The organism is Acinetobacter legionensis, from assembly GCF_048552295.1.
Taxonomy (GTDB): domain Bacteria; phylum Pseudomonadota; class Gammaproteobacteria; order Pseudomonadales; family Moraxellaceae; genus Acinetobacter.
Genome location: NZ_JBIMCW010000015.1, coordinates 57374 through 100786 on the forward strand (window position 1 = coordinate 57374; position 43413 = coordinate 100786).

Here is a 43413-nt window from a genome sequence, read left to right on the forward strand (position 1 = left end):
AGATTTGATGCAAAATAGTTTTGTCGGAATGTTATTAAAATTTATTTAAAAATAATAGCTTAGTGGTCAAGTTGAAAAAATCAGCTAATGTGTTGTGTTAAATAAATTTTTTGTAAGGTTTATTTCTGATCTCAACCTGAGTATCTTATCCCCAAAATATTAAGAGGGTATTTCATGAAAAAATTATTCATTATTGCTTTAACCACCTTAGCATCAAGTTTCTCCTTTGCAGAGAACTTACAGTGTGAAAAAAGCTATGAAATTTTTAATAAGCAAGGGGACAAGGAAATAGAAATACTAAAAAATGGTTCACTTGATGATGTGATCAGTTATTATGACCAGATTGAATATGATCGAAAACTTAAACCTAAGCATCAAGGACAGACTTTTTCTTCAGGCGAATGGATCAGCGATGCTGAGTACAGAAAAGACATTCAATTACAGCAAGATTTAGCCAAAGATGGATCTTATAAAAATATAGATTCTACATTTTTAAAACCAAAATTAAATTATATTTCAAGTGTAGGCGAAGTTTGTGTTGTGCCTATACAATCACAAGATGAACTATTCAAAAAAAGTATGCAGACTGAAGCTGACATAATTTTTATACGCGATATTCAAACTAATGAATGGAGAAGATTTATCTATTTTGGAATTGAAGATAAAAAAGACTTTAATGAGTTTTTCCCTGATTTTCCTAAAAATGTAAAGCTTGCTCAAATGTTAATAGATAACAAAAATTTTGCAGAGAGCACTTCTGAATTTGGTTTGTTAATGCTTGAAGAGATGGGTGTTGAGATCACAGCTGAGATGAAGGAAATGATGAGAAATCAAACAGAGCCTTTTAGAGTTAAGTTAAGCGCGAATGGCTACTGATTTTATTGTGTAAGTTGTATTTAAACCACCTGCGGGTGGTTTTATTGAATAAGCACAACAATCGATTAAGTTGGTTAATTAAAAGAAAATGGATAAATTTACGATTTAAAATCTTTAATATAAAATTAGAAACAACTACCCATGCTTAGCAAGTAAAAATGTTAAGATAACAGTATAATTCTTAGATTATTTCTTATTTATAAATGACTGATATCGAAATAGAAACCCACCCACTTAAACCATTTCTTCCTTCAAATGCTAAGCTGTTGATGCTTGGTAGCTTTCCGCCACCTCAAAGTAGATGGAAGATGAATTTTTATTATCCGAATTATCAAAACGATATGTGGCGGATTTTTGGGCTCATTTTCTTTGAAAATAAAAACCACTTTTTAGATTTACCCAATAAAAATTTTAAAGAACAACGCATCCGTGAGTTCTTAATCGAAAAAGGTATCGCAATTTTTGATACGGCGTATCAAGTTATTCGCTTAAAAGGGAATGCCTCAGATAAATTCCTACAGATTAAAACCCCCACAGACCTATCACAGCTTTTAGCGCAAATTCCTGAATGTAACAGCATCATGACCACTGGAGATAAGGCAACAGATACCTTGATGTTATCTATGCCTGAAGAAACTGAAAAGCCACAGATAGGGCAATCCTCACAAGCTATATTTGCTGAACGAGAGATATGTTTATATCGGATGCCTTCTTCATCAAGAGCGTATCCATTAGCACTGGATAAGAAGGCAGAGGCATATAAGAACTTATTTAAAGAAATAGGCTTACTTTAAGTAATTTTAAAACTCATAATTTGGCATCATAGTTGGGTATTGAACCCATTTAAAATAAGTCATGTTAAAATCTCGAACATAAATCCAACTAGAAAATTAGACCACACAACCGCTCCCTTTAGTCAATGAGAGTACTTTGTAAGCTGTTTGATCATTACTAATTCTTCAGCAGTGGCGATATCTAGTTCACCAATTTCGATAATTAAACGAACAACAGGGAAATCTGAAAATTTACCTAGAATCATAGATTTTAACCAAAAAAACGATTGCTATTCACAGTTTATAAGTACGCTTTGCTATGGTTAGAAATGTTTTCTTTAAATGATTCACTATAAGTATCGAAAAATAATTCAGTTTGATTTTTTTCAGAATATGGCTCGTATAGTCGTTATATTGAGTTGCCCCAATTGATCGACAGTTGTAATCGAACCATGCATTGAGGCAGGTTGAACAGTTGAAGTGGTTTTTATTATTTTTTGGTAAAGCTGGTAATCCAGCATGTTTTTTCCTTCTTAAAGCGTCCAAATTTTGAATAAAATTAGCAAAATAAACCATATTAGTAACTGACTTTTTTGTTCTAGCTTAGGCATTTATTCCCTTATATTTAATTAAATCGATATACACATATAGTTAATAAATGCTTAAACCTTATCATTTTCTATGCAAATCGTTTTGCCAACGTAACACAGATCACAACTGCAAAACAAACAACAATCATCGCAAAACTTACGTGTTCACCCAATAGAACCGCTGAAAGCATTAAACCAATAAATGGTTGTACCAATTGAATTTGTCCAACTTTGGCAATTCCGCCCAACGCTAAGCCTTTGTACCAAAAAATAAAACCAATCAACATACTAAACAGAGATACATAGATTAAACCAATGGTTTCTGGCCAATGGATATTTGCAAAGGTTGTAGGTAAGTAATATAGACTTGAGATGAGCATCAAGGGTAATGCAACTACTAAAGCCCAACAAATCACTTGCCATCCACCCAATTCTCTTGAAAGCTTTCCACCTTCGGCATAACCCAGTCCACAAACGACAATTGATGCAAGCATGTAGAGATCACCCACACTAAAACTTAAATTACGGTTTTCATAAAACATAAATCCAACCACAATCGCACTGCCAATTAAAGCAAATAACCAAAATTGTGTAGCAGGTTTTTCCCCCCCGCGTAAAACTGCAAAAATTGCAGTTGATAAAGGCAATAGACCAACAAAGACAATGGCATGTGCAGAAGAAACTGTTTGTAAAGCTAAGGCCGTAAATAATGGAAAACCAATCACCACACCTAAAGCAACAATAACCAATGATTTAAATTGGACAAAAGAGGGTTTTGATTGCTGTAAAATAAACAGGCAGATTAAAGCAATACTTCCTGCAATGGCTGCTCGAGCTGTGGTTAAAAATTCTGGACTAAATCCCATGACAGCTATACGTGTTGCGGGCAAAGAGCCAGCAAAAATTGCTACACCAATAAAACCATTCAGCCAGCCAATATTTGTTTTATCCATCATCAATTACTCAGTAAATTTATGATTATTTAAGCGCTATTTACTGGAAATATATATGTACACTGCAGTACAATTTTAAAGAACTGTTATGCTACTTTTACCAGTACAATTCTATTCAATCTAACAAATTTTCTCGTATTTCTTATTTTTTAAATATATGGTTTATAAATGGCAAAAACTAAAATTGAACAAACAGTGCTGATGATTAAAAATCAAATTTCCAATAAAAGTTTAATTGCAGGTTCACGCTTACCTTCAGTTCGTCAGTTTGCTATACAAACAAACTGTTCTGTTTCCACGATCGTTGAAGCCTATGCCAGATTAGTTGCGGAAGGTGTTTTAGAATCTCGTCTTGGTTCTGGTTATTATGTGTTAGGTAAAGCAGAACCAATGCAAATGATTGACACTGAAATACAGTATCAACGTGAAATAGATCCATTGTGGATTTCAAGGCAGTCGTTAGAGGCGAAGATTGATGTGCTAAAACCGGGTTGTGGTTGGTTACCCACCACTTGGATGCCTGAACAATCGATCCGTAAAGCGTTAAAACAAGCTGCCAAGTCTGAAATCAGCATGCTCACTGATTATGCAACACCGCATGGACATTTGGAGTTGCGTAAATTTATTGCCAGAAAAAAAGAATTGTATGATTTAAAATTTAAACTGAATCAAATTCTTATTACTGACTCAGCAACGCAATCCATTGATTTAATTTTCAGACATTTACTTAGAGCCGGCGATGTGATTTTGATCGATGATCCGTGCTATTTTAATTTCCGCGCCTTGATTAAGGCACATCATTTAAAAGCCGTTCCAATTCCGTTTACAGAACTGGGACCAGACGTAGAAAAATTTGAACAAGCACTGAATTTAAAGCCAAAAATCTATTTAACCAATTCAGGGATTCATAACCCAACAGGGACCACGATTTCGCTACAAACGGTTTATCAAATTTCTAAGCTGGTTGAGAAAACTGATTTATTGATTATTGAAGATGAGATTTTTGCTGATTTTGAATATACACCAGCACCACGCTATGCTTCATTAGCTGGTTTTAAACATGTCATTCAGATTGGCAGTTTTACCAAAACTCTTTCAGCAGCGATTCATTGCGGTTATATCATTGCAGAATCTGAGCTGATTGATCAATTGATCGATTTAAGAATTGCGACCAACTTTAGCAATAGTCACTTAAATTCAGAAATTATTTATCAGGCTTTAATGGACAGCAGTTATCCTAAACATTTAGATTGGTTAAAGAAACATTTGCTGAAAGTCAGCAATGAAATGATGCAAAAGTTGGGGCAACTCGGTATAAAACCGTGGATTGTTCCAACAGCGGGGATTTTTTTATGGTGCAAATTACCAGATGGTATACAAGCTGCAGAATTATCAAAGTTATGTCTCAAACAGGGCGTAATTCTAGCACCAGGTAATTCATTTAGCCAAGCTGAAAATGCAGGACAGTTTATGCGCTTTAATGTTGCACAATGTGTAGATAAAAAAGTTTTTGATATCTTAGCAATTTCTATTCAGCAGTTAAAAATAAATAACTTACAAAGTTAGCGAAAATCCTTTTCCCTATTGCTTTAAAATATGGGTAAATAGTAAGCAAATTTATATTGATTTCAGTGGAATAATTATAATGAGTGTTCAGGATGTACCGAGTCCAATTGATTTGAAAAACCCGCAAGATGCTTTGCAATGGGCAAATGATGCCAATGAAAAACGACCTTGGCGTTATGATTTTTTTGATTATTATGTGAATTTAATTCAAAAAGCAGCCAGAGAGAAACAGCATCAAACTGATCAAAACGTACAGTTCAATATTTTAGAAATAGGTTCAGGTCCTGGTTTTCTAGCAAAACATTTACTCAGTCATTGCCTTGAGATTAAATATACGGCGCTAGATTTCTCTGATGCAATGAATGAGCTTTCCAAAAGTAAGCTACTTTCTTCTGAGCTAGACCGGGCGCAATATCTGATTGCTGACTTTAAAAATGAAGATTGGCGTGATCAGCTTGGACAGTATGATGCAATCATTATTCATCAAGCTTTACATGAGTTACGCCATAAAAGCTATGCAAATCAATTTCATCAACAAGTGAAAACGCTATTAAAAAGTGATGCGATGTACTTGGTCTGTGACCATGTTTTTGCGTCGGATGCGATGAGCGATAGTGACTTATTTATGTCGAAACATGAACATTTCCAAAGCTTAAAATATGCGGGCTTTACTGACATAGAATTGGTTAAAGAGATCAAAGGTCTCTGTTTATTCGAATGTTATTTATAATAATGATGTTTTAGCGAATTTGTATGCTATTTGTCATTACACTAAACTTACATCATCCATTCAAGTGGAAAATATGACACACTGTACATAATAAATCGTTGGAATCGCGTAGTTTCAGGATCAACTTTATATTCGATCACATTGCCATCAACACGATGGTCTAACCAGATTAGCTCACCTTGTGAATTAAGTTTTAACTTATAAGCAACCCTCAATAGGGTTTGATCCAATAGATTTGAAATTTGTTCTTGTAAAGGATCTGACTGAACGATCAGTCCAACTTCAGTATTGATATTGAATGATCTTGGATCTAGGTTAAATGAACCAATAAAGACTCTGTCATCAATATTGATAAATTTTGCATGCAAACTCGATTTATTTTTGCCTTTTTTTGGAATGATATTTCCTGTGAGGACCTCATACCAAGTACGGCGGTTACGTTCTATATAAGGTTTAAATTCATAAAGCTTAGCTCCGCCTTTAAGCAGGTCAACTCGATACTTTTGATAAAACGCATGGACAAGCGCAACATCATTTGCCATAAAAGAGTTGGTTAGAATTCTCACTTTGACATTTTGTTTAGGGAATTGGTTAATAAAATTCGTTCCATTTTTTGTAGGAACGAAATAAGCAGCAATCAAATCCATTTCTTGTTCAGGATCACCCAAATGCTGGTGAATTTGATGTGAAATTAATTCATTGCCGCGCGCTTGTCCTAAACTTTTCTTTGGAGAATCTGCTAAAAAATCGGCATAAGCCCAATTGATTTTATTTTGATTAAGCTCATTGGCAAGTTCTTTCTGCTCAAGATTTACCTTTTCATCTGCTGTATGTTCAGCTTGTTCAAGTCGTTCAAAGCTTTTTCGTAAAGTTAATAAATCTTGTTCAGAACCTTTATGAATAAATTGATCAATGGGATAGGTGAGTTGAAAATTCCAAAAGTCGGTAAAAACTTCATTTGCACGATTAACCGCTTTACCAAAAAATAAAATATCCATATCGGTAAATTGGAAAGATTCACTAGCATCAAAATATTCACTGCTAATATTTCGTCCGCCTGTTACAGCAATTGCGCCATCAGCAATAATTAATTTATTGTGCATTCGATGGTTTATTCTGTTCATTCTAAAAATATAATCCATTACACGAAAGTGCCGAAATTTATAAGGATTGTATAATTTGATCGAAATGTTTGGATGTGTCAGCAATGCACTTAATTGTCGATCTATTTTTGTTCCATTTTGATCATCAATCAATAGTCGGACTTTTACACCGCGATCAGCAGCTTTTAACAACTCGTGTAGCATTAAATTGCCAATAAAATCATCCGCCCAAATATAATATTGTAAATCAAGAGTATATTTGGCTTTTCGAATCAGATGGATACGTGACGCGATACTTTGGAAAGCATCATTCATGGCTAAATATGCAGTTAGCCCTTGAGTAAGCATTTTTTTTGCTTGAGGCTCATTGATCCAATGATCTGCATATACTTTAACTTGTTGTTCTTGTTCTGGTTGATTCATAGGTAAACTGCATCCAGTGATTGAAAAAGCCAAAATAACCAAGGCAAGTGAAGTCTTTGAATGATTCATTCTTTCAATGAGTACTTTAAATTTTACTAAATCATATCATTAAGTTAATGGTTGAATCTGTAAATAGAAAAAGGTTACTGTAGTCCAACTGTTAAAACACAAACCTATTAGGATATTTAGCTATGAAATCACGTGCTGCTGTTGCATTTGGTCCAGGAAAACCTTTAGAAATTGTGGAAATTGATGTTGCTCCTCCACAAAAAGGCGAAGTCCTTGTTAAAATTACCCATACAGGGGTTTGTCATACAGATGCATTTACTTTATCAGGTGATGATCCAGAAGGTGTATTTCCAGCAATTTTAGGCCATGAAGGGGCTGGTATTGTTGTTGAAGTTGGTGAAGGTGTAACTTCAGTGAAACCGGGGGATCATGTGATTCCTCTATATACGGCAGAATGTGGTGAATGCTTATTCTGTAAATCAGGCAAAACTAACCTATGTACAGCCGTTCGTGCTACACAAGGTAAAGGGGTTATGCCTGATGGAACGACACGTTTTTCTTATAATGGTGAACCGATTTATCACTATATGGGTTGTTCAACTTTTAGTGAATATACGGTTGTTGCTGAAGTTTCATTGGCTAAAATTAACCCAGAAGCAAATCCTGAACATGTTTGTTTACTGGGTTGTGGTGTAACGACAGGGATTGGTGCAGTCCATAACACGGCAAAAGTACAAGAAGGCGATTCAGTTGCTGTATTTGGTTTAGGTGGTATTGGTTTGGCTGTTGTACAAGGTGCGCGCCAAGCGAAAGCAGGCCGTATCATTGTTGTTGATACCAATCCGGAAAAATTTAAATTGGCAGAAGAGTTTGGTGCGACTGATTTTGTCAATCCAAAAGACTATGACAAACCTGTTCAAGAAGTGATTGTTGAAATGACAGGCTGGGGTGTAGACCATTCATTTGAATGTATCGGTAATGTCAATGTGATGCGTTCAGCGCTTGAATGTGCTCATCGTGGTTGGGGACAATCAGTCATCATTGGTGTAGCAGGTGCAGGTCAAGAAATTTCAACCCGTCCGTTCCAGCTTGTGACTGGTCGTACATGGAAAGGAACTGCATTTGGTGGGGTAAAAGGCCGTACACAATTGCCAGGTATGGTTGAAGATGCGATGAAAGGTGATATTCAACTTGCACCATTTGTTACCCATACAATGGGCTTAGATAAAATTAATGAAGCATTTGATTTAATGCATGAAGGTAAATCAATCCGTACGGTGATTAATTTTTAAGCTTAAATATTTAGAACTACCAAAAACCAGTGATAAATCATGAATCACTGGTTTTTATTTGCATGATAAATGTATGAGTTTTATATATTAATTTTCTAAGCTTATCTTTTTTTGTTATGTTATGGCTTTAAAGCAAAAAATCAAAATAGGTCGTCTTATGAAAAATGTTGCAATTTTAGGTCTTGGTATCATGGCTTTAACTGTATCAGCATGCTCTTCGCTTCAAACCAATTCAACGGAAGATCAAACAGCGCAAAACACTCAAACCACATGTGTTGCTGAACGTGCGACTCAGTTGATTGGACAAAATGATATGTCTGAAGCGAAAATTAAGCAGCTTACACAGGCATCAATCGTACGTAAAGTTGCGCCAAATCAAGGTGTAACCATGGATTATCGTATTGAACGTGTGACAGTAACAGTAGATCCTGCGACCAAAAAAATTACCCAAGCGGCTTGTGGTTAATGACACAAATTTAAGTATTAAATGATTGAATAAATACTGATTTATTCAATCATTACCATTTAACTCAGTAAATATTTCTCATCTATTCCACTTTGAACAACAAAACAATCATCATGAGAAACCAGAATGACAGCACCTTTAAATTGCTGAATGGCTTGTGCAAGTAATTCTCGTGACTCGATGTCTAAGTGATTTTCAGGTTCATCCAATAGCAATAAATCTATATTTTGATGATTGTGACTTATTCCCAGTAATGCAACTTTGAGTTTTTCACCGCCACTGAGTTGGCCCAATTTTAAGAGTGCTTTTTCACGGCGGATCCGCAGTTGACCTAATAAATTTCGCCATTCAACCTCTGGCAGATCTGGATTAAATTCAGCTAAATTCTCGATCACAGAAAGATCATCATTGAGCAAACTAAAATTTTGATCCAAATATAAGCTTTGTCCTATAAAGAAAATTTCAGTACATTGTGATTGATCAATTATTTTTAATAGGGTGGATTTACCCACGCCATTCGCACCTTTAAGCTGGATTTTTTCACCGGCTTGGAGTGACAAATTTATTTTCTGTGTTGTAGCATAAGGCAATTGTAAATCGTGAATTCTTAATATTTCACCTTGCTTAAATGATTGAAATTGAAAGTGAAATCGTTGTGGTTTAATTTTTTCTAAAGCTGTTTGTTTCTCCTGTAAATTGCTTTGTGTTTCATCAGCTTGGCGAATTTGCTGTGCACGTAATTTCCCAAAACTTTGCCCAGCTTGCTCTTTTTTAAAATCCAGAAGAATCTTGGCTTGAGAGTTCGAGTCACGCAATTGAGCACCTTTACGTTGACGTTTTTGTGCTTTCATTAAACTCTCGTTCTGTTGTTGCTTTAACTGTTTAAATTCACGTTTTTCTTGTTGAATAGACTGAGTTAATGCATGGACTTGTTGTTGGTGCTGTTTAAAATAATCTGCATAATTGCCCTTAACATGCTGTAAACCATTTGCGGTTAAAGCATAAATATGCTGAACTTGATTTAGCAATTGAAGATCATGACTAATAATACAAACCCCCGCTTTATGTGACTGAATCGATTCAATTAGCCATTTTCTTGCCATGGCATCTAAATGATTACTTGGCTCATCTAAAAGTAGATAATGATCTTGTTTTAGAAATAAGCGACACAAAGCCAGCTTAGTTTTTTGACCTTCACTTAAGGATTTAACAGGAAAATTTAAATCAAGCGGCAGTTGTGCATTGCTTAAAATTTGTTGCCATTTTTGTGGTAAATCCCAACAGTTTTCAACCAAATCATAATCTTCAAAACTGGCACTACTATTTTCAATACGCTCAAAAGCATTGTGTAGATGAGTAATATCTAAAGCTTCAGCTATGGTTTTGGCATTTAATCGTTGTAATTGTGCTAAATAATCATGTTGGATATGCCACGCAATTTGACCTGAATAGGCTAAATCTGAATGCTGTTGTAAGTGTAATAATTTAAAAAGTAATGATTTTCCAAAACCATTACGGCCAATCACAGCAGAAGTTTGCCCTGGAAAAAGCACAAAATTCAGTTGAGTAAACATTGTTTGAGTGGGAAATGCCAAACTCAAATTTGAAATGATACATGCTTGTTGCATTAAATGATCCTCATATAGAGGATGCACAAAATAGTATGTAATAAAAGCTTTAAATAACAGTAGATTATTTAATTTATCGTAAAGAAAGTATCAGAACCAAAAGATAAGTGTAGCCTTGAGTAGAATCTATTTTGCACATCAAAAATTAAATAAATAATGATGAGAAAATGACTTACTTCATTGGCGTTGCTCTTTTAAGAAAGGGGATAAGAATACTTATTGTATAAAAATAAATCTGTATGTCAATGTTAAGCTTTTAAAATGCTCATTTAAAAAAGAATTATCTCAAAAACTTAACTCCCTTATGAAAGGGAGCTAAGTGGCAGTGGATTGAACCAATCAACGCTTATCAATTTATTTAAGCAGTTGCTTTAATCACTTCTACAACAGATGTTGCCACATAATCAATATTTTTTAAATTTAAGCCCGCTGCACACATACGGCCGCTACGTAGCAAATAAATGGCATATTGATCTTTCAATATATCCACTTGTTCAGCAGTTAAACCAGTATAGCTAAACATGCCTTGTTGTTCTGTAAGGTAATCAAAATTACGACCAGGTAAAGCAGCAGTTAATTTTGCCTTTAATAGTTCGCGCATTTGGATGATACGCTCACGCATTTCTTTAAGTTCTGCATGCCATTTTTCAGTTAATGTTGCATCATTCAATACATTATCAACCACTAAGGCACCCGTTGTAGGTGGGCTTGAGTAGATACGGCGTACAGTTGCTTTAAGCTGACCTAAAACTTTTTGTGCAGTTGCTTGGTCATCACAAATAAAGCTTAAACCACCAACACGCTCACCATATAGTGAGAAAATTTTAGAGAAAGAATTGCTAACAATGAAATTCAATCCCGACTTATCTAAAGTACGAATTGCATAAGCATCTTCTTCTAAGCCTTGACCAAAACCTTGGTAAGCAATATCGAGGAATGGAATTAAATCACGTGCTTTCAGTACTTCAATCACACGATCCCATTCAGCAGGTGTTAAATCTGCGCCTGTTGGGTTATGGCAACAAGGGTGAAGGAGAACAATGCCTTTTGCAGGGATTTGCTGTAAATCCTCTAACATGCCTTCAATATTGACACCATTGGTTGCTGCATCAAAATAGCGGTAGAAATGTGAATTGATTCCCGCACCATTAAAAATCGCAATATGGTTTTCCCATGTCGGTTGGCTCACCCAAACATCAGATTCAGGAAAGTATTTTTTTAGAAAATCTGCACCAACTTTAAGTGCACCAGAACCGCCTAGGGTTTGAATGGTCACTGCACGACCATCTTTACGTGCTTGGCTATCTGCACCTAAAACTAATTTCTGGGTTGCTTCGTTATATGACTTTGAACCATCCATCGGTAAATAAAGCTTTACCTTGTCATTGCTTGGTTCAATATTTTTCAAAGCCGCTTTTACAGCGTCTAACTGAGGAACAATTGTGTCCTCATTATAATAAAGACCAATACTTAAATTTACTTTGTGTGTCCGTTCATCCTTACCAAAGGCTTCCATTAGAGAAAGAATTGGATCACCTGCATAAGGATCTACATGTTGAAACATGGTCTAAAGTCCTAAATCAATCGAAAAAATCAAGTCTGATAATATAGGTAATTCAAACCCCGACTCAACAGTAGATTGAGGTTTATTTTTTATTATTTATTCAACTTTAAATTAAGGCCACCGCTCATTTGTCTATATTTATAGCCAAATGTGCATTTACTACAAAATAGAGGATAAATAAGATAAAACTTAAACAATGTATCAAGTGCGGTATTGGAAGAGAGATAGTTAAGATATTGATTGTTTTTAAGTCGCAGTATTGTTAATGAATGATAAAACTATTGTTCTACATTTCGCTTCTTGTCATCATAGCGCAAACGCAATATTTAAATTCTGGATGTTTTTTAATGTTACTGAATTATCAATACGATCAAGCTCAAGATAGCCATGGAACTCAAAAAGCCACACTGGTATTGATTCACGGGTTATTTGGAAGTTTAAGTAATTTGGGCATTATTGCACGTGAATTTCAAGGCAAATTCAACTTATTGCAAATTGATGTTCGAAATCATGGTCATTCTGCACATTCAGATGAAATGAATTATCAATTGATGGCTCAGGATGTTTTGCAAACACTTGATCATTTAAATATTGAAAAGTTTATTGCGATTGGACATTCTATGGGTGGAAAAATTGCAATGAAACTTGCAGATTTAGCGCAAGATCGTATGCAAAAAATGATTGTTTTGGACATGACACCTTTTGCATATCAAGAAAATCACCATGATCAAATTTTTAAAGCCTTATTTGCGGTTGAAAATGCACAGATTGAATCTCGTAAAGAAGCAACAGAGATTATGCGTGAGTATTTAAAAGAAGAAATGGTGATTCAATTTTTATTAAAATCATTCAGTAAGGGAAAATGGCTGTTTAATGTCCAAGCCTTATTTAATCATTATGCTGATATTTTAAGTTGGGAAAATCAGCAGGTGAATCCTATTCCAGCATTGTTTATTAAAGGTGGAAACTCACCCTATATCTCAAAAGCTGAACATTTTTCTGCAATCGAAACCCAGTTTAGTCATAGCCAAGTTAAAGTCATTGAACAAGTCGGGCACTGGTTACATGCTGAAAAACCGGCTGTAGTCAATCAAATGATCTCTGGGTTTATAGAATGATTTAGGCTCTGAATAAATTAAAACAGCATATTTAAAGGTAATATGCTGTTTATAAATGATTATTTGATAAAAACTACCAGTTCTTTAGTCCAGTAGGGTCAAGAAAGTGTCTTGGTTTTGAATTTGCCATTGAGTACTAGATATGAAATTAGACCTAAAACCAAACCCCAAAATGCACCCCCAACACCAAATAAACTGATATTGGCCGTCGTTGCGAGAAAGGTAATAAGTGAGGCTTCTCGGCAATCAATATCACTCATCGCATTTGCAAGACTTCCAGCAATTGTACCTAATAATGCAAGTCCTGCTAGAGTGCTTATAAAAGCGACTGGAAACGCTGCAAAGACAGCTGCTAACGTTACACCAAAAATTCCAACAAAAATATAAAACACACCTGCGGCGATGCCTGAAATCCAGCGTTTTGATGGATCTTCGTGGGATTCCTTTCCAGTGCAAATTGCAGCAGTGATCGCAGCAAGATTAAATGCATGTGAACCAAACGGAGCCATGAGGAACGAGCCTAAGCCTGTCACGATAAGAATCGGTTTAGCATTGGTGTGAAAACCATCATTTTTAAGAACCAGTAAACCTGGCATATATTGTCCTGTTAAGGTAATTAAAAATAAAGGTAAGGCAAGACTCAGTATCGAGTTTATAGAAAAAGTTGGTGTGGTAAAAATAGGCGAGGCTAATTTTAGTTCAAATCCAGAGAAATCAATCCGTGATTGTAAAAGTAAGAAAATAAAGCCAAAAATCAAGACACTAATAATGGAAAATCTTGCAGAAAAACGCTTGTTGATGAGGTAAATCAAAAATAATGAAATCGCCAAAAAAGGATCAATTGTCATATTGGTAAAGGCTGCAATCCCAAATTGCAATAAAATACCTGCCAAGAGACCAGATGCAATACCCGCTGGAATTAGACGAATCAATTTTTCAAAATAGCCCGTAATTCCCAAGATCACAAATCCCAGTGCAGAAAGTAAATATGCTCCAATTGCTTCGGAATATGGCACAGTTACAAGTGTCGTAATTAAAAATGCAGCGGCAGGCGTAGACCATGCAGTGATAATGGGTTCTCGGGTATACCAACTTAATAATATTCCTGTGATACCAACCCCAATAGAAATAGACCACACCCATGAGGCAGTGAGTTCAGGGCTAAGACCAGCCATCTGTGCAGCTTGGAAGATTAAAATAAAGGTACCACCATAATTAACGATGACCGAAATTAAACCGGCCATAATGGGGGGAAGAAAATCATTAGAATGATGTTGAAAAGACATAAACTCTACCCCTAAGATTTAAAAAAGAAGTAGCAGAGTGTATTTTTAATGTGGTATTGCTATAAGATACACTTTAAATATTTTTTTAGGTACCAGTTTGCTAATATGACTTTATCTTCTGCCTTTTTACTTAACTCTGGTAAAGGTGAAGGCGTTAAGAATGGTTTTTATTATGTTTTATCTACTATGATTTGATTTTAAGAAGTAGTTTTTGCTGGAACAAAATAGTTATTAAATTGAGTAAGCCTACTTTGTGCTTGATGGTTTGATTGTTAGTATAAAACATAAGAATGTTACCTTTGTTTGATTAAGATTCGACACCTTTATCAAAATGGGTAACTTTCTCTTTTTCAAGATCAATGTCTGATCAGAACTGAACGAATACATTTAATGTGCATGTGAATGAAGTCCTGCAGATACAACAGATCCAAATGGTCTTGTTTTACAATCTTTATCATTCGGATCACAAATACGGACATTTTGCATCATGCCTTGATCTTCATGATCTAAGATATGACAGTGTAATACAAAGTCTCCTTTGAATTTTTCATACTTGGTTCTGACCACAATCTCATAACCCGTTGGAACAAAAAGAGTATCCTTCCATACGCCATTTAAACTATTAAATAAAGGATTAGTATTTTTCTCTAAAGTTATATCTCCACCTATACGATTGTTTGAACCATCAACCTTATATACGGATTTAATTTGAAAAGGATTCACATGAATATGGAAAGGATGTCCTGCAAGAGTAGATGTTAAGGTCCATTCATCAATCCCATTTAAAGTTAAATAGCGGTTTAAATTATCGCCATAAGGAAGTGCTAAATCAGCGTTAAATTTTTCATTACTTATACCAAAGACTTTACTAATATTAAAATTAAGCTGTTGTTGACCTATTTTGATGTCGCTATTACTACTTTCAATTTTTTGTAAAGAATCTAATGGGGTAAAAGCCGTGATTAAATTATTATCCAAATCAGATTTAATTTGTTTTTGTGTAATACCATCAAGCTGTTGACCATTACTTTTTTTATCTGTAGAGGATGTTCAGAAAAAGAACTTTAAGAGAAAGAGGAAGTTAAGTTTAATATTGTTTTATCGGCTATATGTTTTTTTGGACACTTATTGGTATTTTACTCTCAATTTTGACACATTATTTAAATGAATTATTACATAACCAAATAATATTGGCATGCTTTATTATTGTTGTTTTAGTTCTATGGCAGATAACTCCATATAAAAAAATCAGTCTAAATCGCTGTCATCTTCCTGCAAAAATTAATCCTTTTGGGCTTCAGTCTGGTATTGATAATTTTAAATTTGGAATTAAAAAAGCCTGGTACTGCGTAGGAGCTTGTTGGCCATTTATGTGGTTATGTATAGCGTGGATGGAGCCAATGATGTATATAATGCCTTTATTTACTTTATTTTTACTAGTGGAACAAATTCAACCCAAGCGAAGAGAAATTTGGGGGTGCCAATATTTTTAAATTGTTATTTTGAATTTTTAATCACTAAATATAGACTTAGAGAGCATAATTTATTCTTATTAATTTACAGATTATACTTTTTGTTTAAGATTTAATTTACTGTATTATTTGAATATCGATCATAACAAACTAATCTAAATATAATTTGATAGCTTCCTATACTTATAAGGTAAAACAATGATTTGCAATATAATAAGTCTAAATTTCTTTTTCCGAGTTATTGGCTGTTAAATATATATGCAGCATATCCATGATCTTTTTTTACAATAACCAACCCAAATGTAGGTCTAGTAATATCGAGATTAACAGCTCAATCTTTGACAATTATCAAGGTGTTAGGTGTTTTGCGTTAAATTTAGTGCCTCGTGAGTCTGTTACGAATCTAGTAATTTTACCAAATAAGCAAAATATATTTTTATTAAAAGACATTAAATATATAACAGAGTATTATGGGTTTTTGAAAAAATAATATTTTTTAGCAGTATACAGTTGAACTACGGATGAGTGCTTTTGAGTACAAACTTATACAACGCTTTATTCTTCTAACTGTTTGAAAATCCAAGTGAATGCAACGATATGCAAGCCATGCCAATCCAATACAGACTGAGTGGATTCTACTTTTGGTATTATTCAATAGTTGGAACTTTTTTACCGTATTGGAGCTTATATCTTCAAGATCAAGGATTTAATTATCAAGAAATAGGATTACTGTCCTCTATAGCCATTTTAACCCGTATATTTGCACCCTTTATTTGGGGATTTATCGCAGACAAAACGGGCAAACGAATGTTATGGGTACGTGTGGCAACCTGGATGGAAGCTACAATCTGGTTTTTGATTTTTATTATTCCCAACAATATGCAATCAATTGCATTTCTGATGTTGATTTTTAGCTTCTTTCAAAATGCCATACTTGCGCAATTTGAAGGTGTAACGCTGTTTTGGCTGGGTAATCAACATACAGCATTGTATGGAAAAATTAGAAAATGGGGCTCTATTGGATTTATTATTGGCGTATTTAGTATCGGTGCGATTTTAGAATTTATTGCAATTCAATATTTACCGATGATGTTGTTATGTATTGCATTTACAGCTTTTATTTGGTCCTTTTCGATTAAGGAACCTAGCGCAGCACCAAGTGCACAAAAAATATTAGAGCCATTGCTTCCCATCCTAAAAAGACCTGTGGTTTTTTCATTTTTTATCATTGAATTTATTATGCTTTTTGCACAAGCACCATTTTATAGTTTTTATAGTAATTATTTAAAGCTTGCTGGTTACAGTACAACTCAGATTGGCTTTTTATGGTCAGTTGGTGTGATTGCTGAAATTATCATGTTTAACTATGCAAATTTCTTCCTAAATCGTTTTTCATGGCGAAGCTTAGTCGCGCTTTGTTTAATCATGACCAGTATTCGATTTATTTTGGCAGGTTTATTTTCAGAAAGTTTCATTATTCAATTTATTTCTCAAACGTTTCATGCATTTAGTTTTGGTTTATTTCATATTATTGCAATGCGGGTCATTTTGCAGAACTTTGCAGCCAAACAACAGGGCAGAGGGCAAGCACTATACAGTACCATGTGGGGACTTGGCGTTGCATCTGGCAGCATCTTAGCTGGGCAATATTGGGAAAAATTATCAGGAGAATATATTTTTATCCTTGCTGGACTTTCAGCATTGCTTGGTTTGCTATTGATTAATTTTTTACCTAAAACATTACAAACAATTCAAAGATGAATGAATCTCTTTGCAGAAAAGAGATTCGGAATGTTCAAATCGATACTGTACGGATTAATTTAGTAAATAGACAATGAGATGTACAATAAAAGGTCCAACCAATACCATAAAAATACCAGCTAAAACCATGGTTAAACTAGCAATAACACCTTCATCTTTATCACGCATATAAGCTTTACTTGTACCAAAACCATGTGCTGCATTACCCAAAGACGCACCTTGCGCAAAGCTTGATTTCAGTCTTAATCCACCCAATATCAAATCACCAATTAACATACCAGTCACCCCAGTAATCATGGTGAATAAAATCACCAGTTCAACAGAACCGCCGATATGGGTTGTTAGTTCCATTGCAAATGGTGTAGAGATTGAACGAGCCATTAGACTATAGGTTGTTGTTTGGTCAAAATGAAATAACTTGGCAAGGTAGAATGCACTGATCATTCCAGCAAGCATACCAATGACTACACCCATTGAAATTGAAATGAGATGTTCTTTAATGATTTGGCGATATTCAAAAATTGGGATTGCAAAGGCAACAGTTGCAGGCCCTAACATCCATATAATCCACTGACTATCAAGCATATAAGCATCATAAGAAACATGTGCTGACAGTAAAATGATGATTAAAACAATCGGAACCAAAATTGCTGGAGATAAAATTAAATATGGAAATTTACGATAAAGTTTTTTGACCAACACATACGCAACTAATGTGATCACTAGGCAAAATATTGAAATGGCAGACATTATTTATCTCCCTGTAATACATGTACGGTTTTATGAACATGACGTTGTTTCAACTTCCGCTCTAGTTTAAAACCTATATGCACACTATAAGCAGTAAATACCATCACACAAATTGTACCCAGTACAACCACCACAATCAGTTGCCAACCCTCAGTCATAAATAGGTTTTTATATTTCATTAACCCGATAAAACAAGGAATAAAAAATAGTACCAATTCACCTAGAATGAAATCTGAGCCTGATTTAATCCAATTTAACTTAAAAATACCTGTCATGAGCCCAATCAAAACCATAAATAAGCCAATCACAGCTGCCGAAATAGGTAAATTAAATTGTTTTTGAATGATTGAACCAATCCACCAAATCAAAATTAAAAGCCCAATTTGCAATGTGACTTTATAGATTGATGAAATTTGATGGCTTTGAGTACTCGTAGACATTTTATTGCAGATATTTTAAAAAGATGAGTTATTTTAGTTGCAAACATCACATCATATTATGAATAATTAAATCATAATTATGCGTTTTTGGAATAATTAATGGACATTAAAAATCTTAAAATTTTTGTAGAAATTGTCAATTGTGAAAGTTTTACTTTGGCTGCTGATCGTTTGTTTATGTCACAGCCTACAATCAGTAAATCAATTAAACATTTAGAAGAAGAACTTGGTATAGCTTTGTTTAAAAAAGGTGAAGCTGGAAGAAAAAGGGAAGTTGTGCTTACTTATATTGGTGAATTAATTTATCAACATGCTTTAAATATCTTAAATGAACAAAAGCAAATATTTGATAATATAAATCAAGTACAGCAGTTAAAAAAAGGTAAATTAACCATAGGCTTACCACCACTAGGTTCGGTATTACTTAGTCCTTTAATTGCTTTATTTCACCAAAATCATCCCGATATTCAATTGAAATTCTTAGAAGTCGGTGCCAATGGTATTGAGGAAGCAATTGCTGATAAAAGTATTGATGTTGGAATTTTACTCGGTAATTTAAGGCCAAGTTTTGCGGCAATTCCTGTGATAGATTCACCAATGTGTTTATTAGCAAAGAAAAATTCACACTGGAATCAACGAGATTCAGTAAATTTGCATGAACTTAAAGAAGAAACTTTTTTACTTTACGCTGATTCTTTTACATTAAATAAGATGATTATACAGGCTGCAAATTCTGTAGGTTTTGAACCAAAAGTCGTATGTAAAAGTAGCCAGTGGGACTTTATCACCAAAATGGTGGAGTTTAATATGGGGATCGCTATATTACCCAAAATTTATTGTGATCAGCTAGATCAGGGGAAGTTTTGTTCAGCAATCCTTAATGAGCCTAAATTACATTGGACATTGAGTATGGCTTGGAATACGACTGTAGCAATGAGTCCAGCAACCAAAGCTTGGTTAATGATTGTAGAAATGCATCGAGATAAAATTCATTTTTAGATTAATTGATAGCTTTAAAGTCTTAATAAATTGAGCCTAATGTGACTAAGGCTTATTTTTTTAAGTATTAAAATTATGTATATCAATTTATTAGTTTATTTGATTTCGCATAATGTATATTATGTTAAATAAGATATCCAAGACTGTAGCTTACACAACACTGTTGTTGCTACAGCATTTTGCGCTTTCGCATTAGTCAATGCCTTGCTTTTTCATCGAAACATTTTCTTTCTAATCTAAAAAGAAAATATGCTTTGTTTACAAAATGGCTCAAGTCTATTTTAGATATCACTTATATCCTGAGCACATTAAATATGTATAAAGCCTTACAAGTTTCTGAAACTGGACAGCTAGAGCTGGTAAAGAAAGAAATATCTATGCCATTAAAAGATCAAGTTCTTATTAAAGTTGAAGCTTGTGGTATGTGTGGCGCAGATCTATCTGATATTTCAGGTGAAAATCAATTATTGCGTGTACCTGGTCATGAAGTTATTGGACGCATTATTGCATTAGGCGAAAATGTACCAACGATTTGGAAAATGGGACAGCGTGTCGGTGTTGGCCGATTAGGTGGACATTGCAATGAATGTGATCAATGCCGTCAAGGTTTTTGTCCACTGTACAAATCAAACGTATATTGGTAGCAATCAAGATGATGGTTATGCAGAGTCAATGCTTGCAAAAGCAACAGGATTAGTTGCAATTCCTGAAGGTCTAGATTCTGTTGATGCTGCCCCCCTACTCTGTGCTGGTCTGGCAACATTTAATGCTTTAAAAAAATCTGGTGCTCAAGCTGGCGATTTAGTTGCAATTCAAGGTATCGGTGGCCTAGGTCATTTGGCACTGCAATATGCCCATAAAATGGGATTTAGAGTTGTTGCAATCGGACGTGGTGATGACATCTCAGATGATGTCAAAAAACTTGGTGCACATATTTATATTGATACCAATACCCAAGATACTATCGCCGAATTACAGAAACTAGGAGGTGCTAAGCTCATTTTAACAACCGTTGGTAATGCGTCAGTTGTTGTATCTCCTTTAATGGCTGGATTAGAACCTAAAGGAAAACTCATTCTATTAGGTGCAGGAAAAGATCCTCTTTCACTATCTTCTGGGAAATTAGTCGTTGGAGAGAATATTATTCAAGGCTCTTTAACAGGAACACCTCACGATTCAGAAAAAACGCTCGATTTTAGTCTATTAGCAAATATTCGTCCTGAAATAGAAACTGTACCGTTAGTAGGTGTTAATGATGCTTTACAACGTTTAAGAGCAGGAGATGTTAAGTTTAGATTTGTCATTCAAATGAATGCTTAAGTCTTTAACTTTTTAAATCTAAAAAACAGGAATTTCATTTATGTCTAAACACTATGATTATATTGCGATTGGCGGAGGCAGTGGCGGTATTGCATCAGTCAATCGTGCTGCCATGTATGGTAAGAAATGTGCACTGATAGAAATGGGTGATATTGGTGGAACCTGTGTCAACGTAGGTTGTGTTCCTAAAAAAGTGATGTGGTATTCAGCTCAAATTGCCGATGCGATTCATAAATATGGTCCTGACTATGGCTTTAATACAGAATTGAAATCCTTTAACTGGAAGAAATTAGTTGAAAACAGACAAGCCTATATCAGCCGAATACATACATCGTATGACACAGGACTAGCTAAAAATAATGTTGATGTCATTCGAGGTTTTGCAAAATTTTTAGATGCTCAAACAATTGAAGTAAATGGTGAAACGTACACAGCTGACCATATTTTAATTGCTACGGGGACTCAAGCATTCAAACCTGAAATTGACGGTGCTGAATATGGTATTGATTCCAATGGTTTCTTCGAATTAGAACACTTACCGAAGCGGACTGCTATTGTTGGTTCTGGCTATATTGCTGTGGAGTTGGCAGGTGTTCTTTATGCATTGGGTTCGGATGTACAATTATTTATTCGTAAACATCAGCCTTTGCGTGGATTAGATCATTTCCTTGGTAAAACACTATTAGAGAATATGCGCAGTGAAAATATTAACGTGCATACTCATAGTCAGATTAACAAAGTGACTAAAGTTGAAGACAACTCACTTGTATTACACCTAGAAGATGGTAGAGAACATACCGTAGATTGCTTGATTTGGGCAATTGGTAGAAAACCTGCAACTGAAGCGATCAATCTTAATAAGACTCAAGTTCAATTGAACGAGAATCACTTTATTCATGTTGATGCATATCAAAATACAACACAGTCTGGCATTTATGCAGTGGGTGATATTACAGGTAAAGTCGAGTTAACTCCAGTTGCTGTGGCAGCGGGTCGAAGACTGTCTGAACGTTTATTTAACAATAAGCCAAATGAACATTTAGATTATGAAAATATTCCGACTGTGGTGTTTAGTCACCCACCTATTGGAACAGTTGGATTAACCGAAGATCAAGCGATAGAAAAATTTGGTAAAGATGCCATCAAAATTTATAGTTCTTCCTTTACATCCATGTATACAGCGATAACAGAACATCGACAACTCACAAAAATGAAATTAATTTGTGTAGGAACTGATGAGAAAGTGGTCGGAATTCATGGTATTGGATACGGTATGGATGAAATTCTGCAAGGCTTTGCTGTTGCTTTAAAAATGGGAGCAACTAAAAAAGACTTCGATAACACTTTAGCAATTCATCCGACTTCTGCTGAAGAATTCGTCACAATGCGTTAATCATTGATCATCTAAAAGAGCATTTATTTATATATTTGCTCTTATTTTTATATTCTATATCCAAATTATGAACTTTCAACAACTTAGAATTATTAGAGAACTCGCTCAACATAATCTCAATTTATCACAAACAGCACATGCTCTAAAAACATCTCAATCTGGTTTAAGTAAAAAAGTCTTCTTTCATTATTATATCTTTTTATTTTTCTGAAATATTTACTTTAAGATATTGAATAACAAAATAAAATAAATGACAGCTTATGTGTCACTAACTAATGTCATTGATTGTCACTAAATTCTATAACTCATTGATATTATTTAATCAGAAATGACAACTTATGTGTCATCTGTCGATATTGTTGCCACAGCTCAGCAACGTGAATCTAGATAATTTTATTCACGTTGCTGACTATCTTAAGCAACATAATTTAAGATATGCAGAAATCAGATCGCTACTCGACTTTGTATAGTTATGACTTCAATGTACTTTCATGTTTGCTTCAGTTAAATAAGCTTTCTTCGATGTCTTATTCCATAAACACAGTTCTTGTCCTGTTTTGTTTTTCATATGTGCTTGCGGATATTTTCCTTGAATCAAGAGTGCCGAATATCCAACACGATCATCAAAAAGCATGATATTACTCACTGTTTTGGCACTTTTAAGTTGACTGGCTTTTATACAAGCCGCTTTTATTTCCTGATCATGCTTGTTCCATGCCTTCTCGGAACTTCCGAAAGCTACGCTAGTTACAGCAGAACTTGCCACAAAACCTAAAATAGCAAGATATTTTAAAAATATACGATATCTCAATATCATGATGATTGTCCTGTAAATTTGAGTGTCTGGATCTATATTGAAACAATCTAATGAGAGAATCTAGCGATTTACACATGCTGTAACAGCAGATATTCAGGATTAAACATATCTCTGAAAAGTTGCCCGTGATTTAAATTTTAATATATAGATCAACGATTTAAAAATAGCTTTATTCAATAGAAGCATTAACTGACCATCTGATCCCCGTAGTGAAGATAAACGTAATGCGATTTTAAATGCTGCTATTGAAACATTGGCAGAACTTGGAGAGCGTGCATCTACTTCAAAAATAGCCAAAGTTGCTGGTGTGGCAGAAGGTACTTTATTTACTTATTTCAGTAATAAAGAGGAATTACTCAACCAATTATACCTTTCGCTAAAGGCCGAGCTGCGTCAGGTCATAATGCTGAATTATCCGAACAACTCAGGCCTACAAACCCAAATGTTTTATATATGGCAAAGCTATCTGGACTGGAGTTTAGATGCCCCTCTCAAACGTAAAGTGATGGCGCAGTTGTCGACTTCAGAACAAATTACAGAACAGAGTAAACACATTGGTATGCAAACTTTTTGTGATTTTACGAAGACTATTCAAGAACATATTGATGATGGCAAATTAAGAGATTATCCACCTTTGTTTATCGGTTCGATTTTGGGTGCACTTGCTGAAGTCACACTCAACTTTATTGCCCAAGACACTTCTCAAGCTGATCTTTATCGGAAGTCCGGTTTTGAAGCGTTTTGGCATGCAGTTTCAATCTAGATAAAGACTAAAATAAGAATGTGCAACATTCTTATTTTTAAATTAATTAATGAGTGATTAAATACTCATTTAAATAAATCAAAATAAGTACTTATCTCAAGTTCTTATTTACAGACATAAGTTATTCCACTCAAGGAAAATAAAATGACAATTTCAAATGCAACAGACTTGCCTTCTCCCTTCATGTCATCACAGCAACACAATGGGAAATTTAGCAATACACAGCCGAATTTGCACACACATTCTTTCGGAAAAACGCTAGGCTTAATGTGGAAATTTTTATTTAACAAACCCAAAAATACGGTGCCAAATCGAGAAATTCCTGTGTTAAGTTTATCAAAAGAACAACTGATGAGTGCCCCAGACCGTTCTCTATTTCGTCTTGGGCATTCGACAATTTTATTAAAATTGCGTAATGAATTTTGGTTAACCGATCCTGTTTTTTCTGAGCGTGCCTCGCCTTTTCAGTGGATTGGCCCTAAGCGTTTTCACCAACCACCAATTAGTATTGCGGACTTACCTGCCATTAAAGGTGTGATTTTGTCGCATAACCACTATGACCATCTCGACTACCATGCAGTAATCCAACTCAAAGACAAAGTTGAACACTTCTTAACACCACTTGGCGTCGGTGACGCACTGATTAAATGGGGGGTGCCAGCAGAAAAGGTCCAGCAACTTGACTGGTGGGAAACAATCCATGTGGATGGTCTTGAGCTAATCGCCACCCCTGCCCATCATTTTTCAGGCCGTGGTATGAGTGATAGCAATGCAACGCTTTGGGCATCGTGGGTAATTATTGATAATGATTTACGGGTGTTTTTTAGTGGTGATACTGGTTATTTCGATGGGTTTAAAGAGATTGGAAATCGTTATGGTCCTTTCGATCTTACCATGCTAGAAACTGGGGCCTATGATCCAGAATGGCCAGATGTTCACATGCAACCTGAGCAAACGTTACAAGCACATATCGATTTAAAAGGACGTCATTTGTTGCCTGTACATAATGGGACTTTTGACTTGGCGCTTCATGCTTGGGATGATCCATTTGAACGGATTGTGGCTTTGGCTCATCAAAACCAATTAGCGATTAGTACGCCTCAAATGGGTGAAGTATTGAACTTAAACGAGCCAAATGTCGAAAATTATTGGTGGCGTTCATAATTTTTTTCGATCATTTTTAAATTATTTACGTCCTTTAATTCTCTTTTAAATGTATTTATATTCAGTGATATAGCCTTATTATTTTCATCTATATTTTCTTTTCATAAAACTAGGACTAACTTTGTCTTAGTTTTATTATTGACTTAAAACACAGACTACATTAGTCTGTGTTTGTAATTGATCAATTATGAAATTAAATGGCTTATATTACTAGTAGCGTCGAGTATGCGATTCACTGTCTTCTTTTTCTTGTGAACAATGAAGATAAACCTTTAAGTAGTAAGGATCTTGCTGAATTACAAGGAGTTTCTCCGAGTTTTATGGCCAAGATTTTTCCTAAACTTGAAAAGGCAGGTCTTGTTGTTGCTCAAGAAGGTATTCGCGGCGGATATTTACTCGCTCGATCTGCTCAAGAAATTACTTTTTTAGATATAGTGAATGCAATCGAAGGTGAAAAATCGCTTTTTGAGTGCCAAGAAGTTCGTGGTAAATGTGCGGTCTTTAACAATGCCCCACCCGATTGGGCAACCAGTGGTGTATGTGCAGTACATGCAGTTATGTTACAGGCTGAAAAAGCCATGCGAGATGCTTTAGGTGCTCACACACTTGGTGATATTGCAGACCGTTTTGGTCGTTATGCACCCGACGTATTTTTTAGTGATGTAAATGGCTGGATTAATGAACGCATAGAAGGAAGAACAGCAAAAATGCGTAAAAGTAAAATATCACGGGATACTCCCGACTAATGAGCTTATAGGGCTTTCATCCCTAAGGTAAAACTTCTCTAAACGTTTTAAATGCCTTCTCAGATTTTTCGGACAGTCAGAGAAAGGATTCACTCACCCAAAATTTTGGGATGAGTAAGAATTTGTATGTCCGAAAAATCTATCAAAAGGATAATCAAATGAGTAAGCGTATTATTATTGCAGGTTCTGGCTTTGCTGGGTTATGGGCAGCACTTGCCGCACAACGAGCAATTTACTTGACTTCCCAACAACAAAACATTGAAGTGATGATGGTTTCCCCTAGTCCAAATGTGGATATTCGTCCTCGACTTTATGAAGCTGTACTTGAAAATATGTACCCTGATATTTCAGAGTTATTAAGTATAGTAGACGTTAAATATGTGGCTGGCTGGGTAAATGAAATTGATACTACTGCCCAAAATCTTGTAATTACCACAACTCACGGCGATAAACAGACTTTAAGCTATGAGCGTTTTATTCTGGCAACTGGAAGTACTACTTTTATGCCACCTATACTGGGGCGGACTGAATTTGGATTTAGCGTAAGTACATTAGAAGATGCTGAAAAACTTGACCAACATCTTAAAAGCTTAGCCAATAAACCTGCAAATGCAGCACGTAATACCGTCGTGGTTGCAGGCGGTGGACTGACTGGGCTTGAAACAGTGACCGAAATGCCTGAGCGCCTACGTAGCATTTTAGGTGAAACTGATATTCGTGTGGTTTTAGTCGATTCATCAGCAGAAATTGGTGCAACATTGGGTGACGAAGCTGCGGCGGTAATTCGAGAAGCGCTGAGCGAACTTGGCATTGAAGGTAAAGCTGGACTACGGGTTACTGCACTTGATGCTTTTGGGGTAACACTTTCTAACGGCGAAAGAATTGAAGCAGAAACTGTCATTTGGACTGCGGGCATGCGAGCGAACTCGCTGACCTCTCAAATTGTAGGTGAAAAAGATAATTTAGGTCGTATTTTAGGTGATGCTTATTTACATGCACCAGAGGCAAAAAATATTTTTGTGACGGGTGATACTGTAAAAGTTCCAACCGACAATATAGGTAATTTTAACGTGATGTCATGTCAGCATGCCATGAGCCTAGGCCGTGTAGCGGGTTACAATGCTGCAGCAGAATTGGTTGATTTGCCATTACATGCGTATAGCCAACCAAAGTATGTGACTTGTGTCGACTTAGGCCCATGGGGAGCACTTTACACTGAAGGATGGGATCGAAAAGTTCAATTTGTGCGCCATGAGGCGAAAAAAATTAAACAAGAAATTAATACGGTATGGATTTATCCGCCAGTTGCAGATCGTGAAGCTGTTTTTGCTATAGCAAATCCTGATTTTGTAATTGTTCCTTAAAATTAGTTTTATTAAAGCAGATCATTTTATTTAACTCTCCCAAAAGCAAAACTAGTGATGGTTTTGCTTTTAGTTTTTTTGAGACATTAAGTTATGAGTTTTTAAACTCTTTTATTATCGCTAAAGCCGTTTTTTTAGCAGAAAATGTGTTTTATCCTGTAAAACATCAATGCACCTGAAACGTTTTATCCAAATATCTACTGCTGTTCAACGCAAATATCAAGTTCAATATGATCACTGGGACGTTAACTTTGACCTCTAGCAATTACAGAGTCCCCTTGCTGAACCGCTGCTTTCACAATTTCAACACCCTTTCCGCGCGTTGTATTTATCACAAACCAAACACGTTTCCTTGCGTTACTCTAAACATTCAATAAAAAACAGGCCACTTTAAAGTGACCTATTGAATTACTTTAAATGCAGAGTAATTAAAGTTTTGTCGTAAAGAATGGAACAAGTTGACCAATTGCCTCATCAACAAAATTCAATTTGTCATACAGTGACATATGGTTTGCCCCTACAACGACATAGAGCTGTTTATCTGTACTCGCTGCACGATTAATTAGATCTTCACTCATCCACTTACTGCCCGCGTTACTCCCTGCAATTGCGAGTAAAGGTTGAGTAAAGAAGGCTTCTGCTTTGTTGTATGCATCATAAGTAATGATTTGGGTTAAACTACGTGCTGTTGCAAAACCCGGTGCATTTGGATGCTCTGCTCGTGGAGTATGGTAATACTCCCAAGCTTCACGCAATTCTTCGTTCAGTGCATCTTCTTCTTTCAATGGAGCAAGCGGAATAGTTACAATCTCTGCACCACTCGCATCTGAAGTTCGAGCATCTGTACCTGCTTGGATATAGGGAATTGCATCTGCGTCTTTGACATTGTTCTCCCATCCATTACGGAACATTTGGCCAATGTTGACTGCACTCACCATACCTACAGCTTTTATACGACGATCATTGATTGCTGCATTTGCGGTATAACCGGCACCTGCACAAATCCCCATCGCACCAATACGGTTATTGTCGACATAAGGTAATGTTGTTAAATAATCAATCACGGCACTGACGTCTTCAGTACGGATATAAGGATTTTCTAACTGACGTGGTAAGCCTGTACTCGCACCTTGAAAAGATGCATCATAAGCAATTGTTACAAAGCCATGTTCAGCAATCTTACGAGCATATAAACCAGCCGTTTGCTCTTTGACACCACCGCCAGGATGGCTCACCACAACCGCAGGATAAGTTTTGCTTTCATCAAACCCTTCAGGGAAATTAATTACTGCTGCAAGTATAATTCCTTGACCATTTTGATTCTGAATACTGATTTCTTTTGACATTTTAATATTCCACTATTGAACTTTTTATATTTCAAAATTAAAGATATTCTTTAAAAAATGGGATTGCTTTCGCTAATGCTTTAGCAACAGGTTCTGGTTGGTCGTACAATTCGTAATGTGATGTATTTTCTAAAACTAACAACTCTTTTTGTTTCGATGCTGCACGACATACAATTTCATGACCATCTCGGTAAGCTCCAAAAGCTCCTGGTTTGTCACCGATTACAACCAAAATCGGTTGGGTTAATAAGACTTCAGCTAAGTGAAATGCATCCCAACCCAAAGCCACACTCATACGAGAAAGTAATGCACTGGTTGCACCGTTTGGCTGCTGACCACGAGCAGTTTTGTAGTAGTCAGTCGCTTCTAATGGGTCAATATCGGTAATTCCAGCTTTTTTACCCTCCTCTACGGATGGAGGAAGTAAATCATTCACTAATAATTCTCCACCACGAGCTTCGGCAGTACGTTGTGATCCAATTGCCTCAAGCCCTTCAATCAAAGCCTCACCTATTCCACCATAACCTTCACGGGTCATACGGCCAAAGTTCACGCCAGTGATTGAAGTCACTGCTTTAATACGTTTCTCTGTCATTGCCGTGTTGAGTACATAAGCACCACCACCACAGACACCTAAAGCACCAATACGATTTTCATCAACGAAATCTTGAGTGACCAAATAATCTACGGCATAACGGATATCTTCAACACGGTGATATGGATTTTCTATAAAACGTGGTTCACCGCCACTTTCACCTTGGAACGATGCATCGATTACTAGAACTACAAAACCTGCCTCAGCTAGGGCTTTACCATAAATATTGCCAGAAGTTTGTTCTTTACAACTTCCGATTGGATGAACACTGACAATGGCTGGATATTTTTTACTTTTGTCAAAGTCATTAGGAAAAAGGATATTAGCTGCTGATTCCCATGCTAGATTTTTATATTTTACAGTTTGCATATGGAGTACCCCATTCGTTAATTATGCTTAATTACCATCTACTTTAGGTTGGTTACCTATCTTTCTATGTATTCAGTATAGGATGACGAAACCTGATTGAATTGCCTAATTCAACGGATAATTTGCCTATTCTGTTATTTATATAATTTTTTTAAATTAAATATATTTTTCAATATTTTAAAAAAATAAAACCCCACTTCTTTCTTAGAAGTTGGGCGAATATAAAAAATTTTCTGTTAGTTCAAGCTAAGAGTAGGTTTTGGATATCTTTTTGGGGTGAAGAACCAAACAAGCGTGAGTATTCACGGCTAAATTGAGAGGCACTTTCATAACCTACTAAACTTGCTGCATGACCTACATCTACCTCACCATTTAACATCAAATGACGGGCTTCCTGTAAACGGAGTTGCTTTTGGTACTGTAATGGGCTCATACCCGTAATCTCCCGAAAATGTTGTCTAAACGTCGATGGACTCATAAAAACAAGATCCGCAAGATCATCCATTTGAATTTGTTTAATAAAATTATGCTTCAACCATGATACTGCTTTTTCGATCTTGCTATTCATAGAGCCAACTTTAATTAATTGACGTAGATAAACACCATTGGGCCCTGTTAATAAACGAATCATTATTTCTTGCTGAATAATAGGCGATAACTGAGATAATAAAACAGGCTCATCAATTAAATTTACCAAACGATTTATCGATTCGATTAGAGCATAGTCAATAACTTGAACACCGAAAGAGGGTTGTATTTTCTCCTTAAAATCCAATTGCCCCAGTTGAGAAACCATTTTCCTAATCATTGCTACATCAAGTGAAAGCATTAATCCCAAAAAAGGTTTATGGCCAGTAGTACAACGAGTATGACTAACAACTGGAATATCAATCGTTGTCAGCATTGATTGTCCTGATGTATATGTAAAAATTTCTTCCCCAATAATGACTTGCTTTTCGCCTTGTAGAACAATACCTAAACCTAAGTTATAAATACAATGTGTCGCACTTGGCTTGGAACGTCGATGCAAGGATAATGTAGAAATTGCTGTTTGGTGGTCGCCATCAGTTTGACTGAGGCGATCGACATTCTTTGCCAATGAAGTAATGACATCATTTGTAGTTTCATCGTACATTTTTGTCTCCTTGACCAGTCAATTCAAAATCTAGTCTGTTTAAGACTTCTCTATTTGCTTAATCGGAAACCAGCCTTTTGTTGCCTCGATCACCTGCTGTAACTTTTCAGGAATCACAAGTTCAGGCATTTTTTCTAAATCCAATTGAGTTTCAATTTCATCAGCACGATCATTTTGGGCTAACTGTACCCATTCTGGATTTATAATTAGCCCTTTACCTACAGCGACTAGGGGGAGACCCAAACCCAAAGCCTTTTCAGCTTGATCAGGAATTAGAATCATACCTGCAGCCATAATAGGTAATTGATCACCAACATAATCAATTACCTGTTTAATAATAAGTTGTTCATCAATAGTATCGACAGGTTTTGAGTTAAGTAAGTCAACTAATGAAACATGAAGATAACTAATTTCAGCATCTATTAAACGACCAATGAGCTGTAAACTATCAGCTATACCTAAGCCTTTTTCATCATATTCCTCAATAGAAATACGATAGCCTAAAACAAAAGGTTTTTTGGCACATTGCTTAATCACACGTTTTACTTCTCTAACAATCTCTAGAGGAAAATGCATACGTTTTTCTAGGGAACCACCCCATTCATCGTCACACTGATTAAATTGTGGGGAAAAGAAATTTTGAATTAAAAACCCATATGCTCCGTGCAATTCAACTCCATCAAATCCAGCTTCAATAGCTCGACGTGTCGTTTCACCAAAGGCATGGATTACCTCTAAAATTTCATTATGGCTTAAAGCACGACTTTTCAGTTGACCATCATTAAATGGTCCAGCAGGTGCAGCTAAAGCGCTTGCACTTACCAAATCAGCATGAGGTATCAAACTAGGTACAGCTTTATTCCCTGCATGGAAAATCTGCAAAATGGCGGGAGCTCCTCCACTTTTAGCTGCTTGTGCAAGTGAGGTTAAACTTGGGATAAAATGATCGTCATACGCAGCAAATTCATTGGTAAAACCAATTCCATTTTCCTGAACATGCGTACAACCTGTAATAACAAGTCCTATATCTTGAGCACGATGTCTTATATATTCGAGTTCTTGCTCAGAAACCGTTGCATCTTCATTTCCAGACCACGTCGTCATAGGCGCCATGACAATTCGATTACGTAAAGAAATCCCATGAACTAACTCAAAAGGTTTAAATAAAGTAAGCTTGCTTAGCGACATCTCAACTGCCTTAAATAATAAGTTGAATATTTATAAGCAGTATAAAAAATGAGAAAACTTTAACATTGCCTAAAATGACGAGTTATTTGCCTATTATATTTAATTCGGCAAAATTCAATTATGAACTCTGCTTTAATCGCTGCACATCACGTTGAGGTGACTCTCCAAACAAACGACTATATTCTCTACTAAACTGAGAAGCACTTTCATAACCGACTAAACTCGCTGCACGTCCTGCATCCAAATTTTGATTTAACATCAAATGACGAGCTTCCTGTAAACGGAGTTGTTTTTGGTATTGTAATGGACTCATTCCTGTAATTTCGCGGAAATGTTGTCTGAAAGTTGATGGGCTCATAAATGCCCGTTCCGCCAAATCATCCATCCGAATCGGTTGTGTATAGTTATTTTTCAACCAACTCACAACTTGGTGAATCTTTTGATTTACAGATCCTGTTTTGACGAGTTGTCGTAAATAAATACCTTGTGAACTATTTAATAGTCTAACGATAATTTCTTTTTGAATTAAATGTGCTAGATGAGGAATCATAGCAGGCTCTTCGAGGACTTTAACCAATCTCAATACTGCATCTGTAAGAGGATCATCTACCCAATCTACTGAAAACGAATCATGAATATCCTCTGAAGATGAATGTTCATCTTCGATTGGCATATTTGCTACAACCTCATTCAGCATCTGAAGATCGAGTAAAAGTAAAACAGCTAAAAATGGTTTATGCGAGGAGGCTTGTACAACATGTGATGTTGCTGGTAAATCAATCGTCGTCAACATACTTTGTCCTTCAAAGCATTTATAGACTTTATCTCCAATCACAATTTCTTTTTGCCCTTGCAAGATAATACCTACACCTAAATTGTAGACACAATGAGTGCTCTCCGTTGGGCTTATTCTGTTATGAAAAGAAAGTCCTGAAATACTAGAAACATGATCCCCCTCTGTTTCAGCTAAATGTGAAACAGCGTGGATCAGTTGGGCTCTATTTTTATTTCTTTTAGTAACGACGAGGGACATACATCTACAGCTCAATCAAGAATTTAAATTTTTTACCATGAATGCTTATTACAGTATATATTTTTTTAGTAACCATCAATGCTTAATTAGATATAAAAATCAATATCTTAAGTTTTATTTTATAATTTCCCCATGAATATGCTCCTTTCATCAATCTTTTAGCTGCAATAATTATTTCTTGTTGATTAGTTCCATCTCATAAAGTTAAATTTAAGTAATTAATTTAAGACCGATATTATTGAGTTATCTAAAATCACTAATTGAAAAATGAATAGTTATCAGTGTCCAATTCTTAGCCATTATTTTGGTTCAAACAGTACTTTACAGAGCAAGTTCATGAACTTAGTTTTTTATTATTTCAAATTTAAGACATTTATTATTGTTTTTTTAATATTTTTTAAAATAAAAATATGGATTCAGATTCAGGCAAACATAAGTTAAATAAATAACACGTGTCATTTTATACATTTCTTCTTATATAAATTAGTATTCATGCTTTCATCCGTCAGGCATTATCACTTTAACTCTATTGCACTATACTCAAATATAGAACTACATTTTTTGTAAATACTCGATAATTGCTCCAGCAGTAACACGTGCAGAAAATGGATTCTGACCAGTAATCAAATTTTGATCTTTAACAACATTTGGGGCAAAAGGAATGAACTTTCTTTCATAAAATGCACCATGTTCTTTTGCCCGTTGTTCTGCATTATATGGAACTTTTTTAGCCACACCTGCTAAGACTTCTTCACACCGCTCAAACCCAGTCAATTTTTTATTTCTAATTAAATATTCGCCATTCGAAAGCCGAATATTTAATAACCCGGAATAACCATGGCAAACACTAGATACTACCCCACCGTTTTCATAAATATTTTTGGTAATTTCTTGGAGTTCTAGATTATCCAAAAAATCCCACATTACCCCCATGGCCACCCGTGTAATAAATCACATCGTAATCTTGCTAATTGATTTCAGAGGGCTTCTTTGTATTCTCAAGTAATTTCATAAAGCTTGGATCATTTTTACGTTTTAATACTGATTGATCGGCAACAAAACGTCCTAATGATTTAGGTTCAATTGGTGAATTTCCACCGAGTGGACTTACAATATCTTGAACATAATGATTTTTTTCAAACTCATCGTAAGCATGAGTAAGTTCTCCCAACCATAACCCTGTAGGATAATTTATACCCTCATAGTTATCGACATTAGTGACAATATGTAATATCCGTTTTGTCATAGCAGCATCTATTTTTCATTTTTATTGATCTTGCTTTTAACACACTATAAGTCTAAAGTTGGCTTTAATGTCAAGTGAAATTAAGTGAAATGAATATAAGCAAGCTATCAAAACAAAGTGGGTTAAGCACACCGACGATTCGCTACTATGAGCAGATTAAGCTGCTTCCAAAGGCAAAACGCAAAGCAAATGGCTATAGAGAATATAGCGAAAATGACCTTAAACAACTTTATTTAATTCAACAAGCTCAGCAAGTTGGTTTTTCTTTAGCAGAAATAAAATCATTTTTGCCATCTAACGTGACAACATGGAATCACGATATTTTGATTGGCTTACTGGAAAGCAAAATTAAAGATATTGAAGATTTAGAGCAAAAATTAGCAATGAGTAAAAATAATCTGCGTACTATGATTAATGCAATTAATAACAAACCTGATGAAATAACTTGTGAGGAAAATGCGCAACGTTTGCTGAATCTTTATTACGTTAATGATCAAGCCTAAGTATTCCATTTGTCGCTAAATCATAAAAACTATTGACCTTAAACCGAACTTTAAACATAGCATTGGAGACAGGTAATTTATGAGGAACCTGTCATGTTTAAATCTTGGACTCTTCAAAACTGGATCATTGGCTTTATTACACTAATTTTAGCCAATACTTTCGCTTATGCATCTGAACCAACTAAGCATTTAGCATCGAATGGAAAAATTTTAGTGGTGATGACAAATCACTTCGCCTATCCCAATCGTAAAGATACGACAGGCTTATGGTTGACTGAACTTACCCATTTTTATGATGTTGCACGTGCTGCTGGTTATGAAATGGATTTTGTAAGTCCTCGGGGTGGCAGTGTTCCGCTCGATGAGCGCAGTTTAAAAGTAATCTATTTAGATAACGCAGCAAAAATTCATTTAGCTAATCCTGAATTTATGCAACATCTCAAAACAACGCTCGAACCAAAAGCAATTGTGCCATCTAATTATAAAGCAGTGTATTATACAGGTGGTCACGGCACGATGTGGGATTTTCCTAATAACCAAGAACTAAAGAAGATCAGTGAGACAATTTATCAGCAAGGGGGTGTAGTATCTGCGGTGTGTCATGGAGTGGGCGGATTATTACCATTACAGGATCATAAGGGTCAATCACTAATTGCGGGGAGAACAGTAACTGGTTTTGCAAATATTGAAGAGACTCTATCAGGGATGAAATCTCAAGTCCCTTTTCTACTTCAGAACCAATTAATCGAACGCGGTGCTAAATATAAGCGTTCTTTGGTTCCGTTCACCTCTTATGTGATTGCTGATGATCGAATCATTACTGGACAAAACCCTCAATCAAGTAAAGAAATTGCGGAGGCTGTAATACAACGCTTAAAAACCATGCATTAATCCATTTTACACTCGTCATCAAAAACCAGATTATGTAAATCTGGTTTTTTTATTTTAATAACTGTAATAAACAAAAAAAAATCAATTAAAAATCATAAAAAGCTTGACCTTAAACCTTACTTTAATCTTAGCATTTAATTAATGTTAATAGGAGGAACACCATTATGTTCAATCAAATTAAATTCCGTCGCTCAACTGCTACTGCATCAATTGGTATATTCTTGAGTTTATCTGCTCATGCTACAACACCCAATACTACCTCTAGCAATGTTGAGAATAGTGATCAAAAAACCACCGTAGTTGAATTTGGACCATATAAAGTAAATGTACCTAAAGGTGGTTATTACGATCGTTTCCGCATGAATCCAGACTTGGATGAAGTTGCTAAAGACCCCGCTGCTGGAAATATCGATTATTTCCGTACTATCCCTAAAAAAATGGTAGAGACTCGTGTTGGTAAAGTTTGGTCACCAAATTTTTATTATCGTACCAGTAATGTACAACTGTTGATGCTTGCTCCAGTATCCAAGTTAAAAGCAAAACTTCCTGCTCCACTTGAGCCATTACAACCTTTCCCTGGCTATGGCTTAGTTTCTCTTACGTTCTTTTCTTATGCTGTAGGCGATGTCGATCCTTACGATGAAGTATCAGTCGCTGTAGTTGTTCGTCAACCTGGTGCGCATAAGTTTCACACTACAGAATTGTTAAGTTCAATGCGTAACCATAAATACTATGGTCATGTTTTAGCATTGCCTGTAGATACAGAAATTGCCCGTGTGCGTGGTGTGTATGGATATCAACTCCCTAAATGGCTGACAGCAATTGATATGACGATTGGTAATAAAAATGTTGAAGCTCAGATTTTGAATACTGATGGTAAACCAGATTTGAGTTTAATTGCACCGTTACCAAAGATTAAGCGTGTCAAACCACAATCTCATATCGAAACTAAAACGATGTTTAATTTAGTTGATGGCCAATGGCATAGTACATCTGTAGAATCTAATACACTTGCCTTTGGACAACAGCTATTTCCGAGAAATGTACAACTTGTTCGAAATGGCGGTCCTATAACTAACCTACTTGATGAGCTCGGTGCTGGTAAAGTATTACGTTTAGATGTGGTCAAAGATGCTCAGTTGGCTTTAAATATGCCAATACCATTGAAGTCTTTAGGTAATGAAAACAACAAAAAGTAATTCATATTCAAATTAAAGTACTTCCTAGCGAGGTACTTTTTTGTTTGATCTACCATTGATACTCATTTATTATTTTTCAACTAATAAATAGCTTTCAAGATGATTAAAATATTTTTAGTATTTTAATCATAGCGAGATAAGATAAATTTAAATAGCTATATTTAATATAAAATTTTCATCATTTAAAAACTAAAGTAATAAAAAAACCAATTCTAAATAAAATATTTGGAATTGGTTTAAATTAAGAAGGATCACAAACATTTAAGAAATATGATAGATCCTATCCCGAGTACGTCTAAGAAATTACAATATCACTTGAACCTTCGATCTGAGTCACTAGGCTGTAGCCCATTAACTTTGCTGGAGTATATGCTGCCCCCTTAACATCATGCTCAAGTAAATAACGAACGACTGTTAAAGCGCCATTTACGGTTAAGCTATAAGCATTTTGAGTTTGTATTCGTGCTGTTTTTATTACACCTTTTTCATTTCTTGCTTCGCCCCACACATAAGTCGGTAATTTAGCGCGTAATTCTTCATCAGGCCCTACCACAGATTTTTCAATAATTGATTTCATCAAGTTTTGTACTGATTTAAGTTTGAATATAGGACGTATGCAGTTCAACATTTTTGCACCAAAAATCATGGACGTTGGTGCTGGTACAAAAATCTCGATATTAGGAATACCAGTGGTATGAAAAGCTGTTGAAACATCCCCCCAAGGGACACTCATTGCGTTCTTCTTGCCATCACCAAAATCTATTTGACGTACGTGATGTGCTAAAGCTACGGTAGTGATTTTGCCATTTTTCCTTATTTTTCCGCCATCTGCCATGCCTTCTGTGCTGGTTTTGGCTGTGCCTGGTGAAAGTCCTGTTTTTGAATCAAAACCGAGTGCTAGATGAGTCGCATCGGGTAAAGCTTCTTTCAAGGCAGCAGCAACACAATCTGTTGGAATCACATCGAAACCTACACCTGGGCACAACACTATATTTGCTTGTTGTGCCTCTGACGTTAGTGATTGCGCTAATTCAAATACAGCAATTTCACCTGTAATATCCAAATAGTGAGAACCTGCTTTAATACAAGCTTTCATCATGGAATGTGAGGTTGCGGAAAAAGGGCCAGCACAATGCATGATTAGCTTAACACCATTTAATTTTTCGCTCACAGCTGTAACGTCATCTAGACCAAAAGCTTTGTATTCAAGGCCTAATTCTTGAGCAAGTTGTTGTACTTTGGCTTGTGTGCGTCCTGCTAAAATTGGCTTAAGACCTAAACGGACAGCTTCACGGGCAATTAACTCGCCCGTATAGCCATTTGCACCATAAATCATCCAATTGGAATCATTTGTATTTATCATGAAATCTGTCCTCGGTATTTAAGACGAAAATGCATAATCGCGCATTCGCTTTTTATATTGATGAGTACGACGTGCCATCGCTGCTTGTTGTATTAGTAATGCCCATAAAGGTGAGACTTTAGGGGTTGGTTTTTTGCCCAGACTTAACCTCCGTAGTTGGAATTTAACTGTCGCCATACTCGCAAGTGACGCTAAGGTTTTATTGTCCCAAGTAATTGGTTTTAATTCAGGTGCTACGTTTTGTCCTTGCCTCCATTTATTTGGTAAGTTTGGATTAATCGCCAATGCAGTCGCAATACCGACCATATCTACACCACTTTCAATTACTTTTTCAGCGACTTGTTTACGACGTATTCCGCCTGTCACCATGACAGGCATATTTGCAACTTTACCAATCTCTTGGGCAAATTCTAAGAAGTATGCTTCACGGGCTAATGTACGATCATCTCTTGATTGACCTTGCATCGCTGGTGCCTCATAACTACCACCTGAAAGCTCTACCAAATCAACAGCCAATTTATTAAGCATGCAAACGACTTGTTGTGCCTCCTCAGCACTGAAACCTCCACGTTGAAAATCAGCAGAGTTAAGTTTCACTGCAACTGTAAATGTTGGTGAAACCACAGCACGGACTGCTTTGACAATTTCAATTAGGATTCGTGCGCGATTTTCCAATGAGCCACCCCATTGGTCTTGGCGTTTATTGCTTAAAGGTGAGAGGAATTGACTCAATAGATAGCCATGTGCAGCATGGATTTCAACACCAGTGAATCCTGCTTGCTCACCTAAACGTGCAGTATTTGCAAAACGTTGGATGACTTCATCGATCATGTCTTGAGTCATTTCAATCGGAATACTAAAACGATCAGACATTTTCCCTAAATCTAGTCCTACAGCAGAGGGTGCCCATGTTTCCTGTCCTAAATTTGATTGCATTTGGCGACCGGGATGATTAATTTGCAACCAAACTTGCGCACCTTGTGAGCGCCCTATCTGTGCCCAACGTTTAAAAGTATCTATAAATTTATCATCTTCTAAAACCACCCCACCTGGTCCTGTCATAGCACGACGATCAACCATAACATTTCCTGTAATGATGAGCCCTACTCCACCATTCGCCCATGCTTGATATAAATGCATCAGTTTTTCTGATGGTGCATGGTTTAAGTCAGCCATGTTTTCTTCCATGGCTGCTTTGGCAATTCGATTTTGAATTTGGGAGCCATTTGGTAAAACTAATTTATCAAACACTTTCATTTCGGTGCCCTGTTTTGGTATGGTTATACTTTAAGATTAAAGCCAACTTTAATGTCAATGGATTTTTTTGAGTTAATTAATATAATTATCAAAATATTTATTAATTAATAGCTTATTAAAAAATTTGTGCTTCTAATTTAAAAAGATAGAGGCTTTATTTGCCTCTATCTTTTAACATGCTTAAGGTATGACTCATACTCACCATTCACGAATAAATGCTAATAAATCAGGATTAATAACATCTGCATTCACAGTGGGCATTCCATCTGAAAAACCTTTATAAATTTTTAAAGTTCCATTTTGTAAGAGTTTGGCAGACAAAGCCCCAGCGTTTTCATAAGGTACGATTTGGTCATCATCACCATGCATTACTCATACTGGAACAGAGATCTTTTTTTAAATCTTCTGTAAAATCAGTCTGAGAGAATGCGACAATCCCATCATAGTGTGCTTTGGCCCCACTCATCATACCTTGACGCCACCAATTCCAAAAATAGGTTCAGATGGCTCAACACCATCACGCTTGAACCCATAAAACGGTCCTGCTGGTAGGTTTTAATAAAACTCAGCACGATTTTTAAAAAGCTAATGATGCAAAAATTGCACAATTTGATTACTAATTTATGTTGTCGTCAATGTTGGTAAATTGGATAAATACGGCACTATCTCTTCAGATAGTTATTCAATATTAAGATTAAAGCTCACCTCAAGCTCAATGCTTTTAGTCAGTTTTGATTGCAAAAGTTTAAGTTTAAAAAATTGATTTTTTAGTCAGTCTGCTGATTGGTGAATAGAAAAAGATTTATTTATTCCCCGTATTTCCTATCAAAGTTTGCTTATACATTTCCTACACCTCTACAAATTATTTTTTAATTTTTGATTTATTTCAGTTGACATTAAAGTCGACTTTAATCTTATAGTTATCTTAATGAGTTACACATTCATGTAGGCATTAATCGTTGTCTTCATATCGTGAGGTGAAAAAATGAATGCTTTAAATAAGACCCATCCAATTGAAAATTTGAATAAAATTTTGGATCAACAACGCCAAGCTTTTCTCCGATCAGAGCCAACAACTTTGTCCCAAAGAAAAGCAAATTTAAAAAAATTACGTGTTGCATTGCTTGCAAACCGCACTGAATTGCAGACCGCCGTAAGTGAAGATTTTGGACATCGTTCACATCATGAAACGGATGTGATGGAGTTGCTGGGTATCATTCAATCTATAGATTATCTGACTAAAAACTTAGGTCGTTTTATGAAAGCTGAACACCGCCATGTCAGTTTATTTTATCGTTCTGCGACTGCCCGTGTAGAATATCAACCTAAAGGTGTCATTGGTGTTATGGCACCTTGGAATTACCCAATATCATTGACATTGATTCCATTAGCGACTGCTTTAGCTGCTGGGAATCGAGTCATGTTAAAACCATCAGAATTAACGCCTCGTACCAGTGATGTCATTTATCGAATGTTGGCAGATATATTTCCACTAGATGAGGTTGCAGTTGTTCTTGGAGGGCCTGAAATTGGTGCAGAATTCAGCGCCTTGCCCTTTGATCATCTTTTATTTACAGGTAGCACACCTGTTGGTCGTAAAGTGATGAAAGCTGCAAGTGATAATCTTGTCCCTCTTACGCTTGAGTTAGGTGGGAAAAGTCCTGTGATTGTCGCTAAAGGTCATGTCAATTCAAGAACTTTGACGAGTATTACTTATGGAAAATTGTCTAATGCGGGGCAAACTTGTGTTGCACCAGATTACGCCTTGGTACATGAAGATGATCTAGAATCATTTATTAATCAATATGATAAAACAGTTAAAAAATTCTATCCAAATGGTCCTGATACCTTAGATTACACTTCCATTGTGAATGAACGACATTACAACCGTTTGCAAAATCTGATTAAAGATGCTGAGAAAAATGGTGCACGTATTGTTGAAGTAGGTATTAGACCTGAATCTGCAATTAATAGACAACGTACATTCACCCCAACTCTTGTTATCGGTGCAAAAGATGATGATGCCATTATGCGAGAAGAGATATTCGGTCCAATTCTTCCTGTTCGTACATATCGCAGTGTTGATGAAGTGATTAACTATATTAATACGAGAGATAGCCCCTTAGCTCTTTACTATTTTGGTGAAAAAAATGCAGATTGCAAAAAAATACTAAGTCGTACTACATCAGGGAATGTAGGCATTAACAATACCCTTATCCATGTTGCGCAAGATGATCTTCCATTTGGTGGAGTAGGTCCAAGTGGCATGGGAGCCTATCATGGAATTGAGGGCTTTCGTTCGATGAGTCATGCCAAAGGTGTATTTGATCAAGGCCGGTGGAACTTTCCAAGTCTGCTCCATGCTCCTTTTGGTAAATTTATAGCATTTGCATTAGCGATCACTTTAGGTAAGAGACCTTCTTCAAATTAATTTTATTTAAAACGAGATTGACGATTCAAAATCCCATTTCCAACAATGATAAGGAAAAGACATTTATGAAATGTATTACATTTAATGGTGCAGGCGGTCCTGAAGTTATTACAGTAAGTGAACGTCCTATTCCTGAGCTAAGTAATGATGGCGTCTTAATTGAAGTGGTTGCTGCTGGTATTAACGGGCCAGATGTAATGCAGCGACAAGGTTTATATGCTCCGCCTCCAGGTGTGACAGACATCCCTGGTTTAGAGGTCTCAGGTGTAGTGAAAGCAGTAGGTTCATCTGTACGTAAGTTGAAAGTTGGTGATGAAGTATGTGCTTTGGTACAAGGCGGTGGTTATGCTGAATATGTGATTGCACATCAAGATAATGTTTTGTTTATTCCTGAGGGTTTAACCTTAATAGAGGGTGGAATTCTGCTGGAAACATTTATGACAGTTTGGTCTCATCTATTTCAACATGCAAAATTTAGAGAAAACAGTTCTATTCTAATTCATGGTGGCACTTCTGGCATTGGAACTACCGCAACTATGCTGACGCGAGCCTTTGGTGCTACACAAATTTTTACTACAGTTTCTAGTACTGCACACCAACGAGCAAGTCTAGAACTTGGCGCTGATGTTGCGATTAATTATAAAGAACAGGATTTTGTTGAAGAAATAAAAAAACATACCAATGGTCAAGGTGTAGATTTTGTCTTAGATATTATTGCAGGCGATTACATTCAGAAAAACTATGAGGTTGCAGCTATGAATGGCACTATTTTACAAGTTGGTGTCCTAAAAGGGCTTGCAGAAAAAGTCAATATTTTCCCAATGTTGGCAAAACGTCTTACTCATACTGGCGCAACGTTACGTTCCCAATCTGTTACAGCCAAAGCTGAAGTTATGGCTGCCCTTCAGGAAAAAGTTTGGCCTTTAATTTCAAAAGAACAACTCAAACCGATACTTTATCAATCCTTTGATCTTGAAAATGCGCGGCAAGCTCATGAATTGTTACAGCAAGGAAAACATGTTGGGAAGTTAGCATTAGTTATCAAAAGATAATTTAAAAAAGGGAGTTAAGAGAAGATTCTCATAACTTCTTTAATGATCTTAGTCTAAGTGGCAAAGTGTGTTGAGCTCGTTATCGATGGATCAAAAATATCATAAATTATGTCGAATCAATGTTTAACTACAATCCGTTTTGAGTATTGTTAAATCATAGTATTAATATTTAAAAAAACTGATGGTATAAAATTTCTCTCACCTAAATAGATACTACAGTTCATGAACTTTGGTTTTTAATTTAAGGTATATTTTGTTATAAGCAATTGAATTAAAATGATATATATGGTTTTTAGCCTATAAAGTAGATTTTAGGTGAACATAAGTTAAATAAGCTTTCTTCAGAGGTGGATCAGGAAATTTGAACAACACTTATAAGTGATATTTTGCTCCCCAAATGATGTTATAAACATCAATATATGGAGTATTTTATGGCACG

Annotated in this window: 39 protein-coding genes and 3 pseudogenes; 23 read left to right on the forward strand and 19 right to left on the reverse strand. The window is 35.8% G+C overall.

The window, feature by feature from the left end; translation table 11 throughout:
* Window positions 1-174 precede the first annotated feature (174 nt).
* Both ACG916_RS13115 and ACG916_RS13120 read left to right on the forward strand, forming a co-directional pair.
* Complete coding sequence (locus tag ACG916_RS13115) at window positions 175-876, forward strand: hypothetical protein (RefSeq protein ID WP_419328880.1); 702 nt, start codon at window positions 175-177, stop codon at window positions 874-876.
* Between the two features lie 203 nt (window positions 877-1079).
* Complete coding sequence (locus ACG916_RS13120) at window positions 1080-1670, forward strand: uracil-DNA glycosylase family protein (RefSeq protein WP_419328881.1); 591 nt, start codon at window positions 1080-1082, stop codon at window positions 1668-1670.
* A gap of 365 nt (window positions 1671-2035) precedes the next feature.
* Here the strand turns inward: ACG916_RS13120 and ACG916_RS13125 are convergent, their stop codons facing one another.
* Window positions 2036-2170 carry a hypothetical protein gene (locus ACG916_RS13125; protein ID WP_419328882.1) on the reverse strand — a complete coding sequence of 45 codons (135 nt, stop codon included), beginning with the start codon at window positions 2168-2170 and terminating at the stop codon, window positions 2036-2038.
* Window positions 2171-2328: 158 nt separating this feature from the next.
* Entirely contained in the window at window positions 2329-3192 is an 864-nt protein-coding gene (locus ACG916_RS13130) for a DMT family transporter (protein ID WP_419328920.1), read from the reverse strand.
* A gap of 168 nt (window positions 3193-3360) precedes the next feature.
* Between ACG916_RS13130 and ACG916_RS13135 the strand changes: the two genes are divergently transcribed.
* Together ACG916_RS13135 and ACG916_RS13140 are read left to right on the forward strand one after the other, a co-directional pair.
* On the forward strand, window positions 3361-4758 hold the full coding sequence (locus tag ACG916_RS13135) for an aminotransferase-like domain-containing protein (RefSeq protein ID WP_419330080.1): 1398 nt from the start codon (window positions 3361-3363) through the stop codon (window positions 4756-4758).
* A 79-nt stretch (window positions 4759-4837) separates the two neighbouring features.
* On the forward strand, window positions 4838-5488 hold the full coding sequence (locus tag ACG916_RS13140) for a class I SAM-dependent methyltransferase (protein WP_419328884.1): 651 nt from the start codon (window positions 4838-4840) through the stop codon (window positions 5486-5488).
* A gap of 47 nt (window positions 5489-5535) precedes the next feature.
* Here the strand turns inward: ACG916_RS13140 and ACG916_RS13145 are convergent, their stop codons facing one another.
* A complete protein-coding gene (locus tag ACG916_RS13145; protein ID WP_419328885.1) occupies window positions 5536-7014 on the reverse strand; it encodes a phospholipase D family protein in 1479 nt (492 codons plus the stop codon).
* Between the two features lie 191 nt (window positions 7015-7205).
* Here ACG916_RS13145 and ACG916_RS13150 point away from each other — a divergent pair, with 191 nt between their 5' ends.
* A complete protein-coding gene (locus ACG916_RS13150; protein WP_004821485.1) occupies window positions 7206-8315 on the forward strand; it encodes an S-(hydroxymethyl)glutathione dehydrogenase/class III alcohol dehydrogenase in 1110 nt (369 codons plus the stop codon).
* Window positions 8316-8472: 157 nt separating this feature from the next.
* On the forward strand, window positions 8473-8781 hold the full coding sequence (locus ACG916_RS13155; protein WP_336951249.1) for an I78 family peptidase inhibitor: 309 nt from the start codon (window positions 8473-8475) through the stop codon (window positions 8779-8781).
* A 59-nt stretch (window positions 8782-8840) separates the two neighbouring features.
* Here ACG916_RS13155 and ACG916_RS13160 read toward each other — a convergent pair whose 3' ends face one another.
* Both ACG916_RS13160 and ACG916_RS13165 read right to left on the reverse strand, forming a co-directional pair.
* Entirely contained in the window at window positions 8841-10409 is a 1569-nt protein-coding gene (locus ACG916_RS13160; protein WP_419328886.1) for an ATP-binding cassette domain-containing protein, read from the reverse strand.
* A 358-nt stretch (window positions 10410-10767) separates the two neighbouring features.
* Window positions 10768-11973 (reverse strand): amino acid aminotransferase, encoded by a 1206-nt coding sequence (locus ACG916_RS13165; RefSeq protein ID WP_336951245.1) that lies wholly within the window; start codon window positions 11971-11973, stop codon window positions 10768-10770.
* A gap of 347 nt (window positions 11974-12320) precedes the next feature.
* Here ACG916_RS13165 and ACG916_RS13170 point away from each other — a divergent pair, with 347 nt between their 5' ends.
* The gene (locus ACG916_RS13170; RefSeq protein WP_419328888.1) at window positions 12321-13091 is read left to right on the forward strand and encodes an alpha/beta fold hydrolase; all 771 of its coding nucleotides are present in this window, start codon (window positions 12321-12323) and stop codon (window positions 13089-13091) included.
* A gap of 98 nt (window positions 13092-13189) precedes the next feature.
* Here ACG916_RS13170 and ACG916_RS13175 read toward each other — a convergent pair whose 3' ends face one another.
* Together ACG916_RS13175 and ACG916_RS13180 are read right to left on the reverse strand one after the other, a co-directional pair.
* Window positions 13190-14377, reverse strand: a complete 1188-nt coding sequence (locus tag ACG916_RS13175; RefSeq protein ID WP_419328889.1) for a benzoate/H(+) symporter BenE family transporter — start codon at window positions 14375-14377, stop codon at window positions 13190-13192.
* A gap of 387 nt (window positions 14378-14764) precedes the next feature.
* Window positions 14765-15355 (reverse strand): multicopper oxidase domain-containing protein, encoded by a 591-nt coding sequence (locus tag ACG916_RS13180; RefSeq protein WP_419328890.1) that lies wholly within the window; start codon window positions 15353-15355, stop codon window positions 14765-14767.
* A gap of 131 nt (window positions 15356-15486) precedes the next feature.
* Between ACG916_RS13180 and ACG916_RS13185 the strand changes: the two genes are divergently transcribed.
* Window positions 15487-15870 (forward strand): copper chaperone, encoded by a 384-nt coding sequence (locus ACG916_RS13185; protein WP_419328891.1) that lies wholly within the window; start codon window positions 15487-15489, stop codon window positions 15868-15870.
* Window positions 15871-16446: 576 nt separating this feature from the next.
* The gene (locus tag ACG916_RS13190) at window positions 16447-17610 is read left to right on the forward strand and encodes an MFS transporter (protein ID WP_419328892.1); all 1164 of its coding nucleotides are present in this window, start codon (window positions 16447-16449) and stop codon (window positions 17608-17610) included.
* A 54-nt stretch (window positions 17611-17664) separates the two neighbouring features.
* Here ACG916_RS13190 and ACG916_RS13195 read toward each other — a convergent pair whose 3' ends face one another.
* Complete coding sequence (locus ACG916_RS13195) at window positions 17665-18360, reverse strand: LrgB family protein (protein WP_419328893.1); 696 nt, start codon at window positions 18358-18360, stop codon at window positions 17665-17667.
* Entirely contained in the window at window positions 18360-18800 is a 441-nt protein-coding gene (locus ACG916_RS13200; RefSeq protein ID WP_419328894.1) for a CidA/LrgA family protein, read from the reverse strand. Before ACG916_RS13200 ends, ACG916_RS13195 begins: the two co-directional genes overlap by 1 nt.
* A 99-nt stretch (window positions 18801-18899) precedes the next feature.
* Between ACG916_RS13200 and ACG916_RS13205 the strand changes: the two genes are divergently transcribed.
* The 5 genes and pseudogenes from ACG916_RS13205 to ACG916_RS13225 form a co-directional block, all read left to right on the forward strand.
* Window positions 18900-19799: a LysR family transcriptional regulator gene (locus tag ACG916_RS13205; RefSeq protein ID WP_336951132.1), complete on the forward strand. Its 900-nt coding sequence runs from the start codon at window positions 18900-18902 to the stop codon at window positions 19797-19799.
* Between the two features lie 314 nt (window positions 19800-20113).
* Complete coding sequence (locus tag ACG916_RS13210; protein ID WP_419328896.1) at window positions 20114-20443, forward strand: alcohol dehydrogenase catalytic domain-containing protein; 330 nt, start codon at window positions 20114-20116, stop codon at window positions 20441-20443.
* Window positions 20382-21119, forward strand: a complete 738-nt coding sequence (locus tag ACG916_RS13215; protein ID WP_419328898.1) for a zinc-binding dehydrogenase — start codon at window positions 20382-20384, stop codon at window positions 21117-21119. Before ACG916_RS13210 ends, ACG916_RS13215 begins: the two co-directional genes overlap by 62 nt.
* 40 nt (window positions 21120-21159) lie before the next feature.
* Window positions 21160-22512, forward strand: coding sequence for a glutathione-disulfide reductase (gorA, locus tag ACG916_RS13220; protein ID WP_419328899.1), 1353 nt, complete (start codon window positions 21160-21162; stop codon window positions 22510-22512).
* A 67-nt stretch (window positions 22513-22579) separates the two neighbouring features.
* Window positions 22580-22690 (forward strand): annotated as a pseudogene (locus tag ACG916_RS13225) (CysB family transcriptional regulator); the annotation flags it as partial.
* Between the two features lie 300 nt (window positions 22691-22990).
* Here ACG916_RS13225 and ACG916_RS13230 read toward each other — a convergent pair.
* A complete protein-coding gene (locus ACG916_RS13230; protein ID WP_419328900.1) occupies window positions 22991-23329 on the reverse strand; it encodes a hypothetical protein in 339 nt (112 codons plus the stop codon).
* Between the two features lie 229 nt (window positions 23330-23558).
* Here ACG916_RS13230 and ACG916_RS13235 point away from each other — a divergent pair, with 229 nt between their 5' ends.
* The 4 genes from ACG916_RS13235 to ACG916_RS13250 all read left to right on the forward strand — a co-directional run bounded on the left by ACG916_RS13235 (window position 23559) and on the right by ACG916_RS13250 (window position 27366).
* Window positions 23559-24092 carry a TetR/AcrR family transcriptional regulator gene (locus ACG916_RS13235; protein WP_419328922.1) on the forward strand — a complete coding sequence of 178 codons (534 nt, stop codon included), beginning with the start codon at window positions 23559-23561 and terminating at the stop codon, window positions 24090-24092.
* A gap of 144 nt (window positions 24093-24236) precedes the next feature.
* Window positions 24237-25256 carry an MBL fold metallo-hydrolase gene (locus tag ACG916_RS13240; protein WP_419328901.1) on the forward strand — a complete coding sequence of 340 codons (1020 nt, stop codon included), beginning with the start codon at window positions 24237-24239 and terminating at the stop codon, window positions 25254-25256.
* 197 nt (window positions 25257-25453) lie between these two features.
* Entirely contained in the window at window positions 25454-26002 is a 549-nt protein-coding gene (locus tag ACG916_RS13245; protein ID WP_336951124.1) for an RrF2 family transcriptional regulator, read from the forward strand.
* Between the two features lie 158 nt (window positions 26003-26160).
* Window positions 26161-27366, forward strand: coding sequence for an NAD(P)/FAD-dependent oxidoreductase (locus ACG916_RS13250; protein ID WP_419328902.1), 1206 nt, complete (start codon window positions 26161-26163; stop codon window positions 27364-27366).
* Between the two features lie 428 nt (window positions 27367-27794).
* On the opposite strand, the gene ACG916_RS13255 is transcribed toward ACG916_RS13250, so the two are convergent.
* The 6 genes and pseudogenes from ACG916_RS13255 to ACG916_RS13280 form a co-directional block, all read right to left on the reverse strand.
* Complete coding sequence (locus ACG916_RS13255; protein WP_419328903.1) at window positions 27795-28712, reverse strand: alpha/beta hydrolase; 918 nt, start codon at window positions 28710-28712, stop codon at window positions 27795-27797.
* A gap of 37 nt (window positions 28713-28749) precedes the next feature.
* Entirely contained in the window at window positions 28750-29676 is a 927-nt protein-coding gene (locus tag ACG916_RS13260) for an alpha/beta hydrolase (RefSeq protein WP_419328904.1), read from the reverse strand.
* 241 nt (window positions 29677-29917) lie between these two features.
* The gene (locus tag ACG916_RS13265) at window positions 29918-30811 is read right to left on the reverse strand and encodes an AraC family transcriptional regulator N-terminal domain-containing protein (protein WP_419328905.1); all 894 of its coding nucleotides are present in this window, start codon (window positions 30809-30811) and stop codon (window positions 29918-29920) included.
* A 39-nt stretch (window positions 30812-30850) separates the two neighbouring features.
* The gene (locus tag ACG916_RS13270) at window positions 30851-31999 is read right to left on the reverse strand and encodes an NADH-dependent flavin oxidoreductase (RefSeq protein ID WP_419328906.1); all 1149 of its coding nucleotides are present in this window, start codon (window positions 31997-31999) and stop codon (window positions 30851-30853) included.
* Between the two features lie 118 nt (window positions 32000-32117).
* Entirely contained in the window at window positions 32118-33032 is a 915-nt protein-coding gene (locus ACG916_RS13275) for an AraC family transcriptional regulator (RefSeq protein ID WP_419328907.1), read from the reverse strand.
* A gap of 552 nt (window positions 33033-33584) precedes the next feature.
* A pseudogene (locus ACG916_RS13280) lies at window positions 33585-34278 on the reverse strand (type 1 glutamine amidotransferase domain-containing protein).
* An 89-nt stretch (window positions 34279-34367) separates the two neighbouring features.
* On the opposite strand from ACG916_RS13280, the gene ACG916_RS13285 reads away from it, so the two are divergent.
* The 3 genes from ACG916_RS13285 (at window position 34368) to ACG916_RS13295 (ending at window position 36871) form a co-directional block, all read left to right on the forward strand.
* Window positions 34368-34781: a MerR family transcriptional regulator gene (locus ACG916_RS13285; protein ID WP_419328923.1), complete on the forward strand. Its 414-nt coding sequence runs from the start codon at window positions 34368-34370 to the stop codon at window positions 34779-34781.
* 93 nt (window positions 34782-34874) lie between these two features.
* A complete protein-coding gene (locus ACG916_RS13290; protein ID WP_336951117.1) occupies window positions 34875-35672 on the forward strand; it encodes a type 1 glutamine amidotransferase domain-containing protein in 798 nt (265 codons plus the stop codon).
* A gap of 164 nt (window positions 35673-35836) precedes the next feature.
* A complete protein-coding gene (locus tag ACG916_RS13295; RefSeq protein ID WP_336951116.1) occupies window positions 35837-36871 on the forward strand; it encodes an acetoacetate decarboxylase family protein in 1035 nt (344 codons plus the stop codon).
* A gap of 295 nt (window positions 36872-37166) precedes the next feature.
* Here the strand turns inward: ACG916_RS13295 and ACG916_RS13300 are convergent, their stop codons facing one another.
* The 3 genes and pseudogenes from ACG916_RS13300 to ACG916_RS13310 form a co-directional block, all read right to left on the reverse strand.
* On the reverse strand, window positions 37167-38234 hold the full coding sequence (locus ACG916_RS13300; RefSeq protein WP_419328908.1) for a saccharopine dehydrogenase family protein: 1068 nt from the start codon (window positions 38232-38234) through the stop codon (window positions 37167-37169).
* 18 nt (window positions 38235-38252) lie between these two features.
* Entirely contained in the window at window positions 38253-39491 is a 1239-nt protein-coding gene (locus ACG916_RS13305; RefSeq protein WP_419328909.1) for an NADH:flavin oxidoreductase/NADH oxidase family protein, read from the reverse strand.
* Window positions 39492-39689: 198 nt separating this feature from the next.
* Window positions 39690-40067: pseudogene (locus ACG916_RS13310) on the reverse strand (alpha/beta fold hydrolase); the annotation flags it as partial.
* Window positions 40068-40476: 409 nt separating this feature from the next.
* On the opposite strand from ACG916_RS13310, the gene ACG916_RS13315 reads away from it, so the two are divergent.
* Together ACG916_RS13315 and ACG916_RS13320 are read left to right on the forward strand one after the other, a co-directional pair.
* Window positions 40477-41922: a coniferyl aldehyde dehydrogenase gene (locus ACG916_RS13315; RefSeq protein WP_419328910.1), complete on the forward strand. Its 1446-nt coding sequence runs from the start codon at window positions 40477-40479 to the stop codon at window positions 41920-41922.
* Window positions 41923-41987: 65 nt separating this feature from the next.
* Window positions 41988-42974 carry an NAD(P)H-quinone oxidoreductase gene (locus ACG916_RS13320; protein ID WP_419328911.1) on the forward strand — a complete coding sequence of 329 codons (987 nt, stop codon included), beginning with the start codon at window positions 41988-41990 and terminating at the stop codon, window positions 42972-42974.
* Window positions 42975-43413: the final 439 nt, after the last annotated feature.

What these genes read in the sequence shown, in the direction of transcription:
- ACG916_RS13185 (WP_419328891.1), top strand. Translation starts at nt 15,487, where the DNA reads ATGTTTTTTTGGACACTTATTGGTATTTTACTCTCAATTTTGACACAT.
- ACG916_RS13290 (WP_336951117.1), top strand. Translation starts at nt 34,875, where the DNA reads ATGTTTAAATCTTGGACTCTTCAAAACTGGATCATTGGCTTTATTACA.
- ACG916_RS13295 (WP_336951116.1), top strand. Translation starts at nt 35,837, where the DNA reads ATGTTCAATCAAATTAAATTCCGTCGCTCAACTGCTACTGCATCAATT.
- ACG916_RS13245 (WP_336951124.1), top strand. Translation starts at nt 25,454, where the DNA reads ATGGCTTATATTACTAGTAGCGTCGAGTATGCGATTCACTGTCTTCTT.
- ACG916_RS13250 (WP_419328902.1), top strand. Translation starts at nt 26,161, where the DNA reads ATGAGTAAGCGTATTATTATTGCAGGTTCTGGCTTTGCTGGGTTATGG.
- ACG916_RS13215 (WP_419328898.1), top strand. Translation starts at nt 20,382, where the DNA reads ATGAATGTGATCAATGCCGTCAAGGTTTTTGTCCACTGTACAAATCAA.
- ACG916_RS13135 (WP_419330080.1), top strand. Translation starts at nt 3,361, where the DNA reads ATGGCAAAAACTAAAATTGAACAAACAGTGCTGATGATTAAAAATCAA.
- ACG916_RS13305 (WP_419328909.1), bottom strand. Translation starts at nt 39,491, where the DNA reads ATGAAAGTGTTTGATAAATTAGTTTTACCAAATGGCTCCCAAATTCAA.
- gorA (WP_419328899.1), top strand. Translation starts at nt 21,160, where the DNA reads ATGTCTAAACACTATGATTATATTGCGATTGGCGGAGGCAGTGGCGGT.
- ACG916_RS13255 (WP_419328903.1), bottom strand. Translation starts at nt 28,712, where the DNA reads ATGTCAAAAGAAATCAGTATTCAGAATCAAAATGGTCAAGGAATTATA.
- ACG916_RS13150 (WP_004821485.1), top strand. Translation starts at nt 7,206, where the DNA reads ATGAAATCACGTGCTGCTGTTGCATTTGGTCCAGGAAAACCTTTAGAA.
- ACG916_RS13190 (WP_419328892.1), top strand. Translation starts at nt 16,447, where the DNA reads ATGCAAGCCATGCCAATCCAATACAGACTGAGTGGATTCTACTTTTGG.
- ACG916_RS13285 (WP_419328923.1), top strand. Translation starts at nt 34,368, where the DNA reads ATGAATATAAGCAAGCTATCAAAACAAAGTGGGTTAAGCACACCGACG.
- ACG916_RS13165 (WP_336951245.1), bottom strand. Translation starts at nt 11,973, where the DNA reads ATGTTTCAACATGTAGATCCTTATGCAGGTGATCCAATTCTTTCTCTA.
- ACG916_RS13300 (WP_419328908.1), bottom strand. Translation starts at nt 38,234, where the DNA reads ATGATAAATACAAATGATTCCAATTGGATGATTTATGGTGCAAATGGC.
- ACG916_RS13140 (WP_419328884.1), top strand. Translation starts at nt 4,838, where the DNA reads ATGAGTGTTCAGGATGTACCGAGTCCAATTGATTTGAAAAACCCGCAA.
- ACG916_RS13315 (WP_419328910.1), top strand. Translation starts at nt 40,477, where the DNA reads ATGAATGCTTTAAATAAGACCCATCCAATTGAAAATTTGAATAAAATT.
- ACG916_RS13170 (WP_419328888.1), top strand. Translation starts at nt 12,321, where the DNA reads ATGTTACTGAATTATCAATACGATCAAGCTCAAGATAGCCATGGAACT.
- ACG916_RS13230 (WP_419328900.1), bottom strand. Translation starts at nt 23,329, where the DNA reads ATGATATTGAGATATCGTATATTTTTAAAATATCTTGCTATTTTAGGT.
- ACG916_RS13320 (WP_419328911.1), top strand. Translation starts at nt 41,988, where the DNA reads ATGAAATGTATTACATTTAATGGTGCAGGCGGTCCTGAAGTTATTACA.
- ACG916_RS13175 (WP_419328889.1), bottom strand. Translation starts at nt 14,377, where the DNA reads ATGTCTTTTCAACATCATTCTAATGATTTTCTTCCCCCCATTATGGCC.
- ACG916_RS13270 (WP_419328906.1), bottom strand. Translation starts at nt 31,999, where the DNA reads ATGTCGCTAAGCAAGCTTACTTTATTTAAACCTTTTGAGTTAGTTCAT.
- ACG916_RS13200 (WP_419328894.1), bottom strand. Translation starts at nt 18,800, where the DNA reads ATGTCTACGAGTACTCAAAGCCATCAAATTTCATCAATCTATAAAGTC.
- ACG916_RS13160 (WP_419328886.1), bottom strand. Translation starts at nt 10,409, where the DNA reads ATGCAACAAGCATGTATCATTTCAAATTTGAGTTTGGCATTTCCCACT.
- ACG916_RS13240 (WP_419328901.1), top strand. Translation starts at nt 24,237, where the DNA reads ATGACAATTTCAAATGCAACAGACTTGCCTTCTCCCTTCATGTCATCA.
- ACG916_RS13120 (WP_419328881.1), top strand. Translation starts at nt 1,080, where the DNA reads ATGACTGATATCGAAATAGAAACCCACCCACTTAAACCATTTCTTCCT.
- ACG916_RS13195 (WP_419328893.1), bottom strand. Translation starts at nt 18,360, where the DNA reads ATGTCTGCCATTTCAATATTTTGCCTAGTGATCACATTAGTTGCGTAT.
- ACG916_RS13145 (WP_419328885.1), bottom strand. Translation starts at nt 7,014, where the DNA reads ATGAATCAACCAGAACAAGAACAACAAGTTAAAGTATATGCAGATCAT.
- ACG916_RS13205 (WP_336951132.1), top strand. Translation starts at nt 18,900, where the DNA reads ATGGACATTAAAAATCTTAAAATTTTTGTAGAAATTGTCAATTGTGAA.
- ACG916_RS13155 (WP_336951249.1), top strand. Translation starts at nt 8,473, where the DNA reads ATGAAAAATGTTGCAATTTTAGGTCTTGGTATCATGGCTTTAACTGTA.
- ACG916_RS13260 (WP_419328904.1), bottom strand. Translation starts at nt 29,676, where the DNA reads ATGCAAACTGTAAAATATAAAAATCTAGCATGGGAATCAGCAGCTAAT.
- ACG916_RS13275 (WP_419328907.1), bottom strand. Translation starts at nt 33,032, where the DNA reads ATGTCCCTCGTCGTTACTAAAAGAAATAAAAATAGAGCCCAACTGATC.
- ACG916_RS13130 (WP_419328920.1), bottom strand. Translation starts at nt 3,192, where the DNA reads ATGGATAAAACAAATATTGGCTGGCTGAATGGTTTTATTGGTGTAGCA.
- ACG916_RS13265 (WP_419328905.1), bottom strand. Translation starts at nt 30,811, where the DNA reads ATGTACGATGAAACTACAAATGATGTCATTACTTCATTGGCAAAGAAT.
- ACG916_RS13210 (WP_419328896.1), top strand. Translation starts at nt 20,114, where the DNA reads ATGTATAAAGCCTTACAAGTTTCTGAAACTGGACAGCTAGAGCTGGTA.
- ACG916_RS13115 (WP_419328880.1), top strand. Translation starts at nt 175, where the DNA reads ATGAAAAAATTATTCATTATTGCTTTAACCACCTTAGCATCAAGTTTC.
- ACG916_RS13125 (WP_419328882.1), bottom strand. Translation starts at nt 2,170, where the DNA reads ATGCTGGATTACCAGCTTTACCAAAAAATAATAAAAACCACTTCAACT.